General features: G+C 72.3%; 52 protein-coding genes, 1 tRNA gene and 2 pseudogenes (1 of these 55 only partly in view). 33 read left to right on the top strand and 22 right to left on the bottom strand.

Annotation, left to right across the window (positions count from 1 at the left end; translation table 11 throughout):
• Positions 1-92 precede the first annotated feature (92 nt).
• Positions 93-756: pseudogene (locus ACH4ZX_RS35490) on the bottom strand (helix-turn-helix domain-containing protein); the annotation flags it as partial.
• 639 nt (positions 757-1395) lie between these two features.
• Between ACH4ZX_RS35490 and ACH4ZX_RS35495 the strand changes: the two are divergent.
• The 4 genes from ACH4ZX_RS35495 to ACH4ZX_RS35510 all read left to right on the top strand — a co-directional run bounded on the left by ACH4ZX_RS35495 (position 1396) and on the right by ACH4ZX_RS35510 (position 4347).
• Positions 1396-1743, top strand: coding sequence for a DUF6247 family protein (locus ACH4ZX_RS35495; RefSeq protein WP_398282187.1), 348 nt, complete (start codon positions 1396-1398; stop codon positions 1741-1743).
• Between the two features lie 11 nt (positions 1744-1754).
• A complete protein-coding gene (locus tag ACH4ZX_RS35500; protein ID WP_398282190.1) occupies positions 1755-2063 on the top strand; it encodes a hypothetical protein in 309 nt (102 codons plus the stop codon).
• 681 nt (positions 2064-2744) lie between these two features.
• A complete protein-coding gene (locus ACH4ZX_RS35505) occupies positions 2745-3953 on the top strand; it encodes a M4 family metallopeptidase (protein WP_398282193.1) in 1209 nt (402 codons plus the stop codon).
• Between the two features lie 88 nt (positions 3954-4041).
• Positions 4042-4347 carry a protealysin inhibitor emfourin gene (locus ACH4ZX_RS35510; protein WP_398282196.1) on the top strand — a complete coding sequence of 102 codons (306 nt, stop codon included), beginning with the start codon at positions 4042-4044 and terminating at the stop codon, positions 4345-4347.
• Positions 4348-4400: 53 nt separating this feature from the next.
• Here the strand turns inward: ACH4ZX_RS35510 and ACH4ZX_RS35515 are convergent, their stop codons facing one another.
• The gene (locus ACH4ZX_RS35515; RefSeq protein ID WP_398282199.1) at positions 4401-5222 is read right to left on the bottom strand and encodes a serine hydrolase domain-containing protein; all 822 of its coding nucleotides are present in this window, start codon (positions 5220-5222) and stop codon (positions 4401-4403) included.
• 179 nt (positions 5223-5401) lie between these two features.
• On the opposite strand from ACH4ZX_RS35515, the gene ACH4ZX_RS35520 reads away from it, so the two are divergent.
• The gene (locus ACH4ZX_RS35520) at positions 5402-5863 is read left to right on the top strand and encodes a MerR family transcriptional regulator (RefSeq protein WP_324789403.1); all 462 of its coding nucleotides are present in this window, start codon (positions 5402-5404) and stop codon (positions 5861-5863) included.
• Positions 5863-6879 carry an aldo/keto reductase gene (locus ACH4ZX_RS35525; protein WP_398282202.1) on the top strand — a complete coding sequence of 339 codons (1017 nt, stop codon included), beginning with the start codon at positions 5863-5865 and terminating at the stop codon, positions 6877-6879. The genes ACH4ZX_RS35520 and ACH4ZX_RS35525 overlap by 1 nt, the downstream gene beginning before the upstream one ends.
• 139 nt (positions 6880-7018) lie before the next feature.
• On the opposite strand, the gene ACH4ZX_RS35530 is transcribed toward ACH4ZX_RS35525, so the two are convergent.
• The 3 genes from ACH4ZX_RS35530 to ACH4ZX_RS35540 form a co-directional block, all read right to left on the bottom strand.
• Positions 7019-7882 (bottom strand): DUF4429 domain-containing protein, encoded by an 864-nt coding sequence (locus ACH4ZX_RS35530; RefSeq protein ID WP_398282205.1) that lies wholly within the window; start codon positions 7880-7882, stop codon positions 7019-7021.
• Positions 7883-7939: 57 nt separating this feature from the next.
• A complete protein-coding gene (locus ACH4ZX_RS35535) occupies positions 7940-9157 on the bottom strand; it encodes an alpha/beta hydrolase (protein WP_398282208.1) in 1218 nt (405 codons plus the stop codon).
• 65 nt (positions 9158-9222) lie between these two features.
• A complete protein-coding gene (locus ACH4ZX_RS35540; protein WP_398282211.1) occupies positions 9223-9879 on the bottom strand; it encodes a TetR family transcriptional regulator in 657 nt (218 codons plus the stop codon).
• Positions 9880-9945: 66 nt separating this feature from the next.
• Between ACH4ZX_RS35540 and ACH4ZX_RS35545 the strand changes: the two genes are divergently transcribed.
• Together ACH4ZX_RS35545 and ACH4ZX_RS35550 are read left to right on the top strand one after the other, a co-directional pair.
• Entirely contained in the window at positions 9946-11565 is a 1620-nt protein-coding gene (locus ACH4ZX_RS35545; RefSeq protein WP_398282214.1) for an MFS transporter, read from the top strand.
• A 180-nt stretch (positions 11566-11745) separates the two neighbouring features.
• Positions 11746-12090, top strand: a complete 345-nt coding sequence (locus tag ACH4ZX_RS35550; RefSeq protein ID WP_398282217.1) for a small hydrophobic protein — start codon at positions 11746-11748, stop codon at positions 12088-12090.
• Positions 12091-12233: 143 nt separating this feature from the next.
• On the opposite strand, the gene ACH4ZX_RS35555 is transcribed toward ACH4ZX_RS35550, so the two are convergent.
• Together ACH4ZX_RS35555 and aceE are read right to left on the bottom strand one after the other, a co-directional pair.
• The gene (locus ACH4ZX_RS35555; protein WP_398282220.1) at positions 12234-12971 is read right to left on the bottom strand and encodes a potassium channel family protein; all 738 of its coding nucleotides are present in this window, start codon (positions 12969-12971) and stop codon (positions 12234-12236) included.
• A 101-nt stretch (positions 12972-13072) separates the two neighbouring features.
• The gene (aceE, locus tag ACH4ZX_RS35560; RefSeq protein ID WP_398282222.1) at positions 13073-15820 is read right to left on the bottom strand and encodes a pyruvate dehydrogenase (acetyl-transferring), homodimeric type; all 2748 of its coding nucleotides are present in this window, start codon (positions 15818-15820) and stop codon (positions 13073-13075) included.
• Between the two features lie 354 nt (positions 15821-16174).
• On the opposite strand from aceE, the gene ACH4ZX_RS35565 reads away from it, so the two are divergent.
• From ACH4ZX_RS35565 to ACH4ZX_RS35590, 6 genes are all read left to right on the top strand, one after another.
• On the top strand, positions 16175-16612 hold the full coding sequence (locus tag ACH4ZX_RS35565) for a DUF3052 domain-containing protein (RefSeq protein WP_398282225.1): 438 nt from the start codon (positions 16175-16177) through the stop codon (positions 16610-16612).
• A gap of 108 nt (positions 16613-16720) precedes the next feature.
• Positions 16721-17179: a peroxiredoxin gene (locus ACH4ZX_RS35570; protein ID WP_398282228.1), complete on the top strand. Its 459-nt coding sequence runs from the start codon at positions 16721-16723 to the stop codon at positions 17177-17179.
• Positions 17180-17293: 114 nt separating this feature from the next.
• Positions 17294-17869, top strand: a complete 576-nt coding sequence (locus ACH4ZX_RS35575; protein ID WP_398282231.1) for a TerD family protein — start codon at positions 17294-17296, stop codon at positions 17867-17869.
• Positions 17870-17987: 118 nt separating this feature from the next.
• Complete coding sequence (locus tag ACH4ZX_RS35580; RefSeq protein WP_398282234.1) at positions 17988-18563, top strand: TerD family protein; 576 nt, start codon at positions 17988-17990, stop codon at positions 18561-18563.
• Positions 18564-18641: 78 nt separating this feature from the next.
• Positions 18642-19787, top strand: a complete 1146-nt coding sequence (locus tag ACH4ZX_RS35585) for a DUF475 domain-containing protein (protein ID WP_398282236.1) — start codon at positions 18642-18644, stop codon at positions 19785-19787.
• 85 nt (positions 19788-19872) lie between these two features.
• The gene (locus ACH4ZX_RS35590; RefSeq protein ID WP_398282239.1) at positions 19873-20610 is read left to right on the top strand and encodes a Tellurium resistance; all 738 of its coding nucleotides are present in this window, start codon (positions 19873-19875) and stop codon (positions 20608-20610) included.
• 4 nt (positions 20611-20614) lie between these two features.
• Here the strand turns inward: ACH4ZX_RS35590 and ACH4ZX_RS35595 are convergent, their stop codons facing one another.
• Complete coding sequence (locus ACH4ZX_RS35595; RefSeq protein WP_398282241.1) at positions 20615-21433, bottom strand: TerD family protein; 819 nt, start codon at positions 21431-21433, stop codon at positions 20615-20617.
• Between the two features lie 184 nt (positions 21434-21617).
• Between ACH4ZX_RS35595 and ACH4ZX_RS35600 the strand changes: the two genes are divergently transcribed.
• The 3 genes from ACH4ZX_RS35600 to ACH4ZX_RS35610 are packed head-to-tail and all read left to right on the top strand — an operon-like array spanning position 21618 to position 26308.
• Positions 21618-22784 (top strand): HpcH/HpaI aldolase/citrate lyase family protein, encoded by a 1167-nt coding sequence (locus tag ACH4ZX_RS35600; RefSeq protein WP_398282244.1) that lies wholly within the window; start codon positions 21618-21620, stop codon positions 22782-22784.
• 24 nt (positions 22785-22808) lie between these two features.
• On the top strand, positions 22809-25496 hold the full coding sequence (locus ACH4ZX_RS35605; RefSeq protein WP_398282247.1) for a phosphoribosyltransferase: 2688 nt from the start codon (positions 22809-22811) through the stop codon (positions 25494-25496).
• A complete protein-coding gene (locus ACH4ZX_RS35610) occupies positions 25496-26308 on the top strand; it encodes an HAD family hydrolase (RefSeq protein WP_398282250.1) in 813 nt (270 codons plus the stop codon). Before ACH4ZX_RS35605 ends, ACH4ZX_RS35610 begins: the two co-directional genes overlap by 1 nt.
• Positions 26309-26882: 574 nt before the next feature.
• Here the strand turns inward: ACH4ZX_RS35610 and ACH4ZX_RS35615 are convergent.
• Entirely contained in the window at positions 26883-27104 is a 222-nt protein-coding gene (locus ACH4ZX_RS35615) for a zinc ribbon domain-containing protein (protein ID WP_398282253.1), read from the bottom strand.
• A 41-nt stretch (positions 27105-27145) separates the two neighbouring features.
• The gene (locus ACH4ZX_RS35620) at positions 27146-28522 is read right to left on the bottom strand and encodes a hypothetical protein (protein ID WP_398282256.1); all 1377 of its coding nucleotides are present in this window, start codon (positions 28520-28522) and stop codon (positions 27146-27148) included.
• 152 nt (positions 28523-28674) lie between these two features.
• Here ACH4ZX_RS35620 and ACH4ZX_RS35625 point away from each other — a divergent pair.
• Positions 28675-28746: transfer RNA gene (locus tag ACH4ZX_RS35625), tRNA-Val, on the top strand.
• Positions 28747-28797: 51 nt separating this feature from the next.
• On the opposite strand, the gene ACH4ZX_RS35630 is transcribed toward ACH4ZX_RS35625, so the two are convergent.
• Positions 28798-29145, bottom strand: coding sequence for a hypothetical protein (locus ACH4ZX_RS35630; RefSeq protein WP_398282259.1), 348 nt, complete (start codon positions 29143-29145; stop codon positions 28798-28800).
• Between the two features lie 163 nt (positions 29146-29308).
• On the opposite strand from ACH4ZX_RS35630, the gene ACH4ZX_RS35635 reads away from it, so the two are divergent.
• A complete protein-coding gene (locus ACH4ZX_RS35635; RefSeq protein ID WP_398282262.1) occupies positions 29309-29836 on the top strand; it encodes a GNAT family N-acetyltransferase in 528 nt (175 codons plus the stop codon).
• 3 nt (positions 29837-29839) lie between these two features.
• Here ACH4ZX_RS35635 and ACH4ZX_RS35640 read toward each other — a convergent pair whose 3' ends face one another.
• Complete coding sequence (locus tag ACH4ZX_RS35640; protein WP_398282356.1) at positions 29840-30742, bottom strand: ketopantoate reductase family protein; 903 nt, start codon at positions 30740-30742, stop codon at positions 29840-29842.
• 94 nt (positions 30743-30836) lie between these two features.
• On the opposite strand from ACH4ZX_RS35640, the gene ACH4ZX_RS35645 reads away from it, so the two are divergent.
• A complete protein-coding gene (locus ACH4ZX_RS35645) occupies positions 30837-31061 on the top strand; it encodes a DUF2277 domain-containing protein (protein WP_324789426.1) in 225 nt (74 codons plus the stop codon).
• Positions 31062-31081: 20 nt separating this feature from the next.
• Here ACH4ZX_RS35645 and ACH4ZX_RS35650 read toward each other — a convergent pair whose 3' ends face one another.
• The 3 genes from ACH4ZX_RS35650 to ACH4ZX_RS35660 all read right to left on the bottom strand — a co-directional run bounded on the left by ACH4ZX_RS35650 (position 31082) and on the right by ACH4ZX_RS35660 (position 34435).
• Complete coding sequence (locus ACH4ZX_RS35650) at positions 31082-31693, bottom strand: DedA family protein (RefSeq protein ID WP_398282265.1); 612 nt, start codon at positions 31691-31693, stop codon at positions 31082-31084.
• A 256-nt stretch (positions 31694-31949) separates the two neighbouring features.
• Positions 31950-33599 carry an alkaline phosphatase D family protein gene (locus ACH4ZX_RS35655; protein WP_398282268.1) on the bottom strand — a complete coding sequence of 550 codons (1650 nt, stop codon included), beginning with the start codon at positions 33597-33599 and terminating at the stop codon, positions 31950-31952.
• 191 nt (positions 33600-33790) lie between these two features.
• Positions 33791-34435: an HNH endonuclease family protein gene (locus tag ACH4ZX_RS35660; protein WP_398282271.1), complete on the bottom strand. Its 645-nt coding sequence runs from the start codon at positions 34433-34435 to the stop codon at positions 33791-33793.
• Positions 34436-34818: 383 nt separating this feature from the next.
• Here ACH4ZX_RS35660 and ACH4ZX_RS35665 point away from each other — a divergent pair, with 383 nt between their 5' ends.
• Together ACH4ZX_RS35665 and ACH4ZX_RS35670 are read left to right on the top strand one after the other, a co-directional pair.
• Positions 34819-35400: a TMEM165/GDT1 family protein gene (locus tag ACH4ZX_RS35665; RefSeq protein WP_398282274.1), complete on the top strand. Its 582-nt coding sequence runs from the start codon at positions 34819-34821 to the stop codon at positions 35398-35400.
• Positions 35401-35598: 198 nt separating this feature from the next.
• Positions 35599-36264 (top strand): HAD family hydrolase, encoded by a 666-nt coding sequence (locus ACH4ZX_RS35670; protein WP_398282277.1) that lies wholly within the window; start codon positions 35599-35601, stop codon positions 36262-36264.
• A gap of 410 nt (positions 36265-36674) precedes the next feature.
• Here ACH4ZX_RS35670 and ACH4ZX_RS35675 read toward each other — a convergent pair whose 3' ends face one another.
• A complete protein-coding gene (locus tag ACH4ZX_RS35675) occupies positions 36675-37538 on the bottom strand; it encodes a peptidoglycan-binding protein (RefSeq protein WP_398282280.1) in 864 nt (287 codons plus the stop codon).
• 119 nt (positions 37539-37657) lie between these two features.
• Here ACH4ZX_RS35675 and ACH4ZX_RS35680 point away from each other — a divergent pair, with 119 nt between their 5' ends.
• Positions 37658-39685: a DHA2 family efflux MFS transporter permease subunit gene (locus ACH4ZX_RS35680; protein WP_398282283.1), complete on the top strand. Its 2028-nt coding sequence runs from the start codon at positions 37658-37660 to the stop codon at positions 39683-39685.
• On the opposite strand, the gene ACH4ZX_RS35685 is transcribed toward ACH4ZX_RS35680, so the two are convergent.
• Positions 39609-40172, bottom strand: coding sequence for a GNAT family N-acetyltransferase (locus ACH4ZX_RS35685; protein ID WP_398282286.1), 564 nt, complete (start codon positions 40170-40172; stop codon positions 39609-39611). The genes ACH4ZX_RS35680 and ACH4ZX_RS35685 overlap by 77 nt on opposite strands.
• 161 nt (positions 40173-40333) lie before the next feature.
• On the opposite strand from ACH4ZX_RS35685, the gene ACH4ZX_RS35690 reads away from it, so the two are divergent.
• Together ACH4ZX_RS35690 and ACH4ZX_RS35695 are read left to right on the top strand one after the other, a co-directional pair.
• Positions 40334-41002, top strand: a complete 669-nt coding sequence (locus ACH4ZX_RS35690; RefSeq protein WP_398282289.1) for a hypothetical protein — start codon at positions 40334-40336, stop codon at positions 41000-41002.
• A gap of 131 nt (positions 41003-41133) precedes the next feature.
• Entirely contained in the window at positions 41134-41559 is a 426-nt protein-coding gene (locus tag ACH4ZX_RS35695; RefSeq protein ID WP_398282292.1) for a hypothetical protein, read from the top strand.
• Here the strand turns inward: ACH4ZX_RS35695 and ACH4ZX_RS35700 are convergent.
• Positions 41548-41964, bottom strand: a complete 417-nt coding sequence (locus ACH4ZX_RS35700; RefSeq protein WP_398282295.1) for a DUF1992 domain-containing protein — start codon at positions 41962-41964, stop codon at positions 41548-41550. The two genes, ACH4ZX_RS35695 and ACH4ZX_RS35700, sit on opposite strands and share 12 nt — an antisense overlap.
• Positions 41965-42080: 116 nt before the next feature.
• Between ACH4ZX_RS35700 and ACH4ZX_RS35705 the strand changes: the two genes are divergently transcribed.
• Positions 42081-42473 (top strand): hypothetical protein, encoded by a 393-nt coding sequence (locus tag ACH4ZX_RS35705; protein ID WP_324789437.1) that lies wholly within the window; start codon positions 42081-42083, stop codon positions 42471-42473.
• An 87-nt stretch (positions 42474-42560) separates the two neighbouring features.
• Here the strand turns inward: ACH4ZX_RS35705 and ACH4ZX_RS35710 are convergent, their stop codons facing one another.
• Entirely contained in the window at positions 42561-43256 is a 696-nt protein-coding gene (locus ACH4ZX_RS35710) for a GntR family transcriptional regulator (RefSeq protein WP_398282298.1), read from the bottom strand.
• A 124-nt stretch (positions 43257-43380) separates the two neighbouring features.
• Between ACH4ZX_RS35710 and ACH4ZX_RS35715 the strand changes: the two genes are divergently transcribed.
• The 5 genes from ACH4ZX_RS35715 (at position 43381) to ACH4ZX_RS35735 (ending at position 50786) form a co-directional block, all read left to right on the top strand.
• Complete coding sequence (locus ACH4ZX_RS35715) at positions 43381-45039, top strand: L-lactate permease (protein ID WP_398282301.1); 1659 nt, start codon at positions 43381-43383, stop codon at positions 45037-45039.
• Complete coding sequence (locus ACH4ZX_RS35720; protein ID WP_398282304.1) at positions 45039-46421, top strand: FAD-binding oxidoreductase; 1383 nt, start codon at positions 45039-45041, stop codon at positions 46419-46421. Before ACH4ZX_RS35715 ends, ACH4ZX_RS35720 begins: the two co-directional genes overlap by 1 nt.
• 149 nt (positions 46422-46570) lie before the next feature.
• The gene (locus ACH4ZX_RS35725) at positions 46571-47779 is read left to right on the top strand and encodes a (Fe-S)-binding protein (protein WP_398282308.1); all 1209 of its coding nucleotides are present in this window, start codon (positions 46571-46573) and stop codon (positions 47777-47779) included.
• Between the two features lie 6 nt (positions 47780-47785).
• Entirely contained in the window at positions 47786-48430 is a 645-nt protein-coding gene (locus ACH4ZX_RS35730) for a hypothetical protein (RefSeq protein ID WP_398282311.1), read from the top strand.
• A 310-nt stretch (positions 48431-48740) separates the two neighbouring features.
• Positions 48741-50786 carry a bifunctional glycosyltransferase 87/phosphatase PAP2 family protein gene (locus ACH4ZX_RS35735; RefSeq protein WP_398282314.1) on the top strand — a complete coding sequence of 682 codons (2046 nt, stop codon included), beginning with the start codon at positions 48741-48743 and terminating at the stop codon, positions 50784-50786.
• Positions 50787-50969: 183 nt separating this feature from the next.
• Here ACH4ZX_RS35735 and ACH4ZX_RS35740 read toward each other — a convergent pair.
• Positions 50970-52207: pseudogene (locus ACH4ZX_RS35740) on the bottom strand (cytochrome P450).
• A gap of 271 nt (positions 52208-52478) precedes the next feature.
• Here ACH4ZX_RS35740 and ACH4ZX_RS35745 point away from each other — a divergent pair.
• Both ACH4ZX_RS35745 and ACH4ZX_RS35750 read left to right on the top strand, forming a co-directional pair.
• The gene (locus ACH4ZX_RS35745) at positions 52479-53648 is read left to right on the top strand and encodes a steroid 3-ketoacyl-CoA thiolase (RefSeq protein ID WP_398282316.1); all 1170 of its coding nucleotides are present in this window, start codon (positions 52479-52481) and stop codon (positions 53646-53648) included.
• Between the two features lie 42 nt (positions 53649-53690).
• Positions 53691-53930, top strand: coding sequence for a hypothetical protein (locus tag ACH4ZX_RS35750; RefSeq protein ID WP_398282319.1), 240 nt, complete (start codon positions 53691-53693; stop codon positions 53928-53930).
• 219 nt (positions 53931-54149) lie between these two features.
• On the opposite strand, the gene ACH4ZX_RS35755 is transcribed toward ACH4ZX_RS35750, so the two are convergent.
• Together ACH4ZX_RS35755 and ACH4ZX_RS35760 are read right to left on the bottom strand one after the other, a co-directional pair.
• On the bottom strand, positions 54150-55001 hold the full coding sequence (locus tag ACH4ZX_RS35755) for an ECF transporter S component (RefSeq protein ID WP_398282322.1): 852 nt from the start codon (positions 54999-55001) through the stop codon (positions 54150-54152).
• On the bottom strand, positions 54998-55470 hold the final stretch of the coding sequence (locus ACH4ZX_RS35760) for an ABC transporter ATP-binding protein (RefSeq protein ID WP_398282325.1). 1213 nt of this gene lie beyond the right edge of the window; only the last 473 of its 1686 coding nucleotides appear in the window; its start codon lies beyond the right edge, outside the window — the gene reads right to left on this strand; its stop codon occupies positions 54998-55000. The genes ACH4ZX_RS35755 and ACH4ZX_RS35760 overlap by 4 nt, the downstream gene beginning before the upstream one ends.

Genomic DNA, 55470 nt, shown 5'->3' on the forward strand with positions numbered 1-55470 from the left:
AAGACCGAAGACAGTCGCCCACGACCAGCCGGAGCACCACGGAGGGCTCCCACACCACCCCATCTGAACTGCACGTTCGAAGATGGCGGAGGCTCCGTGTAGACGATGTCCGGGTCACCTTCGAAGCGAAGCAAGTTGAACGAGCCCGCCAAACTGGCATGTTCACCCGCCGAGTTCGGCAAAACCTGCACGTGCAGCCAGCGGTGGCCGGTGAAGTCCAACAAGTGGGCGAGTTGGCGACGCATGACCTCGTGGCCGCCGATGGGCCGCAGCAGCACCGCCTCGTCCAGGATCACCCATGCCAGCGGCGGCTGTTCGCGCTCCAGGATGCGTTGACGCTCCAGGCGGGCCGCCACCAGGCCCTCCAGGTCGTCGGGCATACCGGTGGCGAGCACTGCTCGCGCGTATTCCTCCGTCTGCAGCAGTCCGTAAACCAACTGTGCCTGGTACGTGGAGATGTATGTCGCGCGGGCCTCCATCTCCGCGTACGGCTGGAACCAGTTGGGGAGTTGGCTGCGCAGGACCAGGCCGATGAGGCGGGAGAACAGGCCGTCCGTGCCGAGGGCGGCGTCCACGCGTTCGGAGAAGTCGCGGGTGGGGACCTTCTTCGTGGTCTCGATCTGGCCGATGAGCGAGCCCGTGCAGAAGATGATGTCGCCGAGCTGGCCCTGTTTCAGGCCGTGGGCCTCACGGTGGCGGCGTAGCTCCCAGCCGTAGTAGTGCAGCGGTGGGGTCGAGAGTCTGGATGTTGGCCACGGTGGCACCTCCGGCGTGCAACGCCGCATGACGTTCGTTTCTCTTGGTAGCCAAGTGTGAGCGTTGGGTAACAGGTTGGGTGACGTGAATCACGTAACCGGTCCGCGGGAAGTGGACGTTCAGCCGCAGTACGGCGCAGAGTTCGCGTTGGGGGAGCACTCCGTCCGGCACCTGCGCCGCATCCTGCGGCTCTACCTCAAAGGCTCCGGCCTGCTCGCACTGGCCGACGCGGCCGAACTGGCGCTGACGGAAATCCTCACCAACGTCGTACGGCACGTACCCGGCCGCCGGTGCCGTGTCTGCTTCCTGCTGCTGCCCGGCGCGGTGCGGGTGGAGGTCTCCGGCGACTGCGCGCTGCTGCCCGTCCCGGGCAGCGGGGACGTGCTCGCGGAGGGTGGGCAACGGTCTGCTTCTCGTCGAGGCGGTCACCGACCGGTGGGGCGTGACGCCGCGCCTTGGCGGTGGCGGGAAGACGGTGTGGTTCGAATGCCTGGCCAAGAGGCCGGACTCACGGTGAGGCCGTGCCGGGGGACCGGAAGGGTGCTGCCGACGTGGCCCGGCGTGCCAGACTTTCCCCAAGACGCACCCACTGCGTCTGGCCGCTGCCCGACCCGCTCCGCGGAAGGAGACCCGCCGCTCATGACCACCGCACCTCACGGGGCCGGGACCTCCGTCCCTCCTATGCCGGAGAGGACCCCGAAGGCGCTCCGCGCCGCCATCGCCCGACACGCGCCGAAGCTTCTCGCCGACTTCGACCGGCACTGGCGTCGGGACATCGCCGATACCTACGACCTCGCCCCGGTCCCCGCCTTCATGGCCCGCTGGTGGAGCGAATACGCCTTGGCCCGTGACCCCCGGCTCGAAGCGAGGGTTCACCGCCTGGAGGACGAGGCCGCGCAGGAATCCGACTACGCCCGCGCCAAAACCCTCATCGAAGAGGCCGGGCGCATGCGCCGCACGGCTGCCGACGCGGAACCCGGCCAGTGACGGACGGATTCATGGGGCCACCCTGGCAGGCCGACTGGACGAAGGAAGCCGAGGACGCCAGGACCGCCCTCCCCGCAGAGGCATGTGCCCTGGTCGACGCCGCCCGCGCCGAACTCGTCACCGCGAAAGACCCGTACTTCCGAGGCATCGACAGCGGCCGTGATCTGTCGGCCGGTATGAGCGTCGAACCCGTCCAGTCCACCCGGCCGGGCGGTGCACATGTCATCTATTTCGATCACGGGCGCGGATGGCTGCGGTACCACTTCGTGCCCCGCATCACCGACCCGCAGATTGTGATCGACGAGTGCTTCTGGCGGTAGGCCGGGCCACGGTATGTCCCGCGCCGCGCTCACCGGCCGCGCAGTTCCGTCGGCACCGCGTCCGCCTCGGGCACCTGCCCGAAGGCCGGTGGTCTGGACGAGGAGACCGTCACCACCGCCCGAGGGGTTGGGGAAGCCGGATGTTGATCCGGCCGGCCTGTAGGTCGGTGTCGCCCGGGACGGCCTTGGCGTGGTGAGCCGGGACGAGTGGCTGACATGGTTTCACCGGGAGCACGCGGACTTCCCCGACTCCTTCGGCTCTCCGACCCGGCAACGCACCCTGTACCTACCGGGGTTCGACGTACTCTCCGCACTTGTATTCCTTTGAGAGCCGGACTGTTTCGGCCGTCGGGCGTCGTCGGCTGTGCGCACCGGGAGGCGGGAGCGGCAACCCCGCTCAGGGGGCGCCGCTCGGGGTGCGCGTCGACGAATTCGAGCGGATACTCGAAGTGGACGCTTTCGCACCTCTCCCTGCAGGTGCCCTCAAGCGTGACCGGACGTGACCGTCCGGTCGCAGCGATATGACCCCTCCCCATGATCCGCGTGCTTCGGCGCGCCACGGTCGCAGCGGCCATGCCGGTCGGGACGGGCGCGGTTGCACTGGGATGCGAAGAACAATCCACGCAAGAACACCGGGCCGGCCGGGCGTCACCGCTGCTTCCTATTGCCGCGAGGTATCCCATGACCACGACATGCCGCCTCAATTGCATCGTCCCCCCGCACATCCTCGAAAAGCTCCTGAGGAGTGATGACAGCGAGACGCACCAGGCCGCACTGGCCACCATGCTGACCACCGCATCCCTGCGTGGTGAGCGAAGGATCCGGGCGACCTTCGCCGGTGCCGCAGCTCTCGGCAACGGCCGGCGGACCGTCTTCGACTGCCGGCACGGCAGGTCTCTGCCCCTCGCGGTGCTCGCCCGGTCGGAGGACGGAGCCGCCTCCGGGGACGATTCCGTCAACCGGGCGTTCGACGGACTCGGCACGACGCGCGACTTCTACCACGCTTTGTTCCATCGCAACTCGATCGACAACCGGGGAATGCGCCTGGACGGGTACGTCCACTTCAGCACGCGATTCAACAACGCGTTCTGGGACGGCCAGCAGATGGTCTTCGGCGACGGTGACGGAAAGATATTCACCGACTTCACCGGATCCCTCGATGTCATCGCCCACGAACTGACGCACGGAGTCACCGAGAACACCGCGGGACTCGACTACCACAACCAGTCCGGTGCCCTGAACGAGTCCATCTCGGACGTCTTCGGATCGCTGGTCAAGCAGTGGTCGCTGAAGCAGACGGCCGACGAGGCGGACTGGCTGATCGGGGCCGAGATCTTCACGCCGGAGATCGACGCCGACGCCCTCCGCTCGATGAAGGCCCCCGGACACGCATACGACAACCCCCTGTTCGGCAAGGACCCCCAGCCCGACCACATGAGCAAATACGTCAGCCTGCCGGACACCGAGCCCGGGGACTTCGGCGGCGTGCACATCAACTCGGGTATTCCGAACAAGGCGTTCTACCAGACGGCCGTGGGCATCGGCGGATTCGCCTGGGACGCTCCCGGACTCATCTGGTACGAGTCGCTCAAGGCTTCCAGCGCGGATACGCAGTTCCAGGACTTCGCGGACACGACCTACCAGAAGGCCGAGGAACTCTTCGGGGCCGGCAGTGCCGAACAACTCGCCGTGCTGGCCGCCTGGCAGGAGGTGGGCATCCAGATCAGCGGGGTCCCGGCCGGGGTCGCCCGGGCGCGCACCCTCACGGCCGGCCGCGACGGCGGCGTGGGCCGGGAGGACGGCGTGGCCTCCCTGACCAAACAGGTCGGGGCACTGGCCGCCCAGGTGTCCGGGATGGCCAAGGATTTGGCCTCGCTGAAAGGCAAGTGACCGTCGGTGAACGACCGGAGGGCGGGCCGGCCTCGGCCGAGCGGAACGGCGAGAAGCGCCGCCCGGCCGGCCGGGGAGGTTGTGGACGATGAAGGTGACCCTGGCGACACACGGCGGGCAGGCGGCCGCGATCCGGCTCCGGCTCCCGCCCGAGGTGCTGGACACCGACACCCTGCCCACGAACGCCGCGGCGGAGCTGGCCGAGCTGATGGCTGCGGTCGGCCCGGCGGCCGGGACGGAACCGCCGCCGGGCCGGGCCCGGGACGCCATGAGCTACACGATCACCGTGGAGAAGGACGGCCGCACGACCGTCCTCACCCAGTCGGACACCACCATGACCCCGGAGTTCGCGGCCTTGCTCGGCTGGCTCGAGAGACACTTCGCACAGCGGTGACGAGCCGGGACGGACCGTTACCGCCCGCGCCGCTCTCGTCGGCCGCGCTGGGCTCAGCCCCGCGCCTCCGCCAGCACCGCGTCCGTGAAGGGCGGCCACACCTCGATCGCCCACGGGCCGAAGGCGCGGTCGGTCAGGGCGACGGCCGCGAGGCCCGCGTCCGGGTCGATCCACAGGAACGTACCGGACTGGCCGAAGTGGCCGAAGGTGCGCGGGGAGGACGTGGCGCCCGTCCAGTGCGGGGACTTGGAGTCGCGGATCTCGAAGCCGAGGCCCCAGTCGTTGGGGTTCTGGTGGCCGTAGCCGGGCAGGACGCCCTTGGTGCCCGGGTACTGCACCGTCATCGCCTCGGCGACCGTGCGCGGGTCCAGCAGGCGCGGCGCCTGCACCTCGGCGGCGAAGCGCAGCAGGTCGGCGGCGGTGGAGACGCCGTCCTTCGCGGGGGAGCCGTCCAGGGTCGTCGCGGACATTCCCAGCGGTGACAGGACCGCCTGGCGGAGGTATTCGGCGAAGGGGATCTCCGTCGCCTTGGCGATGTGGTCGCCGAGCTGCTCGAAACCGGCGTTGGAGTACAGGCGGCGCTCGCCGGGCGGGGCCGTCACCCGGTGCTCGTCGAAGGCCAGGCCGGAGGTGTGGGCGAGCAGGTGGCGGACGGTGGCGCCGGGCGGGCCGGCCGGCTCGTCGAGCTCGATCGCCCCCTCCTCGTACGCCACCAGGGCCGCGTACGCCGCGAGCGGCTTGGTGACCGAGGCCAGCGGGAAACGCCGGTCGCCCGGCCCGTGGGTCCCCAGGACCCTGCCGTCGGCCCGTACGACACCCGCCGCGGCGGCGGAAACCGGCCAGTTCTCGATCAACGCGAGGCTCTTGAGCGACATGCCGTCGAGCCTAGGGCCTCGCGGCGCCGGCTTCGGCGGGGGGTAGGCGTCGGCCGCCGGGCCGGGGGAGACGTACGGTCAACCGGCGGTCGGGCGGCGCCCGCGCCTCGTCCCCGTCCTGCCGATTTCTCATCGGTCGGCTTGCCTGGAGTGCGCTCGAAGGTCATAGCGTTGGGGCCATGACGGTGATGGAGACCCCGCGTACCAGGACCGACAGTTGCGCCGCCCCGCCGAACCCGCACCGGCGGCCGCAAGGACAGGACAGTTACACGATCAGCGAGGTCGTCGCCTTCACCGGGCTGACCGCGCACACGCTCCGCTGGTACGAGCGCATCGGCCTGATGCCGCACGTCGACCGGTCGCACACCGGTCAGCGCCGCTACAGCAACCGTGACCTGGACTGGCTGGACTTCGTCGGCAAGCTGCGGCTGACCGGCATGCCGGTCGCCGACATGGTGCGCTACGCCGAACTGGTCCGCGAGGGCGACCACACCTACCGCGAGCGGTTCGAACTGCTGGAGTCCACCCGCCGGGACGTGCTGACCCGGATCGCCGAACTGCAGGACACGCTCGCCGTGCTCGACCGGAAGATCAGTTTCTACGCGGACGCCGACCGCGCCCGCGAAGCGGAGAAGGTGTGATGACCGACACGCAGATCCCCACCGTACGACTCGGCGACACCGGCCCCGAGGTCGGTGTCCAGGGCCTCGGCTGCATGGGCATGAGCTTCGCCTACGGCCCCTCCGACGCCAAGCAGTCCCGGGCCACCCTGGAGCGGGCCCTGGAGCTGGGCGTCACCCTGTACGACACGGCGGACGCGTACGGGGCCGGCGAGAACGAGCGGTTCCTGTCCCCGTTCTTCAAGGCGCACCGGGACGAGGTCGTCGTCGCGACCAAGTTCGCCCTGTCGATCCCGGCGGACGACCCCACGCGGCGGATCGTCCGCAACGACCCGCCGTACATCCGCCAGGCCGTCGAGGCCAGCCTGAAGCGCCTCGACATCGACGCGATCGACCTCTACTACATGCACCGCCGCGACGTGAACGTGCCGATCGAGGAGAGCGTCGGGACGATGGCCGAGCTGGTGCGCGAGGGCAAGGTCAAGCACCTGGGCCTGAGCGAGGTGACCGGCGCGGAGCTGCGGGCCGCGCAGGCCGTGCACCCCATCGCCGCGCTGCAGTCGGAGTGGTCGCTGTTCAGCCGGGACATCGAGGAGGGGGTGGTGCCCGCGGCCCGGGAGCTGGGCGTGGCGCTGGTGCCGTACTCGCCGCTCGGCCGCGGCTTCCTCACCGGCTCCTTCACGAACGCCGACAAGGACCTCACCGCGGACGACTTCCGCCGTCAGCAGCCCCGGTTCACCGGCGAGAACGCGGCCGCCAACGCCGCGCTCCTGGAGCCGGTGCGCGCCGTCGCCGAGGCCCACGGGGTGACGCCGGCGCAGATCGCCCTGGCCTGGGTCCAGCAGCAGGCGGCCGTGCGGGACCTGCCGGTGGTGCCGATCCCGGGCACCCGCAAGCCGGAGCGGGTGGAACAGAACGCGGCGGCGACGCGGATCGAGCTGACGGTGGAGGAGCTGTCCCTGCTGGAGCCGATCGCCTCGAAGGTGGCGGGCGACCGGTACGCGGACATGACGTTCACGTCCGCGGGCCGGGAGTAGCGGCCGGCCGGGCGAACTCCGCCGGGGTCCGGCAGCGCCCGAAGGGGCGCGGGGAACTGCGCGACCGGCCACGACGGTGCCGCAGGCGACCGACCGATCGGACGGAAGGTCGCGGCACTTCCAGCGGAGCGCCAGAGCGCTAAAGCTCCGCCAGCAGCTCCGCCTTCTTCACCGAGAACTCCTCGTCCGTCACCAGCCCCGCCCGGTGCAGCTCCCCCAGGTGACGGATCCGCTCGGCGATGTCGGCGGGGTCGCGGCGGGGCCGGGGCGCGGTCACGGCGGCCACCGGCCGGGAGGCGCGGACCGCCGCCAGCACCGCCGCGGCGAACGGCAGGGACTCGTGCACGGGCCCGTAACCGAGCCCGAACACGACGGCGGCCGGGTCCTGGTCCGGCTGGGCCGGCTGCCCGGTCGCCCCGGCCTCCCGCCGCAGCAGCCGCAGATGCCCCTCGAACGCCTCGGGCGAGCGCCACTCCACCCCGCTCAGCTCGGTGACCGGGAAGCTCTGGTCGCCCGCCTTCCACTTCGCCGACGACGCGCCCGTCCAGAACCACCGGAAGGCGACCGTACGGCCGTCGAAGGACGCCTTCGCGTCGTACGCCTTGAACTGCCGCGGCGCCTCGGGAGCGGCCACCAGGAACTCGTCGGCCGGGCCGTCGTCGGTCAGCCGGGCCCGCAGCTCGTCGGCGTAGTACTCGGCGAGCGTCTCGCGCTCCGCGGGCAGCACCAGCCGGTACGGGTCGCACCCGTCGCTCAGCTGGCCCGCGGCCGCCTCCGTCAACGGGTCGGCGCCGGGGCGCGGCTCGGCCCGCAGCACGACTGTGCCCCGCTTGCCGGGGGAGAGCGTCACCCCGGCGAGGGCCGCGAGCGGCACCCGGCGTTCCCCGAGCGCCTGGAAGAGCTTGGGTGTTCGAATCCCCCGTTCGTAACGGATGAGCACGGAGTCGGACTCGAACTCCCAGGCGGCATGAAATCCGGCCAGTACGTCACCCATGCGGCTCATCGTATGCGCGACCGGCTTCTTCGTCGCCACCCCGTGCATACCGCAATTTCTGCGCCTCTACGCGCGTCCGGCCGCCGCGGGTCCGGACAAACCCGCGCTGCAGACCGCATCCTCGCGCGCGCACAGCACCGAGCCGTACGCGCCAACCCCGATGTCGGCGAAGTTGCGCAGGCTCTGCGTACCGGGCTCGAAGTAGCCGCTGTGGCCCTTCGCGCCGTCGGCCGACAGCACCCGTGCCCCGAACGCGGCCGCGACCGGGTCGGCGCCGTGGCCGAGCCCGCCGACCTCCAGGTAGGGCACGTCCTGCACCCAGTCGGTGGCGTTGCGCATCGACCACACCCGGGCGGAGGTGCGCAGGCCGGCCGCCCGCTGCACGCGCATGCCGGGGCTCGCGGCGACCGCGATGTCGGCCACCCGGCGCGGCAGCGCGTGCGCGGCGACCCCGCACACCACGGAGCCGTAGCTGTGGCAGAACAGGGAGACCGGCGCGGTCCCGGGCAGGCCGCGCACCAGCGCGTTCAGCCGCACCGCGCCGTTCTCGGCGCGCATCGCGGTGGCCGAGTCGATGCCGAGCCCGGCGGGCGCGGTGTAGTCGGCCCAGGCGATCACCGCCGTACGGGTCTCCGGGTCCGCCTCCCGCTCGGCCGCGTACAGGGACTCGCCCATGCCGACGGGCGCCGAGTACTTGCGGTTGGTGCGCTGGAAGGTGAGCAGGGCGGTGTCGACGCCGGGCACGATCACCGACACCCGCTCGGCCCGGGGCAGGTCTCCGAACACCTCGGCGACGCGCCCCGAGCCGGCCGGGTCGAAGGCGAGGATCTGGCGGCCCGGGCTCAGCAGCGACGCGTAGCGGTGCATGCGGCGGCCCGCCTCGTACTGCCCGGCGGCCGTGAGCCGGCTGTCGTGCATGCGCTTGAGCTCGACCCGGTGCTGGTGCGCGAGCGCGATCCGGTTGGCCTGATAGCGCAGGGCGACCGGCGCGCCGTTCATGTTGCCGACCGCGAGCGGGTAGTGCCGGGCGAGGTCGGCCCGCTCGCGGGGGGTGAGCGAGGCGAAGAAGCGGGCGATCCGGGCGGGGCTCGCGTCCGGGTGCGGCAGCCGGTGCCCGTGCAGCCGGCCGTGGTCCCAGGCGGTGACCGAGGCCTGCAGGGCGGTGGGCGCGCGGTGGGAGCGCAGCGCCGTCCAGCCGGTGGTGGCGAGCATCACGAACACGACGGCCAGCGCGAGCAGCGCGCGCCAGACGTTGAGCGGCGGGGAGGTTTCGAAGGAAGTCACTGAAAGGACACACTAGGAGAACGAGAGGGTCTCGTGCTGCCACAGTGACGCGGCTCACGTTCGGCTCATGTTTCAGAAGACGCGCCTGTGATACCTGAGCGTGTCCGCCAGTTCTCCGTGAGTGCCGGGCCCACCTGTTCGAGGTACGAGATCGTCAGCCGGCGCATGGCGTCCAGGCTGACGTCCCCCCGGCTGCTCCACTGCCGCTCGGCCAGCCGCATCACCCCGCCGAAGACGGCCACGGCCAGCCGGGGCCGCGGGTCGGCGTCCGCGTCCACGCCCTCACGCTCGGCCAGTACGCGGGCGAGGCTGTCCTCGATCTCCGTGCTGCGCCGCAGGTGGGCGGCGAGCAGCACCGGGGTCGACTCGATCACCTGGTACATGCGCAGGTACAGCTCGACCGGTACGACGGACTCGATGACGTCGCTGAGGCCGTCCCAGCCCTCCAGCACGGCCTGCCGCAGCGCCGTCATGGGCGCCTCCCCGGCCGGGCGGTCCCGTACGGCCTCGACGAACCGCGCCACCGCCAGCTCCTGCAGGAAGAGGGCCGCCTCCTGTTTGCCGGCGAAGTAACGGAAGAAGGTGCGCTGGGAGACGTCGACGGTCTCGGCGATCTCGTCTACGGTCGTCCGCTCGTAACCCCGGGTGGTGAACAGCTCGAGGGCGGCCCGCAGCAGGGCGTCCCGGGTGCGCTGCTTCTTGCGTTCGCGCAGTGTTTCCATGACCGTCAGTTACTGACTTGTGAACTGGTTTGTCAATTGTCAGAGGCTGTCACTAATCTCGAATGTATGACTAGTCAGACCACCGTCGACACGACGGGACCGGGAGACGGGGCGTCGGCGGCCCCGTCGGACCGGTCGCCGTCCTCCGGGCTGCGCGGCCACCCCTGGGTCACCCTGATCACCGTCGCCGTCGGGGTCATGATGGTGGCCCTGGACGGCACCATCGTGGCCATCGCCAACCCTGCCATCCAGAAGGACCTGAAGGCGAGCTTCGCCGACGTCCAGTGGATCACCAACGGCTACTTCCTCGCCCTCGCGGTCTCCCTGATCACGGCCGGCAAGCTCGGTGACCGCTTCGGACACCGGCAGACCTTCCTGATCGGCGTGACCGGCTTCGCCGCCGCCTCGGGCGCCATCGGGCTGTCCAGCAGCATCGCCGCCGTCGTCACCTTCCGCGTCTTCCAGGGCCTCTTCGGCGCCCTGCTGATGCCGGCCGCGCTCGGCCTGCTGCGGGCGACCTTCCCGGCCGAGAAGCTCAACATGGCCATCGGCATCTGGGGCATGGTCATCGGCGCCTCCACCGCGGGCGGCCCGATCCTCGGCGGCGTGCTCGTGGAGCACGTCAACTGGCAGTCGGTGTTCTTCATCAACGTGCCGGTCGGGGCGATCGCCCTGATCCTCGGCACCCTGATCCTGCTCGACCACCGCGCCGAGAACGCCCCGCGCTCCTTCGACATCCTGGGCATCGCGCTGCTCTCCGGCGCGATGTTCTGCCTGGTGTGGGCCCTGATCAAGGCGCCGACGTGGGGCTGGGGCGACGGCCGGACCTGGCTGTTCATCGTCGCCTCGGCGGTGGGCTTCGCGCTGTTCTCCTTCTGGGAGACCAAGGTGAAGGAGCCGCTGATCCCGCTCGGCCTGTTCCGCTCCGTCCCGCTGTCCGCGGGCGTCGTGCTGATGGTCCTGATGGCCATCGCGTTCATGGGCGGCCTGTTCTTCGTGACGTTCTACCTGCAGAACGTGCACGGCATGAGCCCGATCGACGCCGGTCTGCACCTGCTGCCGCTCACCGGCATGATGATCGTCGGCTCGCCGCTGGCCGGCGCGATGATCACCAGGCTGGGCCCGCGCATCCCGCTGGCCGGCGGCATGACGGCCACCGCCGTCGCCATGTACGGCATGTCGACCCTGCAGACCGACACCGGCAGCGCGACCATGTCGCTCTGGTTCGCCCTGCTGGGCCTCGGCCTCGCGCCGGTCATGGTCGGCGCCACCGAGGTCATCGTCGGCAACGCCCCCATGGAGCTGTCCGGCGTCGCCGGCGGCCTGCAGCAGGCGGCGATGCAGATCGGCGGCAGCCTCGGCACGGCCGTGCTGGGCGCCGTGATGGCCTCCAAGGTCGACAGCGACCTGGCGGGCAACTGGAAGGACGCCGGGCTGCCCCCGCTCACCCCGGCCCAGCTGGACCAGGCCGCGGAGGCCGTCCAGGTCGGCGTGGCGCCGGTCGCCAAGGGCACGCCCGAGGCGCTGGTAGCGAAGATCACGGACGTCGCGCACGACACCTTCATCTCCGGCATGAGCCTCGCCTCCCTCGTCGCCTGCGGTGTCGCGTTCGTGGCGATCTTCGTCGCCCTGCTCACCAAGCGCGGCAAGAACGCGGCGGCGGGTGCGGGCGCCGCGCACATCTGACGGCCCGCGAGCGGCTTCCGGCGGTCCCGGAAGCCGCTCGCGGTCACTCCCGCCCCATGCGGGCCCCGGGCTGCGGTGCGCTGCCGGAGGGTGACGGCGCGCCAACGCCCCGGATTAGCCCGCGGATCGGGGGTACCCGCATCACCGGGCCCCGAACAGACCCCGGGGCTCAGGGAGTTGATGATGGCGGGCTTCGGAAATGGAACGCGCAGGTACCCCCGCTCACGTGGCCGGACGTGGTCACGATGGGGGTCCCCCCGGGCGAGCCGGTTCGAGGCTGGGGGAGGGCCGGATCGCGCGACGCTCGGAATCATCGGAGTCATCTGCGCGGTCGCGGGATTCTTCGCGCTGGGGATCGTCCTCGGCCCCGTCGCGATCGTCTGCGGCTGGCTCGCAATGGGCCGCAGTTGGGCGGGCTCCCGCCCGGTGCCGGCTCTGGTCGCCCTCGTGCTGGGCGCCATCGACACGCTCCTGGCGATCATCTGGCTCGCCGGAGCGGCCACCCCGGGCAGCGGACTGCTCTGACCCGGGGCGACGGGCCCCCGGCGGGACGGCGAACACGACAACGCCGGGGGCTCGCCCGTGCGCCCGACGACCGCCACCGGCACCCGGCATGACCGCAGGCCCCACCGCGGGGAGCTCGGGCGCGGGCCCGCGCCGCGCGGGCGTCAGTGGTGGGCGGAGTGTTTTCGGAGGGCCGCGACCTCGGCGCGCAGGGCGCGGACCTCCGCGGTCAGAGCTTCGATCGCCTCGGTCTGGAGGCGTTCCTCCGCGTCGTCCCGTTCGAACCGGGCGATGAACCAGGTGGCGATGTTCGCCGTCACCACACCCAGCAGCGCGATCCCGGACAGCATCAGGCCGACCGCGATCATCCGGCCCAGGCCGGTCGTCGGCGCGTGGTCCCCGTAGCCGACCGTCGTCATCGTGGTGAACGACCACCACACCGCGTCACCCAGTGTGCGGATGTTCCCGTCCGGTGAGTCGCGCTCCACCGACAGCACGGCCAGCGACCCGAACATCAGCAGCCCCACCACGGATCCGGCGACGTACGTGGTCAGCCTGATCTGGGTGGCCATCCGCGCCCGCCGCCCCACCAGCAGCAGGGTGGCGACCAAGCGCAGCAGCCGCAACGGCTGCAGCATCGGCAGCACCACCGCGCCCAGGTCCAGCCAGTGCCGCCGCACGAACGCCCGGCGGTCGCCGGCGAGCACCAGCCGCGTCACGTAGTCCCCCGCGAACGCGCCCCACACCGCCCACTCGGTCGCCGTGCACACCGCGGTCAGCGACCGGCCGGCCGTGCTGTCCACGATCGGTACGGCGTAGGCGACGGCGAACAGTACGGCGAGCGCCAGCAGCGGCCGTTGCGTCAGCTCTTCCCACCGTGCCTGCGCCGTTTGTCGCTCCATACCCGCATGGTAAAGAACGAGTAAGGGCGGCGGAGCCGTCAGCCCCGCCGCCCTCGCGTCAGAAACCGTCCGCGAACGGCCGCGAACCGTCCGCGTCGCGGCTACGCGTCGCCGCCCGCCGCGCCCGGGTCCGCCGCCGTCACGTCGAGGACCCGGTAGCGGTCGATCGCCTGCTTCAGCACCGACCGGTCGACCTGGCCCTGCTTGGCCAGCTCGGTCAGCACCGCCACCACGACCGACTCCGCGTCGATGTGGAAGAAGCGCCGCGCCGCCCCGCGGGTGTCCGCGAAGCCGAAGCCGTCCGCGCCCAGCGACTGGTACGGCCCCGGCACCCACCGCGCGATCTGGTCCGGCACCGACCGCATCCAGTCGGACACGGCCACGAACGGCCCCTGCGCCCCGCCGAGCTTCCGCGTCACGTAGGGCACGCGCTGCTCCTCCTCGGGGTGCAGCAGGTTGTGCTCCTCGCACGCCACGGCCTCGCGCCGCAGCTCGTTCCAGGAGGTCGCCGACCACACGTCGGCCCGCACGTTCCAGTCCTCGGCGAGGATCCGCTGCGCCTCGATCGCCCACGGCAGGGCCACGCCGGACGCCAGGATCTGCGCCGGGATGGAGCCGGACGTGCCCTCGCTGAAGCGGTAGACGCCCTTGAGGATGCCCTCGACGTCCACGTTCTCCGGCTCGGCCGGGTGCCGGATCGGCTCGTTGTAGACGGTGAGGTAGTAGAAGACGTCTTCGCCGTGCGGGTGCTGCTCGTCCCCGCCGTACATGCGGCGCAGGCCGTCCTTCACGATGTGCGCGATCTCGAAGCCGAACGCCGGGTCGTAGGCCACGCACGCCGGGTTGGTCGAGGCGAGCAGCTGCGAGTGGCCGTCCGCGTGCTGCAGACCCTCACCGGTCAGCGTCGTACGGCCGGCGGTCGCGCCCAGCACGAAACCGCGCGCCAGCTGGTCGGCCATCTGCCAGAACTGGTCGCCGGTGCGCTGGAAACCGAACATCGAGTAGAAGACGTACACCGGGACGAGCGGCTCGCCGTGGGTGGCGTAGGCCGAGCCGGCCGCGATCAGGGAGGCCGTGCAGCCCGCCTCCGAGATGCCGTCGTGCAGCATCTGCCCGGTCGGCGACTCCTTGTAGGCGAGCAGCAGATCGCGGTCGACCGCCTCGTACTGCTGGCCGAGCGGGTTGTAGATCTTCGCGCTCGGGAAGAACGAGTCCATGCCGAACGTGCGGTACTCGTCCGGCGCGATCAGTACGAACCGCTTGCCGATCTCCTTGTCCCGCATGAGGTCCTTGAGCAGCCGCACGAAGGCCATGGTCGTCGCGATGGACTGCTGACCGGAGCCCTTCTTCACGGTCGCGTACGCCTTGTCGTCCGGCAGCGGGAGCGGCTTGGAGCGGACCAGCCGGGTCGGCACGTACCCGCCGCACTGCCGGCGCATGTCGTGCATGTACTGGATCTCTTCGGAGTCCCGGCCCGGGTGGTAGTACGGCGGCACGCCGGACTCCAGCTCCTTGTCGGAGATCGGCAGGTGCAGGCGGTCCCGGAAGCGCTTGAGGTCGTCGACCGTCAGCTTCTTCATCTGGTGGGTGGCGTTGCGGCCCTCGAAGTTCGGGCCCAGCGTCCAGCCCTTGACCGTCTTGGCGAGGATGACCGTCGGCTGGCCCTTGTGCTCCTTGGCCGCCTTGAACGCCGCGTAGATCTTGCGGTGGTCGTGGCCGCCGCGGCCCAGCATCAGGACCTGGTGGTCGGTCATGTTCTCGACCATCGCGCGCAGCCGCTGGTCGTCGCCGAAGAAGTGCTCGCGGATGTACGCGCCGGTCTCGGTGGCGTACGTCTGGAACTGGCCGTCCGGCGTGGTGTTCATCTTGTTGACCAGCACGCCGTCGCGGTCCTGCGCGAGCAGCGGGTCCCAGGAGCGGTCCCAGATCAGCTTGATGACGTTCCAGCCGGCGCCGCGGAAGACCGACTCCAGTTCCTGGATGATCTTGCCGTTGCCGCGCACCGGGCCGTCCAGGCGCTGCAGGTTGCAGTTGACGACGAAGGTCAGGTTGTCCAGGCCCTCGCGCGCGGCGATCGACAGCTGGCCGAGCGACTCCGGCTCGTCCATCTCGCCGTCGCCGAGGAAGGCCCACACGTGCGACTTGGAGGTGTCGGCGATCCCGCGCGCGTGCATGTAGCGGTTCATCCGCGCCTGGTAGATCGCGCCGATCGGGCCGAGGCCCATCGAGACGGTCGGGAACTCCCAGAAGTCCGGCATCGAGCGCGGGTGCGGGTAGCTGGACAGGGCGTACGGCGCCTTCGACTTCTCCTGCCGGAAGCCGTCCAGGTGCCGCTCGCTGAGCCGGTCCAGCAGGTACGCGCGCGCGTAGATGCCCGGGGAGGCGTGCCCCTGGAAGAAGACCTGGTCGCCGCCGTCGCCCTCGTCCTTGCCGCGGAAGAAGTGGTTGAAGCCGACGTCGTAGAGCGACGCGGAGGACGCGAAGGTGGCGATGTGGCCGCCGACCCCGATGCCGGGCCGCTGGGCGCGTGAGACCATCACCGCCGCGTTCCAGCGGGTGGCGTTGAGGATCTTCCGCTCGATCTCCTCGTTGCCCGGGAAGAACGGCTCGTTCTTGGTCGGGATCGTGTTGACGTAGTCCGTGCTGCGCATCTCGGGCACGGCCACGCGCTTCTCGCGGGCCCGCTCGATCAGCCGCAGCATCAGGTAGCGCGCCCGCTCCCGGCCGCGCTCGTCCACGGCGGCGTCGAGGGAGTCGAGCCACTCCTGGGTTTCCTCGGGGTCGAAGTCAGGAACCTGACTCGGAAGGCCGCCAATGATGATCGGGTTGCGATCGGATCCGGAAGCCACGCTGGTCCTTACCTGTCAGAGGGCTGCTGTCAGCTGCATTTTCGGTACGCCTGCACCGCTTCCCCATCGTGTACCTCGGGGAGGCAAACGTCATCTCTACTGAGAGGTAACCGGGGCCTGTATGCGAAGACCGGGGTTCCCAATGGGGCAAAGGGGGCACAAGGGTGTGGTGGAGGTCACTCGCGGAGGGGACGGCGTGCCTGGAGTTGCGGTGACACGGCCAGGATCGTCACCGTTTCGGCGGTCTGGACGGCCGGGTACTTGCGCGATCCGCCCCGCCCGTGTGGACTACGGCCAATGCTTCGCGCACGCGCGTGGCTGAACCATCACCAAGACATGATCAGGAGGCAACCCGTGAGCGCGACCGCGGACCACGCGGAGGAGCGGACGAGCCCTGCCGTCAGGCTGGGGTTCCAGCCCGAGCAGGTGGTCCAGGAGATCGGCTACGACGAAGACGTCGACCAGGAGCTCCGCGAGGCCATCGAGGACGTCATCGGCAGCGACCTGGTGGACGAAGAGTACGACGACGTGGCCGACGCCGTGGTGCTGTGGTTCCGCGACGAGGACGGCGACCTGACGGACGCGCTGGTGGACGCCACCACGTACGTCGAAGAAGGCGGCTCGATCCTGCTGCTGACCCCGAAGACAGGCCGGGACGGCTACGTGGAGCCGAGCGACATCTCCGAAGCCGCGACGACGGCGGGGCTGTCCGCCTCCAAGAGCGTCAGCGTGGGCAAGGACTGGAGCGGCAGCCGGCTGGTGACGCCCAAGGCGGCCAAGACCAAGAAGTGACACGCCCGGGGCGGGCCGGTGCGACCGGCCCGTCCGTCGGCGTCCCGTGATCGCTGCGTAGGGTGGTGCCACCACCCAGACAGCCCCACCGGAAGGGACGTACGACCCATGGCGATCCAGGTCGGAGACAAGGCCCCCGACTTCGAGCTGAAGGACAACCACGGCCGCACCGTGAAGCTGTCCGACTTCCGCGGTGACAAGAACGTCGTCCTGCTCTTCTACCCGTTCGCCTTCACCGGCGTGTGCACCGGCGAGCTGTGCGAGGTGCGGGACAACCTGCCGAAGTTCGCCGACCGCGACACCCAGGTGCTCGCCGTCTCCAACGACTCCATCCACACCCTGCGCGTCTTCGCCGAGCAGGAGGGCCTGGAGTACCCGCTGCTGAGCGACTTCTGGCCGCACGGCGAGGTCTCCCGCGCCTACGGCGTCTTCGCCGAGGACAAGGGGTGCGCGGTGCGCGGCACCTTCGTCATCGACAAGGAGGGCGAGGTGCGCTGGACGGTCGTCAACGCGCTGCCGGACGCCCGTGACCTGAACGACTACGTCAAGGCGCTCGACACCCTCTGATTTTGTCGCCGCCAAGGCCTGCGGCGGACGGGAACCCGTCACTAGGATCAAACCGTTGATCCGATGTCATAACGCGCGGCGGGGCTCCCCGCCCAACACACCAATGGAGGACTCGTGGGAGTCAGCCTCAGCAAGGGCGGCAACGTATCACTGACGAAGGAGGCCCCGGGCCTGACCGCGGTCCTCGTCGGCCTGGGCTGGGACGCCCGCACCACGACCGGCACCGACTTCGACCTCGATGCCAGCGCGCTGCTGCTGAACAGCTCCGGCAAGGTCGGCAGCGACCAGCACTTCGTCTTCTTCAACAACCTCAAGAGCCCCGACGGCTCGGTCGAGCACACCGGCGACAACCTCACCGGTGAGGGCGAGGGCGACGACGAGGTGATCAAGGTCAACCTCGCGGGTGTCCCGATGGACATCGAGAAGATCGTCTTCCCGGTCTCCATCTACGACGCCGAGAACCGCCAGCAGTCCTTCGGCCAGGTCCGCAACGCCTACATCCGCGTCGTGAACCAGGCCGGCGGCGCGGAGATCGCCCGCTACGACCTGAGCGAGGACGCCTCCACCGAGACCGCCATGGTCTTCGGCGAGCTCTACCGGCACGGCGCGGAGTGGAAGTTCCGCGCCATCGGCCAGGGCTACGCGTCGGGCCTGCGCGGCATCGCGCAGGACTTCGGCGTGAACGTCTGAGACGGGCGGGGTCTCGGCACACCGGCGCCGCACCGTTCGCGTGCGGCGCCCGGGGGCGCCCCCTCGCGGGGGACCGCAGGACAACAGAACAGGCAGCAACTCGGGGAGGACCAGCATCATGGGCGTCACGCTCGCCAAGGGGGGCAACGTCTCCCTGTCCAAGGCCGCACCCAATCTCACCCAGGTGATGATCGGGCTCGGCTGGGACGCGCGCTCCACCACCGGAGCCCCGTTCGACCTCGACGCCAGCGCCCTGCTGTGCAACGGCGGGCGGGTGCTGGGCGACGAGTGGTTCGTCTTCTACAACCAGCTCACGTCCCCGGACGGCTCGGTGGAGCACACCGGCGACAACCTCACCGGTGAGGGCGAGGGCGACGACGAGTCGATCCTGGTCGACCTCGCCAAGGTGCCGCCCCAGTGCGACAAGATCGTCTTCCCGGTCTCCATCCACATGGCCGACGAGCGCGGCCAGACCTTCGGTCAGGTCAGCAACGCGTTCATCCGGGTCGTCAACCAGGCCGACGCGCAGGAACTCGCCCGCTACGACCTGAGCGAGGACGCGTCCACCGAGACCGCCATGATCTTCGGCGAGCTCTACCGCTACCAGGGCGAATGGAAGTTCCGAGCCGTGGGGCAGGGGTACGCGTCCGGGTTGCGGGGGATCGCTCTAGACTTTGGGGTCAATGTTTCGTAAAAAGCCGGGTACGGCGCGGGGGAGACCTTTCCCCGAGCCCGGCTTGGGGGGACCCCCACCATACGGATTGGGTAGCCAGTGCTTCTGAAAACCTTCGGCTGGTCGTTCGCGGTCACCGCGCTCGGTCTGGTCGCTGCGGTCTTCTACGGGGGGTGGGAGGCCTTCGGCATCGTGGCGATCCTCTCCGTCCTCGAGATCTCCCTGTCGTTCGACAACGCGGTCGTCAACGCCGGAATCCTGAAGAAGATGAACGCCTTCTGGCAGAAGATCTTCCTCACGGTCGGCGTACTCATCGCCGTCTTCGGCATGCGGCTGGTCTTCCCCGTCGTGATCGTCGCGATCAGCGCCAAGATGGGCCCCATCGAGGCCGTCGACCTCGCGCTGAACAACAAGGACCGCTACCAGGAACTCGTCACCGACGCCCACCCGGCCATCGCCGCGTTCGGTGGCATGTTCCTGCTGATGATCTTCCTCGACTTCATCTTCGAGGACCGGGACATCCAGTGGCTGCGCTGGATCGAGCGGCCGCTGGCCAAGCTCGGCAAGGTCGACATGCTGTCGGTCTGCATCTCCCTGATCGTCCTGCTGATCACCTCCTTCACCTTCGCCACCCACGCCCACCAGCACGGCGGCGCGCACGTCGACAAGGCGCAGACGGTACTGATCGCCGGCATCGCCGGCCTGATCACGTACATGGTCGTCGGCGGTCTGTCCGGCTACTTCGAGGACCGGCTGGAGGAAGAGGAGGAGCGCGAGCACGAGGAGGAGGAAGAGGCCGAGCGGACCGGCAAGAAGAAACCCGCCGTCGTCCTCGCCGGCCAGGCCGCGTTCTTCATGTTCCTCTACCTCGAGGTGCTGGACGCGTCCTTCTCCTTCGACGGAGTGATCGGCGCGTTCGCCATCACCAACGACATCGTCCTGATGGCGCTCGGCCTGGGCATCGGCGCGATGTACGTGCGGTCGCTGACGGTCTACCTGGTCCGCCAGGGCACCCTCGACGACTACGTCTACCTCGAGCACGGCGCGCACTACGCGATCGGCGCCCTCGCCGTGATCCTCATGGTCACCATCCAGTACCAGATCAACGAGGTCATCACCGGCCTGGTCGGCGTCATCCTGATCGCCTGGTCCTTCTGGTCCTCCGTGCGCCGCAACAACGCGCTCGCCGGGTCCGGGGGAAACGCCGGCTCGGACGAGAAGACTGAGGTCTCCTCCGGGGTGTGACGGCCCCGCGGGGGAGGGAACGCTCTGTGCGGGGCGGCCGGACCACCCGGCCGCCCCGAAGGCTTTCAGCGGACGTGGGGGCGGAATGGGCTTCTTGGACGGACTGTGGCGCGGACGCGACACCGACTTCGACTCGGGCAGCGCGGCCAGCAACGCCATCGAGCTGACCAAACGGCACCGCCAGGTCTCGCTCACCAAGCAGGGCGCGGCCACCGGGAACCTGCGCATCAACCTCACCTGGCGGATGCGGACCAGCGACCTCGGCGGCCCGCAGCGGGAGTCCCTGCTGCGCCACCCCTTCAAGGCGCTCAAGCCGCCGGAGATCATGGGACACAGCCAGAGCATGGTCAACGTCGACCTCGACCTGGGCTGCCTCTACGAGCTCGAGGACGGCTCCAAGGGCGTGGTCCAGCCGCTCGGCGGCTACTTCGGCGACGTCAACGGGGCGCCGTACGTCAAACTCAGCGGCGACGACCGCTTCGGGTCGGCGTCCGGCGAGACGATCTACGTCAACCTCGACCACCGCGAGGCCATCAAACGACTGCTGGTCTTCGTCTACATATACGACCAGACGCCCGCCTTCGACCGTACGCAGGCGATGGTGACCCTCTACCCCAGCAACGGACCCCGGATCGAGATAGGCCTCGACGAACGCCATCCCCAGGCCCGGTCCTGCGCCGTGGTCATGATCGAGAACGTCAAGGGGGAACTCTTCGTGCGCCGCGAGGTGAAGTTCGTCTACGGCTTCCAGGCCGAACTCGACCGGCTGTACGGGTGGGGACTGCAGTGGGGACGCGGCTACAAGACGAAGGCGGAACGGTGACCGGCTACGGCCGGATGAACTGAGGCCCCTGCGGCGGCAGCCGGAAGTCCGGGTCCGGCGCCGCCGTCGCCGCGGGCGGGTAGCCGTAGCCGGAACGGGCGGCCGTGACGGCCGGCTGGTGCGGGTAGCCGTACGCCGTGGTCGGCGGCGGCTGCTGGGTCGTCGGCGCCGACGGCGGATAGCCGTACCCCGGCTGGGCCGGGACCGCCGCCGTGGGCTGCTCCGGAGGCAGGGCCCGGGAGACCTCCGGCGTGGACGCCGGCTGCGGCGCCGCTTCCTCCGACTCGTCCACCGAGATGCCGAAGTCCGTGGCCAGACCCTTCAGGCCGTTGACGTACCCCTCGCCCAGCGCGCGGAACTTCCAGCCCTCGCCGCGCCGGTACAGCTCGCCGCAGATCAGCGCGGTCTCCTTGCCCGTCTCCGGCTTGATGTCGAAGGTGACGATCGGATCACCGTCGGCGACCCGCGCGTCGTACAGCAGGATGCACAGCCCCGGCACCCGCTCGAAGGGGGTGTCCTCCGCCGACGCGACCACCACGATCCGGCTGACGTCGGCCTCGACACCGGCCAGATCTGTCTGGATCGTGTCGGTGGGGCCCTCGGCGGTCCGCTTCTTGCCGAGCCACCAGATCTTCCCGGAAGGGTGCCGGGGCTGGTTGTAGAAGACGAAGTCCTCGTCCGAGCGCACACGACCGCCGGGGCCGAGCAGAAGCGCCGAGGCGTCGACGTCCGGGACCCCCTGCCCGGGCGTCCAGCGCACGACGGCGCGCACCGTCGTGGCCTCGAGCGGGACGTTCGACCCCTTCAGCATCGCGTGCGTCATGAGGTCATCCTGCCTTCTCGGTCCTGCTCACGACAACGTGGGGGTGCGACGCCCTACCGTTGTGCCCACGGGCGTTACCGGAAATTCATGCCCGGCGGGAACCCCGGACACGTGCCGGTACGTACTATTACCGGCCACCTGTTCTCAAATTCCACAGGCTTGTCTTGCGCCACGGGGGAGTTCCATGCGTCATTTCGGGCACATCGCCCCTGAGGTGCGACAGCGCCTCTTCCACCAGGAGCCGTGCGGGTTCACCGCCGACTCCCCGGCCCGGGTGCTGTCCGCAGCCCTGGGCGCCACCCTCTACAGCCCCGCCACCCGCCCCCACCTCGCCGACGACATCGTCAAGCAGGCCCGGAACGGCGTGATCTCGATGGTGCTGTGCCTGGAGGACTCCATCGACGACGCGGACGTGCTGGCCGGCGAGGAGAACCTGGTCAGCCAGTTCGCCGAACTCGACCGCCAGGACGGCCGGAACCTGCCCATGCTGTTCATCCGGGTCCGCACCCCCGAACAGATACCCGATCTGGTCCGCCGCCTCGGCCCCACCGTCCGGCTGCTGTCCGGATTCGTGTTCCCGAAGTTCACCGAGGAGCGGGGCATCCCCTTCCTCGAGGCCCTGGCGAGCGCCGAGGCGGCGAGCGGCCGGCGGCTGTTCGCCATGCCCGTCCTCGAATCGCCGGAACTGCTCTACCGGGAGTCGCGCGTGGAGACCCTGGAGGGCATCTTCCGCGCCGTCGACAAGTACCGCGACCGCGTCCTCGCGCTGCGCCTGGGCGTCACCGACTTCTGCTCCTCCTACGGCCTGCGCCGCGCCCCCGACATGACGGCGTACGACGTCCAGATCGTCGCCTCCGTCATCGCCGACGTGGTCAACATGCTGGGCCGCGCCGACGGCACCGGCTTCACGGTGACCGGCCCAGTCTGGGAGTACTTCCGCGTCCCGGAGCGCATGTTCAAGCCGATGCTGCGCACCAGCCCCTTCCTCGAGGGGCAGGCCGTCGAACTGCGCGAGAGACTGATCGAGCACGCCATGGACGGGCTGCTGAGGGAGATCTCCCTGGACCAGGCCAACGGTCTGATGGGCAAGACCTGCATCCACCCCTCCCACGTGCTGCCCGTGCACGCGCTGTCCGTGGTCAGCCACGAGGAGTTCAGCGACGCCGCGGACATCCTGCGTCCCGAGCGCGGCGGCGGGGGTGTGCTGAGATCCGCGTACACGAACAAGATGAACGAGGTGAAGCCGCACCGCGCCTGGGCCGAGCGCACCATGCTGCGGGCCGAGGTCTTCGGCGTCGCGAACGAGGACGTCAGCTTCGTGGACCTGCTCGCCGCCGGAATCCCCGGCTGAGCCCACCTCATCACCTAGGGACGCATGAACAACGCAGTCAACAACCGGGTCTGGTCCGGCAGCTGGGTCGCCGAGCGGCTCGGCGTCGAACTCACGGGCGACGACAGGCTGACCGGCATGCTGGGGCTCGCGCTGCGCCGCAACCCCAAGCGGGCCCACCTGCTCGTCTCCAACGTGCTCGGCAAGCACGTACCGCAGGCGCCGTCCGTCGTCTACGGCCACGGCTTCGCGCTCGGCCGCCGGGTGCGCGACCTGCTGGGCCCCGACGACGCCCGCGCCGCCGTCGTCCTCGGCTACGCCGAGACCGCCACCGGCCTCGGCCACTCCGTCGCCGACGGCCTCGGCACCGCCCCCTACCTCCACTCCACCCGCCGCCCGGTCCCCGGCGTCGCCCCCGCCGGCGGCTTCGAGGAGTCCCACTCGCACGCCACCTCCCACCTGCTGCTCCCCGAGGACCCGGCCCTGCTGGCCGGCGACGGGCCGCTGGTCCTGGTCGACGACGAGTTCTCCACCGGCAACACGGTGCTGAACACCGTCCGCGACCTCCACCAGCGCTATCCGCGTCCCAGGTACGTCGTCGTCGCCCTGGTCGACATGCGCTCGGCCGCGGACGCCCGGCGGCTCGAGGACTTCGCCCGGGACATCGGCGCACGGGTGGACCTGGTGGCGGCCGCCTCGGGCACGGTGCTGCTGCCGGAGGGGGTCCTGGAGCGGGGACAGGAGCTGGTGGCGCGGTACGAGTCCGGGAGCGACGCGACCGGCCGCCCCCGGGGCACGGCTTCGCCGGGAGCGGGCGCACGACGCGCCGCGCCCGCTCAGCGCGTGGGCTCCGAGCCCGGCTCCGGCGTCGGCCTTGAGCCCGGCTCCGGTGTTGGCCTTGGGGCTGGCTCCGGCATCGGTCCCGAGGCCGCCCCCGGCGTCGGTCCCGGCGCCGGCTCCCCGGGGGTGGGGGAGGCCGCGCGACCGGTCCCGGACCACCCGCACCCGGACCACGAGCCGGCCCGGCCGGCCGGCCGCGTCGCCCGGGTGGACCTGGGCTGGCCCGAGGACCTGCCCGACGGCGGGCGGCACGGCTTCACCCCGGCGCACCGGGCCCGCCTGGAAGGCGCGCTGCCCGCGATGACCGCCCGGCTCGCGGAGGCCCTGCCCGCCGACGCGCGCCGCGTCCTCGTCCTCGGCTTCGAGGAACTCATGTACGCGCCCCTCAGGCTCGCCCGCGAACTGGAGCAGATCGCCGACGCCGAGGTCCGCTACTCCACCACCACCCGCTCGCCCGTCCTCGCCGTCGACGACCCCGGCTACGCGATACGCAGCCGCCTGGTCTTCCCCGCCCACGACGACCCCGCCGACGGCCCCGGCGAGCGCTACGCCTACAACGTCGCGGGCGCCGGCTTCGACGCCGTGGTCGCCGTCGTCGACTCGGCCGCCGACACCCCCGCCCTGCACGCGCCCGACGGCCTGCTCGCCCGGCTCGCCGCCCACACCCCGCACGTCCTGCTCGCGGTCGTCCCCTCGTACGCGCCCGCACCCCGGTACGTTCCCGAAAGGCCCGCCATGCTGCCCGAGCCCCTTCGCGGCCCCGCCTTCTCCAGTTACCCGCCCGAGGAGGTCGGCTGGCTGCTGCAGGACCTCTCGGACGTCACGCTGGAGGCGCCGACCGAGGAGCGCGAGGAGGCCATCCAGAGCGGCGGCGCGCACTACGCCGAGTCGCTGCCGGTGGAGTACCAGCCCAGCGAGCAGTACCAGCGGCTGTTCCACACGGCACTGGAGGCGTCCGCGGCCCGCCTCGCGCAGGCCGTCGGCGCGGTCACGGAGGTCGTCCTCGCCGAACGGTCACCGCGCCCGGTGCTCGTCTCGCTGGCCCGCGCCGGCACCCCCGTCGGCGTGCTGATGCGCCGCTGGGCACGGTTCCGGCACGGCCTGGACCTGCCGCACTACGCCGTCTCGATCGTGCGCGGCCGCGGCATCGACGCCAACGCGCTGCGCTGGCTGGCCGCCCACCACGACCCGCGGGACGTCGTCTTCGTCGACGGCTGGACCGGCAAGGGCGCGATCACCCGCGAACTCGCCGCGGCCCTCGACGAGTTCGAGGCCGGTGAGGGCATCACCGGCTTCGACCCGGAGATCGCGGTGCTCGCCGACCCCGGCTCGTGCGTGCGCACCTACGGCACCCGCGAGGACTTCCTCATCCCCTCCGCCTGCCTCAACTCCACCGTCTCCGGCCTGATCTCGCGCACCGTCCTGCGCGCCGACCTGGTCGGCCCGCACGACTTCCACGGCGCGAAGTTCTACCGCGAACTCGCCGGCGCCGACGTGTCGACCGGCTTCCTCGACGCCGTCGGCGCCCGCTTCCCCGAAGTCCTGGACGCCGTCGACGCTCAGGCCAAGGAACTGCTGTCCGGCGACCGCACGCCGACCTGGGAGGGCTGGGCCGCCGTCGAGCGCATCAGCGAGGAGTACGGCATCCACGACGTCAACCTCGTCAAGCCCGGCGTCGGCGAGACCACCCGGGTGCTGCTGCGCCGGGTGCCCTGGAAGATCCTCGCCCGGGCCGGGGCGGGCGCCGACCTGGACCACGTACGGCTGCTCGCCGAACAACGCGGCGTACCCGTCGAGGAGGTCGGCGAACTGCCGTACACCTGCGTGGGGTTGATCCACCCGCGGTTCACCCGCGGCGCTACCGGCGCCGACGGCAGGGCGGTGACGGTCTGATGCCGGTACTGGTGGCCAGTGACCTCGACCGCACGCTCATTTACTCGTCCGCGGCCCTCGCGCTGACCATGCCGGACGCCCGGGCGCCGCGGCTGCTGTGCGTCGAGGTGCACGAGAGCAGACCGCTGTCGTTCATGACCGAGTCCGCCGCCGGACTGCTGGCCGAACTCGGCGACGCGGCGGTCTTCGTGCCGACCACGACCCGCACGCGCAAGCAGTACCTGCGCATCAACCTGCCGAGCCCGCCGCCCACCTACGCGATCTGCGCCAACGGCGGGCACCTGATGGTCGACGGCGTGTCCGACCTCGACTGGAACGCGCGCGTGACCGCCCGGCTCGCCGAGGAGTGCGCGCCGCTGGCGGAGGTGCGCGAGCACCTGATGGCCACGGCGGACCCGCTCTGGGTGCGCAAGCACCGGGTCGCCGAGGACCTCTTCGCCTACCTCGTCGTCGAGCGCGAACTGCTGCCCGAGGAGTGGGTGAAGGAACTCGCGGTGTGGGCGGAGAACCGCGGCTGGACGGTCTCGCTGCAGGGCCGCAAGATCTACGCCGTGCCCAAGCCGCTCACCAAGAGCGCCGCGATGCACGAGGTCGCCCGCCGCACCGGCGCCCACCTCACGCTCGCCGCCGGCGACTCCCTCCTCGACGCCGACCTGCTCCTTGCCGCCGACCGCGGCTGGCGCCCGGGCCACGGCGAACTCGCCGACGCCGACTGGACCGCCCCCACGATCAGCGCACTGCCCGAGCGGGGAGTACTGGCAGGCGAGCGCATCCTGCGCGAATTCCTGACCGCCTCCCGGGCTCCCCGCTAGCCGGGGGCCGGATCGGGGCCCCCGCTGGGCCAGGGCCCGGGGTCGGACCAAGGCCGGGCCGGGGCTCCGGTGTCGGGCCAGGGGCCCGGGGCTGGACCGCGCCGGTGCTCGGGGGCGAACCGGGGCCGGGGGCCGGAACATGGCTCAGGGGCCGCAGGGCCGGGCCAGGGCCCGGTGCCCGGTGCCCGGTGGGCGGAAACGGAGTCCGCCCCGCCAGGGCTCCGAAGGCCGGCCCATGGCACGAGGATCGGCCCCTGGCACGGGGGCCGGGCCAGGGCTCAGGGGCAGGCCAGGGTTGTGGTGTCGGGCAGGGTCCCGTGCCGGGCCCGTGGGCCGGACCGGGGGCTGGGCCAGGGCCCCGGAGCTGGGCCAGGGCCCAGGGCTGGACCAGAACCGGACCGCGCCGGTGCTCGGCGGCGAACCACGGCCGGACGGGGCCGGTGCTCGGGGCCGGACCAGACCGGGCCGGGGCTCGGGGTCGGGCCGGGACTCCGGTGCCGGGTCAGGGGCCGGGGGCCGGTGGTCGGGGGCCGGTGGTCGGACCGCCGGGGGGCGGCCCGTGCGGGGCGCGACGTCAGCCGCAGCAGCCTCCGCCGCAGCAGCCGCCCCCGCCGCCTCCGGCGCGGGGGGCCGCCGCGGGGGCGGCGGCCGTGCCGCCCACCGCGACCGTCGACAGGAGCTTGACCGTGTCGTCGTGACCCGCCGGGCAACTGGCGGGGGCGGAGGACTCCGCCATGGGACGGCTCAGTTCGAAGGTGTCGCCGCAGGTCCGGCAGCGGTACTCGTAGCGAGGCATGCGCACAGGTTAACCGGCCGGGCGCCATCGCCACAGGGCCCTCAGTGGCCGGTGCCGCGCTCCTCGCGGATCTGCGCCACCACCCGCGCCACCGTCTGCCGCACCGCCTCCGTCTCGGTCAGGAAGTGCCAGTAGTCGGGGTGCCGCCCCTCCAGCGTGCCGATCGCCCGCTCCAGCCGCGCCACCGCGTCGTCCAGCGGACGCGCGTGCCGCGGGTCGGGCGTGTTGCGCCCGGCCATCGCCAGCCGCTGCGCGTCGCGGATCGCGAACCGCGTCCGGTCGATCTCCTGCCGCGGATCCTTCTGCACGGCGTTCAGCCGCCGCAGCCGGTCACCCGCCGCGGACACCGACTCGTCGGTCGTGTTCAGCAGCGCCCGCACGGTCGCCAGCAGCGCGGTCGCGTCCGGCCAGCGCTGCGCGTCCCGCGCCGCCTGCGCCTCCCGCAGCTTCAGCTCGGCCTGCCGCACGCTCTGCGCCGCGTGCTCCGGCACGTGCTGCAGATCCTGCCAGCACGCCACGGTGAACCGCCGCCGCAGCTCGCTCAGCACCGGCTCGACCTGTCCGGCCCGCGTGGTCAGCGCCTGCGCGCGCGTGCGCAGCGACACCAGCCGGTGGTCGGTCTCGGCCGCCGTCTCCGGCAGCCGCTCCGCCTCCGCGCGGATCGCCCCGGCCTCCCGCGCGACCCGTTCGGCCCGCTCCAGGGTCTGCGGGACGCCGTGCTTCCCGGCGCCCTGGTTGAGCCTGGTCAGCTCCGGCCCGAGAGCGGCGAGGCGGGCCGCGAGGTCGTCCGCCTTCAGCCCCGACTCCCGCACCGCGTCCAGGGCGTTCGACGCGGCCAGCAGCCCCTGCCGGGCCCGCTCGACCGCCGGGGCGAGCCGGGCGAGCTGGGTCTCCGCCTTCCCCAGCAGCGGGCCGAGCCCGTCCCCGAAACGGTCCAGCTCCTGCTTGACGCGGGTCAGCTCGTCCTTCGCGGCGGTCAGTTCGGCACGCGCGTGCGCGGCGACCGACGCCTCCAGGTCGTCCCGGTCCAGATCGTGGGCGTCGACGGCCTCGATGTAGCGGTGACTGGCCTCGTCGATACGGCGGCTGATCGCCTCGAAGTCCGAGACCACGCGCCGGGCGGCCGGGGAGTCGTCGACGGCCGTGATCGTCTCGATCGAGATCCGCAGGTCGCGCTGCGCGGTGTCGAGCTCGTAGAAAGCGGCCGCCGCGGCGTCCTTCGCGGCCTGCGCCTCCGCCCGCTGACTCTCCGAACGCCCGCCGAACCAGCGCCGGGTGCCCCCGCCGGCGAACGCCGCGGGCAACGCCAGCGCGGCGGCGAGCGGGAGGGCGACGAGGGCGAGCGCGTCCGACAGCGCGGAACGGCGACGTGCACGCGGCACCATCGGCGGGTACGGCTGCGAAGGTGTCGCCGTCACATCCCTCTCCCCGTGCTGTCATCCGACCAGGCCGGTGCCCGGTTTCATTGTCCCACTGGTGGAGGACGAACACACGAGCCGATCAGTTCGCCGTACGGCGATACGGGATTGCGGGGCACGGCGCAGGGCAAGGTAGGCTGTCGACTCGTCTCGGGTGCGTAGCTCAGGGGTAGAGCGCCTGCCTTACAAGCAGGATGTCGGCGGTTCGAAACCGTCCGCGCCCACGTTGTGCGAAGACCCCGGCCGGGTGCGGCCGGGGTCTTCGTGTGTGTGGCTCAGGCCTCTTTCTGGTCGCCGTGCTCCTCGTGTGCGTGCTTGAGCCTTGTGCGGGTCTCCACGCGCTCCGCGGCCGCTACGTCCGCCCAGAAGCGGTGGGTGGTGACGAAGACGGCGAGTTCGTGTTCGCGCTGCCGGAGCTTCTCGACCTCGGCCTGTTCGTCGGCCGACCAGCCGGGGGAGGCGGGGCGCTCCACCTTGCGCCAGCCGCCGCCGTCGCTGAAACCGTCCAGGGGCTCGACCGACCAGGGCAGCCGCTTGAGCAGGGCCGACAGCTCGGCCCTGACCTGGTGCAGCTCCTCCTGACCGGCGAGAAGGTCACTCGGAAAGTCATAGGTCGTAGCCACGGCGCAATGCTACGCCTGTTCGAATTTGGGAGGCGAGTTCCTGGCGGGGCTTCACACGAACGGGTGGGGCGCGGGTCGGGATGCCGGGCGGGGGTCGGGGGCAGGAGCGGGGGCTGTGTCAGAGGCGGGGGCGGTGTCAGAGGTGGGGGCTAGGGTCGGCGGCATGGAGAGCGTGGGCGGGGAGAGCAGGGACGGGGTGCGGGTGCGGTTGGAGGGGTGGGGGGAGGGGGACCTCTGGTTGCTGCGGCGGCTCAACAGCCCTGAGATGACGGAGCACTTGGGCGGGCCGGAGAGTGAGGAGAAGCTGCTCGACCGGCATCGCCGGTATCTGGGGCTCGACTCGGGGCGCATGTACCGGGTCACGCTGGCGGACAGCGGGGAGACCGTCGGCTCGATCGGGTTCTGGGAACGCGCGTGGCGGGGCGGCGCCGTGTGGGAGACCGGGTGGGGGGTGCTGCCCGAGTTCCAGGGGCGGAGGCTGGCCGCGCGGGCGGCCCGGGCCGTCGTTCAGGAGGCCCGGGCCGCCGGCGGGCCCCGGTGGCTGCACGCTTTCCCGAGCGTGGAGCACGCCGCGTCGAACGCCGTGTGCCGCCGGGCCGGGTTCACCCTCCTCGGCCCGGTCGACTTCGAGTACCCGAAGGGGCGCTGGATCACGTCCAACGACTGGCGGATCGACCTGTCGGCCGGGTGACCGTCAGTTCCCGGCCCCGGCCAGCTCCCGCACCAGCCGGGACGTCACCGGCACGCGCACCCCGTGCCGCTCGGCCGCCCGCAGCAACGCGCCGCCGACGGCGTCCAGTTCGAGCGCGCGTCCCGCTTCGGCGTCGCGCTGCATGGACGACCTGGTCTGCGGCGGGAAGGCGTCGTAGCGGGCCAGGGCCTGCGCCGGGTCGGCCGGTCCGCCGCACGCGCGGCTGACCGCCGCGGTCTCCTCCACCAGCGCCGTCAGCTCCTCGCGATGCCGGGTGCGCACCTCGCCCAGCGGGAGCCGGTAGCGGGTGGTGAGCAGCGCGAACGGCGCCAGGAACGACATCTTCGCCCACAGCGCCGCCGTCTCGTCGTCCAGCACCCGGGTCACCGGCCCGGCGTCGCCCAGGACGCGGGCCTGCGCGTCGAGGCGTGCCCGGTCCACGGTGTCGCCGGTCAGGTCGATCTCGGCGAACGGGCTGCCGTGTTCGATGACGCCCGGCGCGACGCGGGTGGACTCCACGCGGATGACGGCCGGGGCGACGAGTCCGGGGCGGTAGCGGGCGCGCAGCGCCGCGGGGTGCTCCACGCCGTTGAGGAACGGTACGAGCAGTCCGTCGCCCAGTGCTCCGGGCGGCACCCGGTCGAGGGCGGCGTCCAGGGCGGTGTGCTTGACGGCGACCAGGCACGCGTCGACCGGCGTGCGCAGGACGGTGTCGGCCTCGACGCGGGCGGTGAAGTCGCCGTACAGGCCGCTGCGGACGTGGATGCCGGAGGTGCGCAGCGTGTCGGCGGTGTCCTCGCCGGCCAGGCAGATCACCCGGTGCCCGGCGCGCGCCAGGAGTCCGGCGAGCAGGCCGCCGATGCCGCCCGGGCCGAGGACGGCCACGGTGAGTTCGTCGTTCGCCATGATGTGCGGGTTCCCTTCGTCGGTCGGCCCCGTAGCGGTGGCCGCCTCGGCAGGGATCATCGCAGGCTTCGCGGGCGTGCGGGAGACTGGTGCCATGTGCCGGAGCATCAAGACCCTGCGCCCGCCCGCGTTGCCCGAGGAGGCGACGGAGGAGGAGATCCGGGCCGCCGCCCTGCAGTACGTACGGAAGGTGTCCGGGTTCCGGGCGCCCGCCGCGCACAACCGGGAGGTCTTCGACCGGGCCGTCGACGCGGTCGCCGCGGCCACGGCGGAACTGCTCGCCGGGCTGGAGGTGCGGGGGCAGCGCGTGAGCGGCTAGCTGTGCTGTCCCGGGACCTGTCAGGAGACCTTCACCGGCCGGCGCACCACGTACCCCGCGCCCGCGCCCGCGGCGCACAGCGCCGTCACGGACACCCCGGTGGCCAGCCATGTCGCGCCCAGCCACTGGCCGCCGAAGTAGCCGAGGGCGACGCTGTAGGCGGCCCAGGCCAGGCCCGCCAGGGCGGACCAGGGCAGGAAGTCGCGGGCGCGGCGGTGGGCGGCGCCCGCGCCGAGGGAGACGACCGAGCGGCCGGCCGGGGCGAACCGGGCGAGGACGACCAGGGCGCCGCCGCCGCGGGCGAGCGCCGCGCCGAGGCGCTCCTGCGCGGCGGTCAGCCGGCGGGAGCGGGCGATGGTGTTCGCCAGGCGCTCGCCGCCGCTCCAGGCCAGCCGGTACGCCACCAGGTCGCCCAGGACGGAGGCGAGGGCCGCGCACAGGGTCAGCGCCAGGATGTCGGGCACGTCGTGCGGCACCCGGCCGGTCGCCGAGCCCGCCGCCGCGGCCGTGGCGGCGGCTATCACCAGCACGCCGCTCGGCAGCACCGGCAGGAACACGTCCAGCAGGACCGACAGCGCCACCATGGCGTAGATCCAAGGGCTGCCGGTCAGCGACCCCATACTCTCCAGCACCGCAACTCCCCGTGAACTCCCCCGTGGGCCAGACCGTGCCGCGATGTCGCGGGGGAGCGGCAGGGGCGGCCGAACAACAGCCATACAGCGTACGCGGCGGGTGTGACAGGAGGTTCACGGGGGCTGCGTGGGTTCGGCACGGCATGTTCACTTTGCCGCGCCGTGCGGGCTGTCGTGCGGGTTGTCTTGCGGGGCTGTCGTGCGGCGTTGTCTTGCGGGGCTGTGGCGCGGTGCGGGGGTGTGGGGTTGTCGTCCGTCAGGTGGTCAGGGCCGAGTCTCGGACGGTTCTCAGTGATCCGTCCGGCTGTGCCTGCTCCAGCCGCAGGCGGGCCGAACGTCCTTGCAGCGTCAGGGTCATCAGCTGGTTGCCGAACCAGGGGCCGCCCGTCTTGCGCCACTTCACCGGAGGCCGCTCGCCGCCCGCGTGCCGGGCGAAGCCGCGGCCGAGGACGCGGGCCGGCGCGCTCCAGCCGAAGCGGAAGCCGAGCCGCATCGACAGCGGGACGGTGTTGTGGACGGGCGAGCAGGTCAGCTGGAGCACCCGGGCGGCCGGGGAGCCGGCCGGCCACGTCGGCTCCGCCACGTACGCATGGTGGACGTCCCCCGACAGCACCAGCACCGTCGCGGGCGCCCCGGAGCCGCTGCCGGTCTCGGCGATCAGTCCGCACAGCGCGTCGAAGGAGGCGGGGAAGGCCGCCCAGTGTTCGAGGTCGGCCGCCTGCCGCAGCCGCTCCCCGATCCGCGCCCAGCGCGCGCCGCGGTCCCCCCTGCACAGGGCCGAGCTCCACGCCTCGGCGTCGTGCACCAGGTGCGGCAGCAGCCAGGGCAGGGAGGTGCCGAGCAGCAGGTGATCGTAGGGATCCTGCCCGTCCTCACGCCCGTCGAGGACCTGTTCGCGCAGCCATCGCGCCTCGCCGGGGTGCAGCATCGCGCGGTCGTCCTCGTCGAGAACCCGGGCCGCCCGCGAGTCCACCATCAGCACGCGTACGCGGCCGAAGTCGCGCCGGTAGCTCCAGCGCGCCGAGGCGGGGTCGGCGTCGGCGCGGCAGGCGAAGGCGCGCAGCGCGTCGGTGCCGTCCGGGGCGGCGCGGACGGCCGCGTACAGCGGGTCGGCGGCGAGTTCGGCGGGCGGGAGGTTGCCGAGGTGCTGGTGCACCCAGTACGACATCAGGCCGCTCAGCAGCCGCTCCCGCCACCACGGTGTGGCGCGCATGCCGGCGAGCCAGGCGGCGGAGGTGTTCCAGTCGTCGATGACGTCGTGGTCGTCGAAGATCATGCAGCTGGGCACGGTGGACAGCAGCCAGCGCACCTCGGGGTCGAGCCACGATTCGTGGTAAAGGCGGGTGTACTCCTCGTAGTCCGCGACCTGGCTGCCGGGAGGCTCGCGCAGGTCTCGCCGGGCGGCCAGCCAGCGCCGGGTCGCGTCCGAGGTCTCGTCCGCGTAGACCTGGTCGCCCAGCAGGAGCAGTACGTCGGGGCGCTCGCCGTCCGGGGCGGCGGCGATGCGGGCCGCCAGCGAGTCGAGGGCGTCGGGGCCGACCGGGTCCTGGCGGGCGGCGGCGGGCGGGGCGGCCCAGCGGCAGGAGCCGAAGGCGACGCGGAGGGCGTCGCCGGGGCGGGGGGTGCGGATGACCGAGGGCGGGAAGCCGGAGAAGGGCGCGTCGGGCAGCGGCCACACGCGCGTGCCGTCCAGGAACACCTCGTACGGTGTCGTCGTGCCCTCGGTGAGGCCGGTGACCGGGACGAGGGCGTAGTGGTGGCCGGCGATCTGGAAGGTGCGGGACGCGCCGTGGGCGCCGTCCGCGCAGCGCACCTCGGCGGTGCACGGACGGCTCGTCTCGACCCAGACGGTCGCGGACGAGCCGTCGGCGTACCTCAGCAGCGGTCCCAGGCGCAGTCCGGACACGTGATCGCCCTCCTCCGTCGCCCCGTACGGGTCGCCTCGTACGGGTCGCCTCGTACGGGTCGCCTCGTACAGGTCGCCTCGTACGGGTCGCCCCGTACGGTACGGGGCGACGGAGGGGAACGGGGAGGTATCGGCGGTCACGGGTCGGTCCGGTGTGGCGTCGGTCCGGGGCCGGGCCGGTCCGGCGTCGGTCAGCAGGCGGCGAGGTAGTTCGTGAGCGCCGTCTTCTCCGCCGAGTCGACCGAGAGGTCGTAGTAGTACTTGACCTGGACCCAGGCGCGTACGTACGTGCAGACGTAGGCCGACCGGGACGGGACCCAGGTGGCCGGGTCCTGGTCGCCCTTGGCCTGGTTCACGTTGTCGGTCACGGCGATGAGCTGCGGGCGGGTGAGATCGTTGGCGAAGGCCTGGCGCTGGGAGGTGGTCCAGGCGCCGGCCCCCGAGTCCCAGGCCTCGGCGAGCGGGACCAGGTGGTCGATGTCGAGGTCGGAGGCGGCCGTCCAGGTGGCGCCGTCGTAGGGGGAGTACCAGCTGCCGCTGGTGGCCGCGCAGGAGGAGTCGGTGACGACGTTCGAGCCGTCCCGCTTCAGCACGGTCTCGCGGGTGTTGCAGGTGCCGCTGATGGTGATCCAGTGCGGGAACAGGTCACGGCTGTAGCCGGTGCGGTTCTCGGTGGCCACCGTGAGGGAGGCCAGGTAGCTGCGGGCGGTGGACGCGCTGACCGGGGTGGGGAGGGCGGCGGAGGCGGTCGGGGAGTTGAACATCGCGGCGGAGGCTATGAGGCCGGTCAGCGCCGCGAGTATGCTGAGCCGTCGACGCGCGTAGAACTTCGGCATGCGAACTCCCTGGAGTCGTGGGGGCGTTGGGGTGCGAGCGAGGGAATGCTCGCGACGCCGTGTTGCGGGGAGGTGTGCGACGGGTAAGAAGATAGTGACGCGTACATGACATGACAAGGCGTGCGGGGGAATTCGGTCGCGGGGCGTCGCGTACCATGGGCCGTGCAGAAGGGGAGTAGCTCTTCGCCGGAACGTCGACATACTGCTCAGCTCGTCTGAGCCGGCGCCCGGAGGCGGGTCCCGTGGACCTCGCCAGCGAGACCTTCGGCCAGCAGTGCACGCCCGTGTCCTACGGCACGGGCGCCCAGTGTGCTGCCGCGCCGAGGTGTCCTCCCGGAAGGTCCAGCACTCTCGGCGGGGCGGCCCCGACCGATTGAGGAACCTTGATCAGCTTCACCGTGTTGGCGCTCACGTTCGGCGTCGTCTTCCTCGCCGAACTCCCCGACAAGACCGCCCTGGCCGGACTCGTGCTCGGGACCCGGTACCGCGCCTCCTACGTCTTCGCCGGCGTCGCCGCGGCCTTCGTGCTGCACGTCACCCTGGCCGTCGCGGCGGGCAGCGTGCTGACGCTGCTGCCGCAGCGGATCCTGCACGTGCTGACCGGCGTGCTGTTCCTGGGCGGCGCCGCGATGCTGCTCTTCAAGAAGGGGGACGACGACGAGGAGATCCGCAAGCCGGAGAACCAGTCCTTCTGGAAGGTCGCCGGGGCCGGATTCATGCTCATCCTCGTCGCCGAGTTCGGGGACCTCACGCAGATCATGACGGCCAACCTCGCGGCGCGGTACGACAATCCGCTGTCCGTGGGGCTGGGGGCCGTGCTGGCGCTGTGGTCGGTGGCCGGGATAGGCATCGTCGGCGGCCGGGCGCTGCTGCGGCGGGTGCCGTTCGTGCTGATCACGAAGGTCGCGGCGCTGCTGATGACGGGGCTCGGTGTGTGGAGCCTCTGGGAGGCGGTGCGCGGCTGAGGGTCCGGCCGTGGCTGAACGCCCGGTGAACTCTCGCTGTGGGTGGTGGCGGGATTCCGCTCTGTTTTGTATCGTGGAGGAACAAAGTGGCTCCCGCTCGTTTTCCCTGACCGGCGGGCGGGGCCGCCTTGTTCCCGCGGGCGCCGCGGTCGTGTCCGCCCGCCCCGTTCTGGAGCCCGCCCCGTCCTGGAGTTGCCGATGACGGCCACCACCGTGCCCACCGTCCTCACCGCCCGCGCCCTGCTGCTGGACATGGACGGCACGCTCGTCGACTCCGAGGCGGTCGTCGAGCGCTGCTGGCGGCGCTGGGCCGAGCGGCACGGGCTGGACGGGGACGAGGTCATGAAGGTGGTGCACGGGCGGCAGGGGTACGCCTCGATGGCGCTGCTGCTGCCCGGCCGGCCGATGGAGCACAACCTCGCGGACAACGCGCGGATGCTCGCGGAGGAGACGGCCGACCTGGACGGCGTCGTCGCCGTGCCCGGCGCGGCGGAGTTCCTGGCGTCGCTGCGGGGGGTGCCGCACGCGCTGGTCACCTCGGCGGACGGCGCTCTGTCGACGGCCCGCATGGCCGCTGCGGGGCTGCCGTTGCCGGACGTGCGGGTGACCGCGGAGAGCGTGGGGGCGAGCAAGCCCGATCCGGAGGGGTTCCTGAAGGGAGCCGCCGCGTTGGGGGTCCCGCCCGAGGAGTGTGTCGTCTTCGAGGACTCGGCGGCCGGTATCCAGGCCGGGCGGGCCGCGGGGATGCGGGTCGTGGGGGTGGGGGCGCGGGCCGGCTTCCACCGGCCCGATGTGGTGGTGCCGGATCTGACGCGGGTGCGGGTGGAGCGGGTCGGGGGCGGGATCCGGGTGGCGGTTCGGTAGCGGGGGTGCCTGCGGCGGCGTGGGTGCGGGGTGCCTGCGGCGGCCTGTCGCGGTTTGGTGGGGGTGCGCGGTGCGTGGTGCGCGGTGCGGTGCCTGCGGCGGCCTGTTGCGGTTCGGTGGGGGTGCGCGGTGCGTGGTGCGCGGTGCGGTGCCTGCGGCGGCCTGTCGCGGTTCGCTGGGGTGCGTGGTGTGGGGTGCGGGGTGCCTGCGGGGGCGCGGTGCCTGCGGCGGCCTGTCGCGGTTTGGTGGGGGCTTGTGTAGCGCGGGCGGTGCGTGTACGTCGGGGCCGGGACGGGGGTGTCCGTCCTCGGAACGGCGCGGAATCGGGGGTTCGAGAGGTACTGGGGTTGACGCGCCAACCGCTGCGGGCGAACACCCCCGTCCCGTCCCCTTCCCGCCGTACGCGGCTGTCAGCCGTCCGTGGTTTCCGCCTCCAGACTCGTGCGGGTCTCCGCGCCGTAGACGCCCAGCCCGTCCGCGGTGATGCCGCGGGTCCACTGGTAGACGCGTACGGCGTTCTCCACCCGGGCGTCGAAGTGGCCGTTCACGTCGCCGTCGTAGAGGTAGAGGCTGCGCAGGCGGAGCTGGAGTTCGGCCACTCCGGGGCCCTGGTCGCCGAGGCGCAGGACCTGGGTCGGCTGGGGGGTGGTGGTGGCCGACTGGACGGTGCCGGTCGCGGTGACCGAGGGGGTGACGGTCGGCGTGGGCGTGGCCGACGGGGTGGTGCTGGGGCTCGGTGAGGCGGTCGTCGTCGACGGGGACGCCGAGGGGGACGGGGGCTGGTAGGGGGGCGTGGGTGTCGGCGGGCGGGGGGTGGTCGACGGGGGCGGCTCGCTGGTCTCCGTGTCCGGCACGCTCGCGCGTACGCCGTCGGGGAGCGCGGTGTCGCGGGACGGGGTGTCGTACGAGAACAGGCCACTGGCCACCGTTGCCGTGGTGACGGCGGAGACCGCCGCGGCGGCGATCAGCAGTACGGTTCGGCGTCCGCGGTGCGGGCGGTTCTGCGGCTCGGGGGCCGGCTCGTCGTCGAGGGGGGCGGGGGCGTCCAGGGCCGGCGTGTAGGCCAGTGGCGGCAGGGGTGGCGGCGCCTCCGTGGGGGCGGTCAGGTCCACGTACGGGCGTATCCGCAGCGGGTCGAAGTCCTCCGCGGCTGCCGCCTCCGCCCGGCGGGCCTCCCGCAGCGCCTGGGACGCCCGTCGGCCGCACGGGCAGGACGGAGTGTTGTCGGCCGTCCTCGGCGCGCCGCATTCCGGACAGCCGTTCGGTTCCTTCACGTGTTCGTCCCTCCCCCTGCGGAGATTATGCAGATCTCCTTCACGGCTGGGGCTCGACAGGCCATATCCGGCCACCCGGACGACGATGGAAGCCGGCGTCTGATCCCCGGGAGGGCTCCATGGCCGTGAGCGCGCAGGGTGTCACGGACGTGCGGGACGCACCGCACGTGCCGGGGAACGTGCTGGCGTCGATCGGCGCCCTGCTCCTCGGGATGCTGCTCGCCGCACTGGACCAGACGATCGTGTCGACCGCGCTGCCGACGATCGTCAGCGACCTCGGCGGGCTGGAGCACCTGTCGTGGGTGGTGACCGCCTACCTGCTCGCCTCGACCGCCGCCACCCCGCTGTGGGGCAAGCTGGGCGACCAGTACGGGCGCAAGCGGCTGTTCCAGGCCGCGATCGTGATCTTCCTGGTGGGTTCCGCGCTGTGCGGCATGGCGCAGGGCATGGGACAGCTCATCGCCTTCCGGGCGCTCCAGGGTCTGGGCGGCGGCGGGCTGATGGTGCTGTCCATGGCGATCGTCGGCGACATCGTCCCGCCGCGCGACCGGGGGCGCTACCAGGGGCTGTTCGGGGCCGTGTTCGGGACGACCAGTGTGCTGGGGCCGCTGCTCGGCGGGCTGTTCACCGAGCAGCTGAGCTGGCGGTGGGTCTTCTACGTCAACCTGCCGGTCGGCGTGGTCGCGCTGGCCGTGATCGCGGGTGCGCTGCACATTCCGCGCAGGTTCGCCCGGCACACCATCGACTACCTCGGTACGTTCCTGATCGCGTCCGTGGCCACCTGTCTGGTGCTCGTCGCCTCGCTGGGCGGCACGACGTGGGCGTGGGGGTCGGCCGAGACCGTCGGGCTCGTGGTGCTGGGCGCCGCGCTCGGCGTGGCGTTCGTGCTCGTGGAGCGGCGGGCCGCCGAGCCCGTGCTGCCGCCGAAACTCTTCCGGATCCGTACGTTCACGCTGTCCGCCGTCATCAGCTTCATCGTCGGCTTCGCCATGTTCGGGGCGATGACCTACCTGCCGACCTTCCTTCAGGTCGTCCACGGCGTGACGCCGACCATGTCCGGTGTGCACATGCTGCCGATGGTGGTCGGCATGCTGCTGTCGTCGACCCTCTCCGGGCAGACCGTCAGCCGCACCGGGCGGTGGAAGGTGTTCCCCGTCGCCGGCACGGCGGTCACCGCGATCGGGCTGCTGCTGCTCCACCGGCTCGACGAGACCAGTTCCACGGCCGAGATGAGTTCCTGTTTCCTCGTGTTCGGGCTGGGGCTGGGGCTCGTCATGCAGGTGCTCGTGCTCATCGTGCAGAACGCCGTGTCGTACGAGAATCTCGGCGTCGCCACCTCCGGCGCGACCTTCTTCCGGTCCATCGGGGCCTCGTTCGGCGTCGCCGTCTTCGGGACCGTGTTCGCGGGCCGGCTGGAGGACCGGCTGACCGGCGCCTTCCGGGGCGTGGCGGGGGTCTCCGTCGACGCGCTCAAGTCCGACCCGCGGGGGATCGCCGCCCTGCCGGCCTCCCTGCGCCCGGCCGCCCTGCACGCCTTCGCGCAGTCCATCTCCGACGTCTTCCTCTACGCCGCCCCCGTCGCCCTCCTCGGTTTCGTGCTGGCCTGCTTCCTGAAGGAGGACACGCTGCGCGGGTCGGTCACCGCGCCCGACGTGACCGAGACGCTGGCCAGCAATCCGGTGGAGCGGTCGTCGTACGACGAGGTGTGCCGCGCGCTGTCCGTGCTCGGCACGCGGGAGGGGCGGCGCCAGATCTACCGGGAGATCACCGAGCGGTCCGGGTACGACCTGCTGCCCGCCGCGAGCCGGCTGCTGCTGCGGATCAAGAAGCACGGGACGGTCGAGCCGGGTCTGCTCGCCGAGCGCAGTTCCCTGCCGCTGGCGGTGGTGATCGCCGCCGTCCGGCAGGTGGAGGAGCGGCGGCTGGCCGAGCGGGAGGGCCTGGACCTGGTCCTGACCGAGCAAGGGCGGGAGGTCGCCGAGCGGCTGGCGCTGACCCGGGAGGAGTCCCTGGCCGCGTTGCTCGGCGACTGGTGGGGGCCGGGACGGCCGACCGATCTGACGCAGCTGGTCAGGGAGTTGACCGGGGAACTGTGCGGCTCGGACCGTGAGCAGCCGCAGAACGGGGCGCCCACGGGGTCCCGTTGAGCAGGTTCTTGGCGAACCAGTGGCCGGCGTACGGGTCGTCGTTGTGCGGCTCGGTCTCGGTGTAGCCGAGACGGGCGTACAGGGCGCGGGCCTCCACCAGGTCGCTTCGGGTGTCGAGGATCATGCGCGTGGCGCCCAGCTCACGGGCGGCCTCCTCCGCCGCGCGGACCAGCAGCGGGGCGCCGCCCCGGCCGCGCAGCTCCTCGCGCACGAAGACGCGGGTGAGTTCGGCCGTGGCGGGGTCCAGGATGCGCACGCCCGCCGAGCCGGCCGGTTCGCCGTCGTGCCGGGCAATCAGCAACTCGCCGGTCGGCGGGGCCAGTTCGGCGCCCGTGGCGGCGGCGATCTCGCGCTCGAGTTCGGCCGGGTCGGTCCGGCGCCCCTCGTGCAGCAGGTACCAGCGGTCGCTGACCTCGGTGTAGTACGCCCGCCACAGGGCGACGGCGGCGGGGGAGTCGGGGGGCTCCGGAGCGATGGTCCAGGTCATGCCGTTCATTCTGCGGAGGCGGGGGGCGGGGGGTGCAACCGGTTTCGGGGCGGGCGCGGCGGGGGTGCGGCGGGGTGCGCCGCACTCGCCGTTTGAGCGGTGCCTCGCGGGCAACCCGATGACAGAACCGGCCCGTTGGGCCGACACAACGGAAGGCATCCATGTCCACAGGCATGATCGTTGCTTTGATCGTGATCGTGGCGGCCGTGGTCGTTGTCGCGGCCGTCCTGACCCTGCGTTCCCGGGGCCCGCGCGGCGGCCGGGACCTGAAGCGGCGTTTCGGGCCCGAGTACGACCGCGTCGTGGCCCGGCACGACGGGGACGCCAAGGCCGCCGAACGCGAACTCACCGAGCGCGTGGAGCGGCACGGATCGCTGCGGGCACGGCCGCTGGAGACGGCGCGGCGCCAGCAGTTCGAGGCGCGCTGGGCGGCCGCGCAGGAGCGCTTCGTCGACTCGCCGCGTGAGGCGGTCGCCGAGGCCGACCGGCTGATCGCCGAACTCGCCGCGGAGCGCGGCTTCCCCGACGGCGGCCAGTACGAGGAGCAGCTCGCCGCCCTGTCCGTCCACCACGCCCACCACGTGCACGGCTACCGCCAAGTGCACCGAGCCGCCCACCTGCCCGGGAACGCCGGGGACGCGGGCGAGCGGGCCGGCACCGAGGAGATGCGCGCGGCCATGGTCGAGGCGCGCGCCCTGTTCGAGGAACTGATGACCGACTCCCGCCGCGACGGCGGCCTGCGTCGCGCCGAGAGCCACGAGGCGGGCAGGGCGCCTGCCGGCAAGGCCACGCCGTGGGCGTTCGGCCGGCGTCACCCGAAGGAGGGCTGAGACAGATGTCCGACGTGACACGCCCGGCGGGCGGCACACCGGCACCGGCGGAGCGGGGCGGTGCCCCTGCGGGCGGCTCAACGGGCGGCTCAGCGAGCAGCTCAACGGGCGGCTCAGCGGGCGGTTCTCGGGTGGCCGGCGGTCCGTTGGCGGGCGGCGACGGCGGTGCGGGGAGCGGTACGCACGCCGAAGGCGGTACGCACACCGGTACGGACGCGCGGATCGGTACCGGCGCGCACGGTCGTGGTGAGGAGGGGCGTGCCGGTTCGCGGCTGCTTTCCGCGGGCGAGTGCGACACGTTCTCGGGGCGGCTGCAGCACGCGGTGGCGGGGTTCGTCGACGCGCCGCACACCGCCGTCGAGGAGGCCGACCGGGTCCTGGAGGAGATCGCCGGGCGCTTCGCGGAGGCCGTGACGCGGCGCCGCCGTACGCTGCGCGCTTCCTGGCGGGGCGAGGACGGCCGGGCCGGGGAGTCGGCGGCCGCCGGCGACACCGAGCAACTGCGGCTGGCCCTGCGGGACTACCGCGCGCTGGCCGAACGCCTGCTACGCGGGTGACCCGTCCGCCCGGCCCTCCCGCCACCGGCGTACGACCTCTTCCACGTCGTACGGCTTCTTGCCCAGCGGGGGGCCGGGCGGCGGCTTGAACATCATGTCGCGGATCTTCACGTTGATCTCCGCGATGATCTTCCGGACGATCCGTTCCGAGGGCGCCGCGTACGCCGCTTCGAGCGCGTCCTCGGCCTCCTTGCGCAGGGCCAGGGTCGGCGGCAGGACCGACAGGCCCTCGCGCGCCATCTTCTGCCTGACCCACCACAGCTCGTCGTACGAGGTGTCCGCGCCGTCCGGCAGGGGTTCGCCGGCGCCGGACAGGGTGGCGAAGTCGCCGCGCGCCTGCGCGTCGCGGATCTGTTTGTCCACCCAGGACTCGAACGGCACGCCGGGCGGCTTTCGCTCGGTCATGAACTCATTGTGCCGGACGGGACACGGCCGGGCGATTTATCATTCCGCGGTGCGCCGACCAGGCAGGCGTACGAGGCGGTTGCAGGCCGTCGAGGGATCGTTCAGGAGGAGCGCACGTGCTCGAACTCACCATGGCCACCGTCTCGGGGGAGCAAGAGGGTGCCACGGCCGGCATGGTCATGGCCGACGCGCCGAGTGAGCCCGGCGCCGTGCTGCGGGTGGGGCGGGACAAGTCGGTGTGCCGTCTGGCGACCCCCGACGACTGGCTGTTCGTCTCCCGTGTGCACCTGGAGTTCCGGTGCGGCCCGGAGGGGACCTGGCAGGTGACCTGGCTGCGCGGCTCGCAGCCCGACCCGTCCTCGGAGGTCCGGCTGATCGTCGGGGAGTACGCGCAGACCATCGCCTACGGAGGTCATGTGGCGCTGCCCCCGGGCAGCAACGGCGAGGTCGTCATCCAGGACCGCACCGCCCCGCGCAGTGTCAACGTCGGCTTCTACCACGAGGGGTAGACGACCACGAGGATCGTCTTCGGCCGTCCGGTCCGTTCCCGTGAGGGGCGGGCGGGGCGGCCGATCGGTTTTTCCGCGGGCTCGTCGTCAGCCCGCCTCGTCGGCGAAGAGGCGCTGCAGTGAACGGCACGCTCCGTCGAGGTGGGCCTCCATGCGGCGGACGGCCTCCTCGGCGTCCCCGGCGCGCAGCGCCTCCAGCACCGCTCCGTGCTCGGCGACGATGCGTTCGCGTCCGAGGGTGTGCCGGGTCTGCACCATGCACAGGTGCATCTCGCCCTTGATGTCCCGGTAGAGGCGGCTGAGCCGGGGGCTGCCGACCGCGTCCACCAGTGACTGGTGGAAGCGCAGGTCGGACTCGACGAAGGTGCTGTGCGGCGCCTCCGGCCCCAGCCGGTCGAGATCGGTGATGGCCCGCTCGGCCGTGGTCACCGGCACGGCCCCGCGCGCCACCAGGGTCCGCACCACGTGCGTTTCGAGCGGAATGCGGACGAGGAACAGATCGTCCACGTCGGCGCGGGTGAGCTGGGGGACGTAGGCCGGTTTGTTGGCCTCCCGGTGCAGCAGGCCCTCGTGCACCAGGGCGGTCACCGCGCTGCGCGCGGTGGGCCGGGAGACGGCGTACTCGGTCGCGATCTCGGTCTCCGCGAGGGTCGTCCCCGGCGCCAGTCGACCGTCGAGGACGCGGTCGCGCAGGGACGCGGCGAGGGCTTCGACGATCGAGACGGTGGACAGCCGGATGGCGGCGTCCTGGGCCATGAACACCTCCGAATGGGACCCCGCCATTCTCTCACGCACCCTTGCGCGATCCATTGACAGACATGAGCGGTTGTCTGACAATCGACCGATCCCGCAGGTCGGGAGTGACGGGGGTCACAAGGAAGCCAACGGAATGAGGCAAAGGCGCGTCATGGCTGCTTACGAGCAAGTGTTCGATCCGGTCGGTGGGTCCCTGGGATGGAGCGCGCTGTTCGCCGCGCTTCCCCTCGTCACGCTCTTCGTCCTGCTGGGCGGGCTGCGCTGGAAGGCGTGGAAGGCGTCGCTGGTGTCCCTGGCGGTCGCGCTGGCCGTGGCGGTCTTCGCCTACGCGATGCCGGCCGGACAGGCGGCGCTGGCGGCGAGCGAGGGAGCCGCGTTCGGCCTCTTCCCGATCATCTTCATCGTGCTGAACGCGCTGTGGATCTACAAGATGACCGAGATCACCGGCTGGGACGCGGTGCTGCGCCGCGCGTTCGGCTCCCTGTCCGGCGACCAGCGCGTCCAGGCCGTGATCATCGCCTTCTGCTTCGGCGCCCTGCTCGAGGCCCTCGCCGGGTTCGGCACCCCGGTCGCCGTCTCCTCGGTGATGCTGATGGCCGTGGGCCTGAGACCCATGAAGGCCGCCTCCGTCTCCCTCGTCGCCAACACCGCCCCCGTCGCCTTCGGTGCCATCGCGGTCCCGATCACCACCCTCGGCAAGATCACCGGGATGGACGCCGCCGACCTCGGCGCCATGGTCGGACGCCAGACCCCGCTGCTGGCCCTGTTCGTGCCGCTGATCCTGGTGTTCATGGTGGACGGCCGCCGCGGTGTGCGGCAGACCTGGCCGGTCGCCCTCGTCGGCGGCCTCGCCTTCGCCGGCGCCCAGTTCGTGTGCGCCAACTTCGTCTCCTACGAGATCGCCGACATCGTCGCCGCCTTCGCCGGCGCCCTGGGCGTCGTGGGCATGCTGCGCGTCTGGCAGCCCCGGGAACTGCTGGCCGCGCAGGGCCAGATGCCGGTCATCGCCGGCGGCTCCACCGCCACCCCCGGGTCGGACGCGGTGCTGCGGCGCCGGCAGACCGGTGAGGGCTCCGCGCTGAAGGCCTTCGCCCCGTACCTGATCGTCGTGGCGCTGTTCGCCGTGGCCACCGCAGGACCGGTCAAGACCTGGCTGGAGGCGCACTCGGGCTGGAAGTTCGCCTGGCCGGGCCTGGACGTCGTCAACGCCAAGGGCGAGCCGCTGTCCTCCCTGACCTACAACCTCAACGTCTTCAACGCCGCCGGAACGATCCTGCTGCTGGCCGGCCTGCTCACCGCCGTGCTGTACGGCATCGGCGGCCGGCGGACCGCGGGCGCCTACACCGACACCGTCCGGCAGTTCCGCTGGACGATCGTCACCGTCATGTCGGTGCTCGCCCTCGCCTACGTGATGAACATGTCCGGCCAGACCGTCACCCTGGGGCTGTTCCTGGCGCAGGCCGGCGGCGCGTTCGCCCTGCTCTCGCCCCTGGTCGGCTGGCTCGGCGTCGCCGTCACCGGCTCCGACACCTCCTCCAACTCCCTCTTCGGCATGCTCCAGGTCACCGCCGCCGAGCAGACCGGCATCTCCTCCTACCTGCTCGGCGCCGCCAACACCACCGGCGGCGTGCTCGGCAAGATGATCTCCCCGCAGAACCTGGCCATCGCCGCGGCGGTCGTCGGTCTGGAGGGCCGCGAGGGCGAACTCTTCCGCAAGGTCGTCGGCTGGGGCCTCGGCATGCTGGTCGCCGTCTGCGCGCTGGTCTACCTGCAGTCCACCCCGGTCCTGGACTGGATGGTGGTGCGCTGATGCCCGCCGGCACCGATCTGGCCAGGGACCTGGCCGGCATCGTCGGACCGGACCACGTACGCACCGACGACGGCGCCCTCGCCGCCTACGCCCGCGACGCCACACCCCTGTTCCACGCCCGGCCCCAGGCCGTGGTGCTGCCCGGCAGCGCCGAGGAGGTCGCCGCCGTCCTGCGCCACGCCACCGCCCGTTCCATCCCCGTGGTGCCGCGGGGCGCCGGCTCCAACCTGTGCGCCGGCACCGTCCCGCTGACCGGCGGCATCGTCCTGGTGCTGACCCGGCTGAACCAGCTGCTGGAGATCAGCTCCGACGAACTGCTGGCCCGCGCGCAGACCGGCGTGTCCACCGCCACGCTGGCCGATGCCGCGGCCGCGAAGGGCCTGCTGTACGCGCCCGACCCGGGCAGCCGCACCGTCTCCACCATCGGCGGCAACGTCGCCACCTGCGCCGGGGGCCTGCGCGGACTGAAGTACGGCGTCACCCGCAACTACGTCCTCGGGCTCGAGGCCGTCCTGCCCACCGGCGAGATCATCCGCACCGGGGGCAGGCTGTGGAAGGACGTCGCCGGCTACGACCTGACCCGGCTGCTCACCGGCTCCGAGGGCACCCTCGCGGTGATCACCGAGGTCACCGTGGCGCTGCTGCCCGCCCCGGCCGAGACCGGCACCGGAGTGGCGTACTTCGACACCCTCGCCGACGCCTCCCGCGCGGTGGCCGCCGTCATCGCCTCCGGCATCGTCCCGGCGACCCTGGAGTTCCTCGACCGCAAGTGCATCGACGCGGTCGAGGAGTTCGCCGGCCTCGGGCTGCGCCGGGACGCCGGCGCGCTGCTGCTGTTCGGCGACGACGGCTCCGCGGCGAACGTCGCGGGCAACCTGGCCCGGATCGGCGACGTCTGCCAGGACAACGGGGCGCTGGAGGTCACGCTGGCCGAGGACGTGGCCCGCGCCGACGCCCTGCTCGCCGCCCGCCGCTGCTCCCTGCCGGCGCTGTCCCGCCTCGGCTCGCTGACGATCCTCGAGGACGCCACCGTGCCCCGGCACCGCATGGCCGAGATGGTCGACCGCATCGACGAGATCGCCGACCGGCACCAGGTGCGCATCGCCACCTTCGGCCACGCCGGGGACGGCAACCTGCACCCCACCTGCGTGCTCGATCCCGACGACGCCGAGGGCGCCGACCGCGCCCACAAGGCCTTCGCCGAGATCTTCGCCGCCGCGATCGGCATGGACGGCACCATCACCGGCGAACACGGCGTGGGCGCCGCCAAGCTGCCGTACCTGGCGGACCGGCTCGGGGACGACCAGGTCGCGCTGTTGCGCCGTATCAAGAAGGCCTTCGATCCCGCAGGCATCCTCAACCCCGGAAAGCTCGGATCATGACCGACCACGACACCGTGGACAGCAGCGGCACGTGCGGCCCGTGCGGGCCCTCCGGCGCCGGGTGCGCCTCGGGGGCCGGGTGCGCATCGGGGGCCTGCGGGCCGGCCCCCGCCGCCGCCTCGCCGGGCCCCGTGCCCGGGGCGGGCCCCGTGCCCGTAGCGGGCCGCGGGATCTTCGACAAGGAGTTGCTGGACCGCTGCATCTCCTGCGGGTTCTGTCTGCCCGCCTGCCCCACCTACGCCCTCACCGGCGAGGAGACCTCCTCCCCGCGCGGGCGCATCACGCTGATGCGGGCGCTGGAGGCCGGTGACCTCGCCGCCGACGACTCCACGCTGGCCGAGGAGTCCTCGTTCTGCCTGGGCTGCCGCGCCTGCGAGACGGTGTGCCCGGCGGGCGTGGAGTACGGCCAACTGCTGGAGCAGTGGCGGGACCACCAGTGGAGCGGCCGGAACCGGCCGTGGATCGCGCGGGCCCTGATGGCGCTGGTGTCCCGGCCGGGTCTGCTGCGGCTGCAGGGACTCGTACGCCGTCATGCCCGCGGCCGGGGCGGGAAGGCCGGGCCGGACGGCCCGGCGCCGGGCCGGCAGCCGGTGCGGCAGCCCGCCGAGCAGCCCGCCGAGCAGTCAGCCGAGTCGTCCGGGCCGCCGGTCTCGCTGATGCTGGGGTGCGTCGAGCGCGGGCTCTACCCCGAGGTCTCGCGTGCCGTCCGGCAGTTGTGCCCGGAGGTCGACGTGCCCGCCCGGCAGGGCTGCTGCGGCGCGCTGCACGCGCACAACGGCGACTCCGGGACCGGCGCACGGCTCGCCCGCGCGCTCGGCGAGGACCTGCCCGGCACCGTCCTGACCACGGCGGGCGGCTGCGCCGCGCACCTCGCGCACCACCTCGGCCGCGACCGGGTGCGCGAGCTGAGCCAGTACCTCGACGACCGTTCGTACCGGCCCGCCGGGCAGGTCACGGTCGACGGCCGCCGGGCGCGGGCCGCCCTGCAGGACTCCTGCCACCTGCGCAACGGCCTCGGTGTGACCCGCCCGCCCCGGGAGCTGATCGCCGAGGTCGCCGACTACGTCGAACTGCCGGGCGCCGGCACGTGCTGCGGCGCGGCCGGCACCTACGCGATGCTCCGGCCGGCCGACAGCCGCAAGGTGCTGGACCCGAAGGTGCGCGAGATCGAGGCGGCGGACGTGGACTACGTCGTGACGGTCAATCCCGGCTGTCTGCGGCAGGTGCGGCAGGGGCTGCGCCGGGCGCGCTCCCGCGCGAAGGCCGTGCACCTGGCCGAGTTCCTCGCCATGGCGGAACCGTCCGCCGCGGACCGCCTGGACTCCGCCCCGGGTGCGGCCGGCCCGGCGGGGGCGTGAGGTCCCGTGCCCACGGATCACGCCTGCCACGCCGCCGCCGACGCCGTAGCCCGCGGCCTGCGTCCGCTCCGGGACCGGCTGGCCGGCGCGCCGGGTCCCGGCGGCGGGCCCGGGCGGCATCCGGGCGGACGCGTGGACGGCGCGGCCGGGCTGCTGGCGTTCCTCGACGGTCTGCACGCCGAGCTGAGCGGTGCCCTGACCGGCTGGCACTCCACGCTCGGCGACCGGATCCTCGGCGCGCTCGGACTGTCCCCACGAGGGCCCGGGGGTCCCGAGGGGAGGGTGCCCGCCGCGCGGCCGTCCGGCTGGGAGGCCCTCGGCCTGGTGCGGCGCCGGGCGGAGGAGGTTCTCACCGCGCTGTCCGGCCGGTCGTACGGCGGCGCGGGCCTGTCCCGGCGGCTGGAACTGGTGGAGGACGCCTTCGCCGGTGCCCTGCGCCGGCTGGGTGTGCCGGCGCGGGAGTCGGCCGACCACGCCGCCGAACTGGCCGCCGCCACCGGCTCGCTGTTCGGCCTGCACCCGCCTCCCCGGCGCCGGGCCGCCCCGCCCGAGCCGCAGCCGCAGCCTGCCCCGGCCGCGCCGCGGACGCCGGGAACACCGTTCATGCCCTTCCCCCGGATGAGCGACTGGTCCCAGGGCGGCCTGCCCTGACGGACACCGCCCGCGGGCCCGCTCGCCCTGCTCGGCGCGGGCGGCGCGGGCGGCCCGGTCACGCAGGTGCACGGCGCGGGTGAATGGGTCCTGAGTCGGGTCGATTGCCGTTCCTGGCGGGTTTTGTGGGGACTCGGATGTGATCCACCTCGCGCCCGCCGGCAGCGGCACAACCCCCGGCCGACTATCGTCATCCCGATAAAAGGGGGGATCGACGCCAGGTGAAGCAGGGGTTGCCTGCGTCTCCCTCCGGGGGCGGTGCGAGCCATAGGGTGCGCAGAGGAACGACGGGGCGGGAGGCCGACCAGGCGTGGCGAACGTGGAGCACAGCGGGCGACCGGCGGAACCCTTCGGGGCGACGGCCGTCGGCGGGGCCGGAGGAGGCCTGCGCGCGACGCGGCTGGGCCTGTGGCTGATCGCGACGGTCCTCGCGGTACGGCAGGTGGCCGTGGTCCTCGGCACCCCCCGGGGCGAGCGGCTGACGGACCTGGAGACCTGGGTCGGCCCCGACGGCGTCCTGCACGTGAACGGGTCGCTGTACGACTCCACCCGTTTCACCGGCACACCCTTCGGCGGCCTCGTCATGAAGCCGCTCACCCGGGCGGCCGAACAGGCCCTCGGCTGGGGGTGGACCTTCGGCACGCTGCTGCTGGTCGTCGCGCTCGGCCTGGTCACCGCCCGCGCGCTGCCGCCGCCGGTGAGCAGACGCACCTCCCTGCTCGCCGCGCCCGTCGCGATCAGCCTGCTGATGCTGTCGCTGCCGGTGCGCAACACGCTCTGGCTGGGCCAGACCAGCATCATCCCGGTCCTGCTGGTGCTGCTGGGCTGCTTCGTCGTACGCGGCCGGTACACCGGCGGGCTGCTCATCGGCTTCGCCGCCGCGCTGCAGCCGACGGTCCTGCTCTTCGCGCCGCTGCTGTGGTTCACCGGCCGCCGCCGCGCCGCCCTGACCACCGGCGCCGCCTTCGCCGGCTGCACCGCGCTCGCCTGGGCGGCGATGCCGCACGACTCGTACACGTACTGGGTGCACCACATGGCGGGCACCGGTCTCGGCGGGGCGGCCGACGACCTCGCCAACCAGTCCCTGCACGGCGCCCTGCTCCGGCTCGGCCTCGCCGGGCCGCTGGAGATCGCCCTGTTCCTCGTGCTCGGCGCCGCCGTCGCCTTCCTCGGGCTGCGCCGCGCCGTGCGCTACGCCCGCGAGGGCCAGCTGCTGCTCGCCGTGGCGATCACCGGCTGCGCGGCCATCGCCGTGTCGCCGACCACCTGGCAGCACCAGCTGCTGTGGGTGCTGCTCGCCGTCGTCGGCCGCGTCGGCAAACGGGCCTCCGACCGGTACGTGTGGCCGGTCGCCGTCGTCCTGGTGATGACGCTGCCCGCCAGGATGATGCTGCCGAACATGGCGGCCCTGTACGTCCTGCGCGACAACGTCGTGCTGCTCGCCGCCCTCGCCGCGGCGACCGTCGTGCCGTTCCTGTCCCGCACCTCGCCGCACTACCGGTCGCCGATCCCCACCGAGTACGCCGATCCCGTCCCGGCCCGTTTCCGCCACGTGCCGCTCCTGCCGGCCCTGCGCCGGGTGCTGACCCGCCCGAACCTGCTCCTCGAACTGCTCCTCATCCGTGTCACCTACGCCGCCTACCAGCAGGTCCGCCTCGCGGCCACCGGCGGCACCATCTCGGGCGGCCGGGCGCGGGCCGAGGCGCACGGGCACCAGATCCTCGGCCTCGAGCGTGCCCTGCACATCGACATCGAGCACTGGGCCAACCACGCGGTCGTCAAGGTCGGCTGGCTGCGCGACTTCTTCGACTTCTACTACGAGTCGTTCCACTTCGTCGTCCCGCTGAGCGTCCTCGCCGTGCTGTACTGGCGCCGCCCCGTCGACTACCGCTGGGCCCGGGCCTCCCTCGGCTTCGCCACGCTGCTCGCGCTGGTCGGCTTCTGGCTCTACCCGCTGGCGCCGCCGCGCCTGCTGCCCGGCCTCGGCATCATCGACACCGTGCACGGCGTGCAGGACTTCTCCAGGCCCGACTACGGCACGCTGACCGCCCTCACCAACCAGTACGCGGCGATGCCGTCGCTGCACTTCGGCTGGTCGCTGTGGTGCGGACTGGCCATCGCGGTCATCGCTCCCCGGTGGTGGATGAAGGCCCTCGGCCTGCTGCACCCGCTGTTCACCGTCTCGGCGATCGTGGCGACCGGCAACCACTGGGTGCTGGACGCGGTCGGCGGCGCGGTGGTCGTCGGCGCGGGCTTCGGGCTGGCGTACCTGCTGCAGGGTCCGCGGGCCGCCCGGGCCGCGGCCCCGGCGGCCGACGCGGAACGTGTGCCGCGCAAGGAACCCGCACCCAGCTGACGGCGCTGTCGCCTCCGGCCCGGCGACGGGGGCGGATCGGACGGCGGTGGCGGACCGTACGGCGGTGGACCGTGCGGCTGAGGCCCCCCGGGGGAGGCAGCGGCGGGGCGTCGGGACGAGGTGTGCTCCTGCCTCCCCCGCGGACGGGCCGGCGGCGCCGGGATGCCGCCGGCCCGAGACGGGTCAGCCCGCTTCGACGCGGAGTTCCTTCACGCCGTTGATCCAGGAGGAGCGTAGCCGGCGCGGCTCACCGGCCAGGGTGAGGGTCGGCAGGGCGTCGGCGATCGCGTCGAAGATGAGGTCGATCTCCAGGACCGCCAGGGACTTGCCGAGGCAGTAGTGCGGGCCGCCCCCGCCGAAGCCGAGGTGCGGGTTGGGGTCGCGGGTGATGTCGAAGCTGCCGGGGTCGTCGAAGACGTCGGGGTCGTGGTTGGCGGAGGCGTAGAAGAGGCCCACCCGGTCGCCCTTCCTGATCCGCCTGCCGCCGAGTTCGGTGTCCTGGGTGGCGGTGCGCTGGAAGGCGTTGACGGGGGTCGCCCACCGGACGATCTCCTCCGCCGCCGTCGCCGGGCGCTCGCGCTTGTACAGCTCCCACTGGTCCGGGTGGGTGAGGAAGGCGTGCATGCCGTGCGTGATGGCGTTGCGGGTGGTCTCGTTTCCGGCCACGGCCAGCATCAGCACGAAGAAGCCGAACTCGTCGGAGCTGAGGCTGTGCCCCCGTCCTCCGCGGCCACCAGCGTCGTCACGATGTCCCTCGCCGGGCACTGCTTGCGGTCGGCGGCCATGTTCATGGCGTAGGCGATGAGTTCGGTGGCCGACTCGGCGCCGACCTCCTCGGTGATGGCGTACTCGGGATCGTCGTAGGCGATCATCTTGTTGGACCAGTCGAAGATCTTGGCCCGGTCGTCCTGCGGGATGCCGATGAGCTCGGCGATCGCCTGCAGGGGCAGCTCGCAGGCGACCTCGGTGACGAAGTCGAACGGGCCCGGGTGGGCCACGGCGGCGCGTGCGATGGCGTCGGCGCGGGCGCGCAGCCGGTCCTGCAGGGCGCGGATGGCGCGCGGGGTGAAGACGCGCTGCACGATCTGGCGCACCCTGGTGTGTTCCGGGGGGTCCATGTTCAGCAGAATGAGCCGCTGGGCGTCGATCGCGTCGCGCTCGATGTGCTCGTTGAAGCGGATGATCGCCGTGTTGAGGGTGGAGGAGAACAACTCCGGGTGAGTGGAGACGTACTTGACGTCGGCGTGCCGGGTGACGGCCCAGTAGCCCTCGTCGCGGAAGCCGGCCACGTTGTCCGGCTGGGGGATCCAGCGCACCGGTTCGGCCCGGCGCAGCTCCGCGAACTCCGGCAGGGGCACGCGCTGGTGCAGCACATCGGGGTCGGTGAAGTCGAACCCGTCGGGGAGCGCTGGACAGGGCATCGGCAACTCACTCCAGCCATCTGACGGTCCATCAGGAATTGCGGTGAAGGTAATAACGGGTTCTACAACTGGCAAGGGGTGCGGCGCCGTCAATTGCGTGCGGGATCCGTGCGGATCTGCAGATCAAGACATCGGGCGCTGCACGACCCTTGCGAGGGCGCGTGCGGCGTCAGCACACTGCCCTTAGAACTAGAACACGTACTAGTTCTGCGTGGCGGGTGGGCCGGGACGCCCCCCTCGCGCGGGTACCGGAGGAGAGGATCAACCCCCCATGGCCGCGGAACCCGTGATCGTCGAAGCCGTACGCACCCCCATCGGCAGGCGCGGTGGCGCGCTCGCCAACCTGCACCCCGCCTACCTCCTGGGCGAGACCTACCGTGAACTCCTCGGCCGCACCGGCATACCCGCCGACTGCGTCGAGCAGATCGTCGGCGGCACCGTCACGCACGCCGGCGAGCAGTCCATGAACCCCGCGCGCACGGCGTGGCTGGCCATGGGACTGCCCTACGAGACCGCGGCGACGACGGTCGACTGCCAGTGCGGGTCCTCGCAGCAGGCGGCGCACATGGTGGCCAACATGGTCGCCACGGGCGTGATCGACGTCGGCATCTCGTGCGGCGTCGAGGCGATGTCGCGGGTGCCGCTGGGGTCGGGCTCGAAGCACGGGCCGGGCAAGCCGTTCCCCGACGAGTGGAACGTCGACCTGCCGAACCAGTTCGAGGCGGCGGAGCGGATCGCCCGCCGTCGCGGCCTGACGCGGGAGAACGTCGACTTGCTCGGCCTGGTCTCGCAGGAGCGGGCCGCCGCGGCCTGGTCCGAGGAGCGGTTCAAGAAGGAGACGTTCGCCGTCCAGGTCCCGACCACGGAGGAGGAGCAGCAGGCCGGTCAGGGCATGTGGCGCCTCGTCGACCGCGACGAGGGGCTGCGCGACACCTCGATGGAGGCGCTGGCGCGCCTGAAGCCGGTGATGCCCACGGCCGTCCACACGGCCGGCAACTCGTCGCAGATCAGCGACGGCGCGGCGGCCATCATGTGGGCCTCGAAACGGATGGCCCGGGCGCTGAAGCTGCGGCCGCGGGCACGGATCGTGGCCCAGGCCCTCGTGGGCGCCGACCCGCACTTCCACCTCGACGGTCCCATCGACGCGACGCGCGCGGTGCTCGGCAAGGCGGGCATGTCGCTGAAGGACATCGACGTCGTCGAGATCAACGAGGCCTTCGCCTCCGTGGTGCTGAGCTGGGCCCAGGTCTTCGGACAGGACCTGGAGAAGGTGAACGTCAACGGCGGCGCGATCGCGCTCGGGCACCCCGTCGGCGCCACCGGGGCCCGGCTGATCACCACCGCCCTCCATGAACTGGAGCGCACCGACAAGGAGTTCGCGCTGGTGACGATGTGCGCCGGCGGCGGCCTGGCCACCGGGACGATCCTCCAGCGGCTGTGAAAACGACTTGGCAGGGTTGACGCGAACTGATCAACTTGGCCGGTGCTGATCAAGGTGATCCTCCGCGCCCTGCCCTTCTCCATCCGCGAACCCGTCATGGTCGCCGTCTGCCTCGGCTTCGCCGGCCTGGCCCTCTACTGGTTCGTCATGGTGGGAGGCCTGGCCAGGGGCGGCTTCGGCCTGCTGTTCCTGGCGATCGCCGTCCTGCGCGCCCACTTGTTCCGCAAGGAGTGGAGATCCCGCAGGGCGGCGAAGGAGGGCGGCGTCACGCAGCGGGCGTAGCCAGTAGCCCGTATCCGGTGGCTCCGGTGGCTCCGGTGGCTCCGGTGGCTCCGGTGGCTCCGGTGGCTCCGGTGGCTTCGGTCGTTCCGGTCCCGGGCCGCCGCCCCGGCCCCGGCCGGCCGGACGCGGTGCACCCGGGTCCACCTGCGGCGGCGTCGTGGCTGCCCGGGTCAGTACCAGCCGTCGGCCTGCCAGAAGGCCCAGGCGGCGGTGGGGCGGTTAGTGGGTGATGTGGGTCATGTGGGGCGGTTCACCGCTTGACGGGGCCTCGAAGGTGACCGCGGTCTCGAACGCGGCCCGGCGGGTGGCTCTGCGCAGTGCCCTGAGCACGGCCGGGCCCAGCGTGAGCGTCAGCACCACGGTGACCACGGCCCGGCCCATGTCCCAGCCCAGGGACGTGGCCGCACAGTAGGCGACGAAGCGGGCCAGGTTGGCGGGGACGGCCGCGTGCGGATCGAAGGCGATGCCCGAGGCGAGCGCGCCCATGAAGGGCCAGCCGGCGAGGTTCATGATCGTGCCGTAGGCGAACGCGGCGAGGAAGCCGTAGCCGGCGAGGAGGCCGGTCTCGGCGCGGCCGCGCAGCCGGTCCGGGCCCGGCAGCAGGCCCGCGCCCATGGTGAACCAGCCCATCGCCAGCATCTGGAACGGCATCCACGGGCCCACCCCGCCGGTGAGCAGCGCCGACGCGAACATGGTGAGCGAGCCGAGGGTGAAACCGAACCCGGGACCCAGCACCCGGCCGCTGAGCACCATCAGGAAGAACATCGGCTCGATACCGGCGGTTCCGGCGCCGATCGGACGCAGGGCGGCGCCGGCCGCCGCGAGCACCCCGAGCATGGCGACGGCCTTCGGGCCCAGCCCGGATTCGGCGATCGTCGCGGCGACGACGGCGACCAGCAGCACCAGCAGCCCGGCGAAGAGCCAGGGCGCGTCCTGCGCGTGGGCGCTGAGCTGCGAGGAAGGCGGGGCGAGGAAGGGCCAGCCGAAGCCGGCCACCCCCACGGCGCTGACCAGGATGAGGGCGGCGACCGAGCGGGGGCCGAGGCGGACCGCTCTGGCTTGTCCGGTCATCCCAGTGCCTCCCGGACCTGGGCGACCGTCAGCCACTCCTGCGGGGCGAGGATCTTGGTGACCTGCGGGGCGAAGGAAGGGGAGGAGACGACGACCTCCGCGGTCGGGCCGTCCGCGATCACCTCGCCCTCGGCGAGCAGGACCACCCGGTGGGCGAGTTCGGCGGCGAGTTCGACGTCGTGCGTGGCGAGGACGATCGCGTGGCCCTCGGCGGCGAGGGAGCGCAGCAGGGTCACGAGGCGGGCCTTGGCCGCGTAGTCCAGGCCCCGGGTCGGCTCGTCGAGCAGGAGCAGGGGCGGGCGCGCGGTCAGGACGACGGCGAGCGCGAGCGTGAGGCGCTGGCCCTCCGAGAGGTCGCGTGGGTGGGTGTCGTCGGGTATGCCGGGGAGGAGCTCGGAGACCAGGGCGCGGCAGGTGCCGGGGTCGGCGTGGGCGTCGCGGTCGGCGGCGGCGCACTCGGCCCCGACCG

Source organism: Streptomyces sp. NPDC020490 (assembly GCF_044335305.1).
Taxonomy (GTDB): domain Bacteria; phylum Actinomycetota; class Actinomycetes; order Streptomycetales; family Streptomycetaceae; genus Streptomyces.

What these genes read in the sequence shown, in the direction of transcription:
- ACH4ZX_RS35495 (WP_398282187.1), top strand. Translation starts at nt 1,396, where the DNA reads ATGACCACCGCACCTCACGGGGCCGGGACCTCCGTCCCTCCTATGCCG.
- ACH4ZX_RS35500 (WP_398282190.1), top strand. Translation starts at nt 1,755, where the DNA reads ATGGGGCCACCCTGGCAGGCCGACTGGACGAAGGAAGCCGAGGACGCC.
- ACH4ZX_RS35505 (WP_398282193.1), top strand. Translation starts at nt 2,745, where the DNA reads ATGACCACGACATGCCGCCTCAATTGCATCGTCCCCCCGCACATCCTC.
- ACH4ZX_RS35510 (WP_398282196.1), top strand. Translation starts at nt 4,042, where the DNA reads ATGAAGGTGACCCTGGCGACACACGGCGGGCAGGCGGCCGCGATCCGG.
- ACH4ZX_RS35515 (WP_398282199.1), bottom strand. Translation starts at nt 5,222, where the DNA reads ATGTCGCTCAAGAGCCTCGCGTTGATCGAGAACTGGCCGGTTTCCGCC.
- ACH4ZX_RS35520 (WP_324789403.1), top strand. Translation starts at nt 5,402, where the DNA reads ATGACGGTGATGGAGACCCCGCGTACCAGGACCGACAGTTGCGCCGCC.
- ACH4ZX_RS35525 (WP_398282202.1), top strand. Translation starts at nt 5,863, where the DNA reads ATGACCGACACGCAGATCCCCACCGTACGACTCGGCGACACCGGCCCC.
- ACH4ZX_RS35530 (WP_398282205.1), bottom strand. Translation starts at nt 7,882, where the DNA reads ATGAGCCGCATGGGTGACGTACTGGCCGGATTTCATGCCGCCTGGGAG.
- ACH4ZX_RS35540 (WP_398282211.1), bottom strand. Translation starts at nt 9,879, where the DNA reads ATGGAAACACTGCGCGAACGCAAGAAGCAGCGCACCCGGGACGCCCTG.
- ACH4ZX_RS35545 (WP_398282214.1), top strand. Translation starts at nt 9,946, where the DNA reads ATGACTAGTCAGACCACCGTCGACACGACGGGACCGGGAGACGGGGCG.
- ACH4ZX_RS35550 (WP_398282217.1), top strand. Translation starts at nt 11,746, where the DNA reads ATGATGGCGGGCTTCGGAAATGGAACGCGCAGGTACCCCCGCTCACGT.
- ACH4ZX_RS35555 (WP_398282220.1), bottom strand. Translation starts at nt 12,971, where the DNA reads ATGGAGCGACAAACGGCGCAGGCACGGTGGGAAGAGCTGACGCAACGG.
- ACH4ZX_RS35570 (WP_398282228.1), top strand. Translation starts at nt 16,721, where the DNA reads ATGGCGATCCAGGTCGGAGACAAGGCCCCCGACTTCGAGCTGAAGGAC.
- ACH4ZX_RS35580 (WP_398282234.1), top strand. Translation starts at nt 17,988, where the DNA reads ATGGGCGTCACGCTCGCCAAGGGGGGCAACGTCTCCCTGTCCAAGGCC.
- ACH4ZX_RS35590 (WP_398282239.1), top strand. Translation starts at nt 19,873, where the DNA reads ATGGGCTTCTTGGACGGACTGTGGCGCGGACGCGACACCGACTTCGAC.
- ACH4ZX_RS35595 (WP_398282241.1), bottom strand. Translation starts at nt 21,433, where the DNA reads ATGACGCACGCGATGCTGAAGGGGTCGAACGTCCCGCTCGAGGCCACG.
- ACH4ZX_RS35600 (WP_398282244.1), top strand. Translation starts at nt 21,618, where the DNA reads ATGCGTCATTTCGGGCACATCGCCCCTGAGGTGCGACAGCGCCTCTTC.
- ACH4ZX_RS35605 (WP_398282247.1), top strand. Translation starts at nt 22,809, where the DNA reads ATGAACAACGCAGTCAACAACCGGGTCTGGTCCGGCAGCTGGGTCGCC.
- ACH4ZX_RS35610 (WP_398282250.1), top strand. Translation starts at nt 25,496, where the DNA reads ATGCCGGTACTGGTGGCCAGTGACCTCGACCGCACGCTCATTTACTCG.
- ACH4ZX_RS35615 (WP_398282253.1), bottom strand. Translation starts at nt 27,104, where the DNA reads ATGCCTCGCTACGAGTACCGCTGCCGGACCTGCGGCGACACCTTCGAA.
- ACH4ZX_RS35635 (WP_398282262.1), top strand. Translation starts at nt 29,309, where the DNA reads ATGGAGAGCGTGGGCGGGGAGAGCAGGGACGGGGTGCGGGTGCGGTTG.
- ACH4ZX_RS35640 (WP_398282356.1), bottom strand. Translation starts at nt 30,742, where the DNA reads ATGGCGAACGACGAACTCACCGTGGCCGTCCTCGGCCCGGGCGGCATC.
- ACH4ZX_RS35645 (WP_324789426.1), top strand. Translation starts at nt 30,837, where the DNA reads ATGTGCCGGAGCATCAAGACCCTGCGCCCGCCCGCGTTGCCCGAGGAG.
- ACH4ZX_RS35660 (WP_398282271.1), bottom strand. Translation starts at nt 34,435, where the DNA reads ATGCCGAAGTTCTACGCGCGTCGACGGCTCAGCATACTCGCGGCGCTG.
- ACH4ZX_RS35670 (WP_398282277.1), top strand. Translation starts at nt 35,599, where the DNA reads ATGACGGCCACCACCGTGCCCACCGTCCTCACCGCCCGCGCCCTGCTG.
- ACH4ZX_RS35680 (WP_398282283.1), top strand. Translation starts at nt 37,658, where the DNA reads ATGGCCGTGAGCGCGCAGGGTGTCACGGACGTGCGGGACGCACCGCAC.
- ACH4ZX_RS35685 (WP_398282286.1), bottom strand. Translation starts at nt 40,172, where the DNA reads ATGACCTGGACCATCGCTCCGGAGCCCCCCGACTCCCCCGCCGCCGTC.
- ACH4ZX_RS35690 (WP_398282289.1), top strand. Translation starts at nt 40,334, where the DNA reads ATGTCCACAGGCATGATCGTTGCTTTGATCGTGATCGTGGCGGCCGTG.
- ACH4ZX_RS35700 (WP_398282295.1), bottom strand. Translation starts at nt 41,964, where the DNA reads ATGACCGAGCGAAAGCCGCCCGGCGTGCCGTTCGAGTCCTGGGTGGAC.
- ACH4ZX_RS35710 (WP_398282298.1), bottom strand. Translation starts at nt 43,256, where the DNA reads ATGGCGGGGTCCCATTCGGAGGTGTTCATGGCCCAGGACGCCGCCATC.
- ACH4ZX_RS35715 (WP_398282301.1), top strand. Translation starts at nt 43,381, where the DNA reads ATGGCTGCTTACGAGCAAGTGTTCGATCCGGTCGGTGGGTCCCTGGGA.
- ACH4ZX_RS35720 (WP_398282304.1), top strand. Translation starts at nt 45,039, where the DNA reads ATGCCCGCCGGCACCGATCTGGCCAGGGACCTGGCCGGCATCGTCGGA.
- ACH4ZX_RS35745 (WP_398282316.1), top strand. Translation starts at nt 52,479, where the DNA reads ATGGCCGCGGAACCCGTGATCGTCGAAGCCGTACGCACCCCCATCGGC.
- ACH4ZX_RS35755 (WP_398282322.1), bottom strand. Translation starts at nt 55,001, where the DNA reads ATGACCGGACAAGCCAGAGCGGTCCGCCTCGGCCCCCGCTCGGTCGCC.